This is a genomic window from Streptomyces sp. NPDC055254 (assembly GCF_053606025.1).
In genome coordinates this window covers 1-55,253 of sequence record NZ_JBSGQV010000044.1, presented here as the reverse complement: position 1 = coordinate 55,253, position 55,253 = coordinate 1, and the positions used below count along the sequence as shown (strand labels likewise).

General features: G+C 73.0%; 44 protein-coding genes and 1 pseudogene. 17 read left to right on the top strand and 28 right to left on the bottom strand.

Annotation, left to right across the window (positions count from 1 at the left end; genetic code table 11):
* Nucleotides 1-164 precede the first annotated feature (164 nt).
* The 4 genes from ACWFQ8_RS29120 to ACWFQ8_RS29105 are packed head-to-tail and all read left to right on the top strand — an operon-like array spanning nt 165 to nt 4,627.
* On the top strand, nt 165-1,538 hold the full coding sequence (locus ACWFQ8_RS29120) for a condensation domain-containing protein (RefSeq protein ID WP_453789256.1): 1,374 nt from the start codon (nt 165-167) through the stop codon (nt 1,536-1,538).
* Nucleotides 1,538-2,581, top strand: coding sequence for a polysaccharide deacetylase family protein (locus ACWFQ8_RS29115; RefSeq protein WP_453789255.1), 1,044 nt, complete (start codon nt 1,538-1,540; stop codon nt 2,579-2,581). The genes ACWFQ8_RS29120 and ACWFQ8_RS29115 overlap by 1 nt, the downstream gene beginning before the upstream one ends.
* A 32-nt stretch (nt 2,582-2,613) precedes the next feature.
* Nucleotides 2,614-3,897: an MFS transporter gene (locus tag ACWFQ8_RS29110; RefSeq protein WP_453789254.1), complete on the top strand. Its 1,284-nt coding sequence runs from the start codon at nt 2,614-2,616 to the stop codon at nt 3,895-3,897.
* A 58-nt stretch (nt 3,898-3,955) separates the two neighbouring features.
* Nucleotides 3,956-4,627, top strand: a complete 672-nt coding sequence (locus tag ACWFQ8_RS29105) for a 4'-phosphopantetheinyl transferase family protein (RefSeq protein ID WP_453789253.1) — start codon at nt 3,956-3,958, stop codon at nt 4,625-4,627.
* A 21-nt stretch (nt 4,628-4,648) separates the two neighbouring features.
* On the opposite strand, the gene ACWFQ8_RS29100 is transcribed toward ACWFQ8_RS29105, so the two are convergent.
* The 10 genes from ACWFQ8_RS29100 to bldG all read right to left on the bottom strand — a co-directional run bounded on the left by ACWFQ8_RS29100 (nt 4,649) and on the right by bldG (nt 20,664).
* Entirely contained in the window at nt 4,649-6,217 is a 1,569-nt protein-coding gene (locus tag ACWFQ8_RS29100; RefSeq protein WP_453789252.1) for an alpha/beta hydrolase, read from the bottom strand.
* A 211-nt stretch (nt 6,218-6,428) separates the two neighbouring features.
* Nucleotides 6,429-7,640: a DNA polymerase III subunit delta' gene (locus tag ACWFQ8_RS29095; RefSeq protein ID WP_453789251.1), complete on the bottom strand. Its 1,212-nt coding sequence runs from the start codon at nt 7,638-7,640 to the stop codon at nt 6,429-6,431.
* A 101-nt stretch (nt 7,641-7,741) separates the two neighbouring features.
* Nucleotides 7,742-10,942, bottom strand: a complete 3,201-nt coding sequence (tmk, locus tag ACWFQ8_RS29090) for a dTMP kinase (protein WP_453789250.1) — start codon at nt 10,940-10,942, stop codon at nt 7,742-7,744.
* A 182-nt stretch (nt 10,943-11,124) separates the two neighbouring features.
* Nucleotides 11,125-13,953: a type I DNA topoisomerase gene (topA, locus tag ACWFQ8_RS29085; protein WP_453789249.1), complete on the bottom strand. Its 2,829-nt coding sequence runs from the start codon at nt 13,951-13,953 to the stop codon at nt 11,125-11,127.
* A 310-nt stretch (nt 13,954-14,263) separates the two neighbouring features.
* Nucleotides 14,264-14,461, bottom strand: a complete 198-nt coding sequence (locus ACWFQ8_RS29080; protein WP_453789260.1) for a hypothetical protein — start codon at nt 14,459-14,461, stop codon at nt 14,264-14,266.
* Between the two features lie 191 nt (nt 14,462-14,652).
* The gene (locus tag ACWFQ8_RS29075) at nt 14,653-16,167 is read right to left on the bottom strand and encodes a DUF7059 domain-containing protein (RefSeq protein ID WP_453789248.1); all 1,515 of its coding nucleotides are present in this window, start codon (nt 16,165-16,167) and stop codon (nt 14,653-14,655) included.
* A gap of 209 nt (nt 16,168-16,376) precedes the next feature.
* Nucleotides 16,377-16,949: a small secreted protein gene (locus ACWFQ8_RS29070; protein WP_453789247.1), complete on the bottom strand. Its 573-nt coding sequence runs from the start codon at nt 16,947-16,949 to the stop codon at nt 16,377-16,379.
* Between the two features lie 161 nt (nt 16,950-17,110).
* Nucleotides 17,111-19,510 (bottom strand): sodium-translocating pyrophosphatase, encoded by a 2,400-nt coding sequence (locus ACWFQ8_RS29065; RefSeq protein WP_453789246.1) that lies wholly within the window; start codon nt 19,508-19,510, stop codon nt 17,111-17,113.
* Nucleotides 19,511-19,779: 269 nt separating this feature from the next.
* Nucleotides 19,780-20,220, bottom strand: coding sequence for an ATP-binding protein (locus ACWFQ8_RS29060; protein WP_453789245.1), 441 nt, complete (start codon nt 20,218-20,220; stop codon nt 19,780-19,782).
* Between the two features lie 102 nt (nt 20,221-20,322).
* The gene (gene bldG, locus ACWFQ8_RS29055) at nt 20,323-20,664 is read right to left on the bottom strand and encodes an anti-sigma factor antagonist BldG (protein ID WP_030028781.1); all 342 of its coding nucleotides are present in this window, start codon (nt 20,662-20,664) and stop codon (nt 20,323-20,325) included.
* 82 nt (nt 20,665-20,746) lie between these two features.
* Here bldG and ACWFQ8_RS29050 point away from each other — a divergent pair.
* Nucleotides 20,747-23,219 (top strand): annotated as a pseudogene (locus tag ACWFQ8_RS29050) (DEAD/DEAH box helicase).
* 355 nt (nt 23,220-23,574) lie between these two features.
* Here the strand turns inward: ACWFQ8_RS29050 and ACWFQ8_RS29045 are convergent.
* Genes ACWFQ8_RS29045 through ssd form a run of 7 tightly spaced genes read right to left on the bottom strand, consistent with a single transcriptional unit; the run spans nt 23,575 to nt 28,608 of the window.
* The gene (locus ACWFQ8_RS29045; RefSeq protein ID WP_453789244.1) at nt 23,575-23,973 is read right to left on the bottom strand and encodes an Rv3654c family TadE-like protein; all 399 of its coding nucleotides are present in this window, start codon (nt 23,971-23,973) and stop codon (nt 23,575-23,577) included.
* Complete coding sequence (locus tag ACWFQ8_RS29040) at nt 23,970-24,317, bottom strand: TadE family type IV pilus minor pilin (RefSeq protein WP_453789243.1); 348 nt, start codon at nt 24,315-24,317, stop codon at nt 23,970-23,972. Before ACWFQ8_RS29040 ends, ACWFQ8_RS29045 begins: the two co-directional genes overlap by 4 nt.
* Nucleotides 24,318-24,333: 16 nt before the next feature.
* A complete protein-coding gene (locus ACWFQ8_RS29035) occupies nt 24,334-24,531 on the bottom strand; it encodes a DUF4244 domain-containing protein (RefSeq protein ID WP_453789242.1) in 198 nt (65 codons plus the stop codon).
* Nucleotides 24,532-24,567: 36 nt separating this feature from the next.
* The gene (locus tag ACWFQ8_RS29030; protein WP_453789241.1) at nt 24,568-25,344 is read right to left on the bottom strand and encodes a type II secretion system F family protein; all 777 of its coding nucleotides are present in this window, start codon (nt 25,342-25,344) and stop codon (nt 24,568-24,570) included.
* Nucleotides 25,344-26,228, bottom strand: a complete 885-nt coding sequence (locus tag ACWFQ8_RS29025) for a type II secretion system F family protein (protein WP_453789240.1) — start codon at nt 26,226-26,228, stop codon at nt 25,344-25,346. Before ACWFQ8_RS29025 ends, ACWFQ8_RS29030 begins: the two co-directional genes overlap by 1 nt.
* The gene (locus ACWFQ8_RS29020; RefSeq protein ID WP_453789239.1) at nt 26,225-27,373 is read right to left on the bottom strand and encodes a TadA family conjugal transfer-associated ATPase; all 1,149 of its coding nucleotides are present in this window, start codon (nt 27,371-27,373) and stop codon (nt 26,225-26,227) included. The genes ACWFQ8_RS29025 and ACWFQ8_RS29020 overlap by 4 nt, the downstream gene beginning before the upstream one ends.
* A complete protein-coding gene (gene ssd / locus ACWFQ8_RS29015) occupies nt 27,370-28,608 on the bottom strand; it encodes a septum site-determining protein Ssd (protein WP_453789259.1) in 1,239 nt (412 codons plus the stop codon). The genes ACWFQ8_RS29020 and ssd overlap by 4 nt, the downstream gene beginning before the upstream one ends.
* Nucleotides 28,609-29,119: 511 nt before the next feature.
* On the opposite strand from ssd, the gene ACWFQ8_RS29010 reads away from it, so the two are divergent.
* Nucleotides 29,120-29,956: an HAD family hydrolase gene (locus tag ACWFQ8_RS29010; RefSeq protein WP_453789258.1), complete on the top strand. Its 837-nt coding sequence runs from the start codon at nt 29,120-29,122 to the stop codon at nt 29,954-29,956.
* 480 nt (nt 29,957-30,436) lie between these two features.
* On the opposite strand, the gene ACWFQ8_RS29005 is transcribed toward ACWFQ8_RS29010, so the two are convergent.
* Nucleotides 30,437-31,258, bottom strand: coding sequence for an oxidoreductase (locus ACWFQ8_RS29005; RefSeq protein WP_453789238.1), 822 nt, complete (start codon nt 31,256-31,258; stop codon nt 30,437-30,439).
* A 109-nt stretch (nt 31,259-31,367) separates the two neighbouring features.
* Here ACWFQ8_RS29005 and ACWFQ8_RS29000 point away from each other — a divergent pair, with 109 nt between their 5' ends.
* Complete coding sequence (locus ACWFQ8_RS29000) at nt 31,368-32,378, top strand: ATP-binding protein (protein WP_453789237.1); 1,011 nt, start codon at nt 31,368-31,370, stop codon at nt 32,376-32,378.
* On the opposite strand, the gene ACWFQ8_RS28995 is transcribed toward ACWFQ8_RS29000, so the two are convergent.
* Complete coding sequence (locus ACWFQ8_RS28995) at nt 32,347-33,633, bottom strand: hypothetical protein (protein ID WP_453789236.1); 1,287 nt, start codon at nt 33,631-33,633, stop codon at nt 32,347-32,349. The genes ACWFQ8_RS29000 and ACWFQ8_RS28995 overlap by 32 nt on opposite strands.
* Before the next feature lie 235 nt (nt 33,634-33,868).
* Between ACWFQ8_RS28995 and ACWFQ8_RS28990 the strand changes: the two genes are divergently transcribed.
* The 5 genes from ACWFQ8_RS28990 to ACWFQ8_RS28970 all read left to right on the top strand — a co-directional run bounded on the left by ACWFQ8_RS28990 (nt 33,869) and on the right by ACWFQ8_RS28970 (nt 41,695).
* Nucleotides 33,869-36,337 carry a SulP family inorganic anion transporter gene (locus ACWFQ8_RS28990; RefSeq protein ID WP_453789235.1) on the top strand — a complete coding sequence of 823 codons (2,469 nt, stop codon included), beginning with the start codon at nt 33,869-33,871 and terminating at the stop codon, nt 36,335-36,337.
* 202 nt (nt 36,338-36,539) lie between these two features.
* Nucleotides 36,540-38,537 (top strand): acetate--CoA ligase, encoded by a 1,998-nt coding sequence (gene acs, locus ACWFQ8_RS28985; RefSeq protein WP_453789234.1) that lies wholly within the window; start codon nt 36,540-36,542, stop codon nt 38,535-38,537.
* Between the two features lie 256 nt (nt 38,538-38,793).
* Nucleotides 38,794-40,218 (top strand): Na+/H+ antiporter NhaA, encoded by a 1,425-nt coding sequence (gene nhaA / locus ACWFQ8_RS28980; protein WP_453789233.1) that lies wholly within the window; start codon nt 38,794-38,796, stop codon nt 40,216-40,218.
* Nucleotides 40,219-40,271: 53 nt separating this feature from the next.
* Entirely contained in the window at nt 40,272-40,730 is a 459-nt protein-coding gene (locus tag ACWFQ8_RS28975) for a phage holin family protein (protein ID WP_453789232.1), read from the top strand.
* Nucleotides 40,727-41,695: an alpha/beta fold hydrolase gene (locus tag ACWFQ8_RS28970; RefSeq protein WP_453789231.1), complete on the top strand. Its 969-nt coding sequence runs from the start codon at nt 40,727-40,729 to the stop codon at nt 41,693-41,695. The genes ACWFQ8_RS28975 and ACWFQ8_RS28970 overlap by 4 nt, the downstream gene beginning before the upstream one ends.
* A 450-nt stretch (nt 41,696-42,145) precedes the next feature.
* Here the strand turns inward: ACWFQ8_RS28970 and ACWFQ8_RS28965 are convergent, their stop codons facing one another.
* From ACWFQ8_RS28965 to nth, 3 genes are all read right to left on the bottom strand, one after another.
* Nucleotides 42,146-43,348 carry a MarP family serine protease gene (locus ACWFQ8_RS28965; RefSeq protein ID WP_453789230.1) on the bottom strand — a complete coding sequence of 401 codons (1,203 nt, stop codon included), beginning with the start codon at nt 43,346-43,348 and terminating at the stop codon, nt 42,146-42,148.
* 13 nt (nt 43,349-43,361) lie between these two features.
* A complete protein-coding gene (locus ACWFQ8_RS28960; protein WP_453789229.1) occupies nt 43,362-44,126 on the bottom strand; it encodes an NUDIX hydrolase in 765 nt (254 codons plus the stop codon).
* A 66-nt stretch (nt 44,127-44,192) separates the two neighbouring features.
* Nucleotides 44,193-45,056 (bottom strand): endonuclease III, encoded by an 864-nt coding sequence (gene nth / locus ACWFQ8_RS28955; RefSeq protein ID WP_453789228.1) that lies wholly within the window; start codon nt 45,054-45,056, stop codon nt 44,193-44,195.
* Nucleotides 45,057-45,307: 251 nt separating this feature from the next.
* On the opposite strand from nth, the gene ACWFQ8_RS28950 reads away from it, so the two are divergent.
* On the top strand, nt 45,308-45,982 hold the full coding sequence (locus ACWFQ8_RS28950) for a Crp/Fnr family transcriptional regulator (RefSeq protein WP_003981529.1): 675 nt from the start codon (nt 45,308-45,310) through the stop codon (nt 45,980-45,982).
* Between the two features lie 124 nt (nt 45,983-46,106).
* Nucleotides 46,107-46,910: a nucleotidyltransferase gene (locus tag ACWFQ8_RS28945; RefSeq protein WP_453789227.1), complete on the top strand. Its 804-nt coding sequence runs from the start codon at nt 46,107-46,109 to the stop codon at nt 46,908-46,910.
* A gap of 78 nt (nt 46,911-46,988) precedes the next feature.
* Here the strand turns inward: ACWFQ8_RS28945 and ACWFQ8_RS28940 are convergent, their stop codons facing one another.
* The 5 genes from ACWFQ8_RS28940 to ACWFQ8_RS28920 form a co-directional block, all read right to left on the bottom strand.
* Nucleotides 46,989-47,282 carry a hypothetical protein gene (locus ACWFQ8_RS28940; protein ID WP_453789226.1) on the bottom strand — a complete coding sequence of 98 codons (294 nt, stop codon included), beginning with the start codon at nt 47,280-47,282 and terminating at the stop codon, nt 46,989-46,991.
* A complete protein-coding gene (locus tag ACWFQ8_RS28935; RefSeq protein WP_453789225.1) occupies nt 47,279-48,124 on the bottom strand; it encodes an MBL fold metallo-hydrolase in 846 nt (281 codons plus the stop codon). Before ACWFQ8_RS28935 ends, ACWFQ8_RS28940 begins: the two co-directional genes overlap by 4 nt.
* Nucleotides 48,121-49,038, bottom strand: coding sequence for an NUDIX hydrolase (locus ACWFQ8_RS28930; RefSeq protein WP_453789224.1), 918 nt, complete (start codon nt 49,036-49,038; stop codon nt 48,121-48,123). The genes ACWFQ8_RS28935 and ACWFQ8_RS28930 overlap by 4 nt, the downstream gene beginning before the upstream one ends.
* Before the next feature lie 137 nt (nt 49,039-49,175).
* Nucleotides 49,176-49,649, bottom strand: a complete 474-nt coding sequence (locus ACWFQ8_RS28925; protein WP_453789223.1) for a RidA family protein — start codon at nt 49,647-49,649, stop codon at nt 49,176-49,178.
* Nucleotides 49,646-49,807, bottom strand: a complete 162-nt coding sequence (locus ACWFQ8_RS28920; protein ID WP_007264966.1) for a DUF4177 domain-containing protein — start codon at nt 49,805-49,807, stop codon at nt 49,646-49,648. The genes ACWFQ8_RS28925 and ACWFQ8_RS28920 overlap by 4 nt, the downstream gene beginning before the upstream one ends.
* Before the next feature lie 72 nt (nt 49,808-49,879).
* Here ACWFQ8_RS28920 and ACWFQ8_RS28915 point away from each other — a divergent pair, with 72 nt between their 5' ends.
* Nucleotides 49,880-50,860: an ArsA family ATPase gene (locus tag ACWFQ8_RS28915; protein WP_453789222.1), complete on the top strand. Its 981-nt coding sequence runs from the start codon at nt 49,880-49,882 to the stop codon at nt 50,858-50,860.
* Nucleotides 50,857-52,137, top strand: coding sequence for an ArsA family ATPase (locus ACWFQ8_RS28910; protein WP_453789221.1), 1,281 nt, complete (start codon nt 50,857-50,859; stop codon nt 52,135-52,137). Before ACWFQ8_RS28915 ends, ACWFQ8_RS28910 begins: the two co-directional genes overlap by 4 nt.
* 29 nt (nt 52,138-52,166) lie before the next feature.
* On the opposite strand, the gene ACWFQ8_RS28905 is transcribed toward ACWFQ8_RS28910, so the two are convergent.
* Nucleotides 52,167-52,517, bottom strand: a complete 351-nt coding sequence (locus ACWFQ8_RS28905) for a WhiB family transcriptional regulator (RefSeq protein WP_453789257.1) — start codon at nt 52,515-52,517, stop codon at nt 52,167-52,169.
* A gap of 386 nt (nt 52,518-52,903) precedes the next feature.
* Between ACWFQ8_RS28905 and ACWFQ8_RS28900 the strand changes: the two genes are divergently transcribed.
* The gene (locus ACWFQ8_RS28900; RefSeq protein WP_453789220.1) at nt 52,904-55,198 is read left to right on the top strand and encodes a transglycosylase domain-containing protein; all 2,295 of its coding nucleotides are present in this window, start codon (nt 52,904-52,906) and stop codon (nt 55,196-55,198) included.
* Nucleotides 55,199-55,253: the final 55 nt, after the last annotated feature.

Here is a 55,253-nt window from a genome sequence, read left to right as displayed (position 1 = left end):
CGGCGCCGGGCCCTCCCCACGGGGCCCCTTCCCCCCCGGGGGGGGGGGGCCCCCCCCGGGGGGGGGGGGGGGGGGGGCCCGCGGGGGGGGGGGGCCCCCCCCCCCCCGGCGGCCGCGCTTCGACAGACATCGGACAAGGCAACTGAAGGGAAGGTCGGAACACGATGACCACGGCGCAGGAGCGGACCATCAGACTGGAGTCCGCGAGGGCCGGGACCGGCCCGGCGACCTGGGGGCAGCGGGCCATCTGGGGGGTCGTGACCCGGCTCGGTGACGACGCCCCCCGCTACAACCTGCCGGTCGACCTCCCCGTCGATCCACCCCGCCCCGCCGCCCGGGTCCTCGCGGACCTGACGGAGCTGCTCCTGCTCCACGACAGCCTGCACACCCGGTTCCTGCCCGTCGGCGAGGACGGTCTGGAGCAGGTCGTCGACGGATCCGGCGAGCTCGCGGTGGAGATCCGGACCTGCCCGGCGGCGCAGGCCCCCGAGGTCAGTGCCGGCCTGCTCGCTGAGCTGGCCGGGCGCTCCTTCGACCACACGCGGGAGTGGCCCCTGAGGGTCGGCCTCGTGGCGAGCGACGGCCTGGTGCACCGGCTGGTTCTGGCCGGAGCGCACACCGGGATGGACTACTGGGGGCTGGGCCGGCTGCTGCGCGACCTGGAGCTGATCGAGTCGGGCGAGAGCGCCGAGTCGCTGCGCCGGGCCCGCCCCGCCGTCCAGCAGCCCCTGGAGGCCGCGGAGCTCCAGGCGTCGCCGCTCGGCCGTCGCCGGGACGAGGCGGCCCGCCGCTACTGGTGCGAGCAACTGACCGCCGGCCCGCGGCAGATCTTCCGTGAGCCCGCCGCGCCGGAGCTCGCGGCGGACCCGGACCGGCTGTTCCCCAACGCTCTGCTGCGCTCGCCCGCGCTGGCCGTCGCCGTCGGGCGGGTGGCGGCCGAGCTGGAGGTGAGCGACGCCGCGGTGCTGCTGGGGGCTGCCTCCCACCAGCTCGCCAGGATGTCCGGGAGCAGCGACGTGCTGTTCCAGGTGGTGGTCGGCAACCGCTTCCAGCCCGCCGCCGCCGCGTCGGTCAGCACGGTGGCGCAGGAGGCCCTGTTCCGCCTCACCGACGCCGACCGGGACTTCGAGGACGCCGTACGGCGCACGCGGTCCGTCGCGTTCAGCGCCTTCCGCCACGCCGCGTTCGACAAATGGGCGCTGGACCGCGAGGTGGCGCAGCTCGTCGAGAAGGGGGAGGCGGCCGACCACTCGTACTGGTGGAACGACACGCGTGACCCCGGCGTCGGGCCGTTCGACGGCGTCGAGAAGCCGCGGGCCGCGCTGAGCGAGCTGATCGGACGGACCGAGCTGAGCTGGCCAACGCAGTTCCCGCCCCGCAAGAACGTCTCGATGGCGGTGGACGTGCTGACCGCGCCGGGAGCCCTGGACCTCGCCATGACCGCCGACCCGGCGGTCCTCGACCGCGAGGGGATGGAGCGGTTCCTCCGCGGGGTCGAGCGGCTGATCGTCGCCGAGGCGATCGCGCTGGGGGACTGATGACGACACGGTACGCGGGCATCGCCTGGACGGACACGGGCTACCGGGTCGAGGTCGTCGACGGGGCGGGGAAGCGGGTGGTGGAGCCCCGGAACTGGGGCGCCGCCCAGGTCAGGGAGCTCATCGCGTGGCTGCGCGAGCTGGCGCCGCTGGCAGCGGTCTTGGACAGCACCAACGGCCTGCTGGACGGCCCGATGACGGCTGCCGGCCTGGAGGTCTACCGCGCCGATCCCTGGCTGCTGCCGTCCCGGCCGGCCTTCGGCTCCGTCCCGGCGGAACGTTTGGCGGAGCAGGCGCGCAGCGCACCGGGCGCGCTGGCCCGGGTGACCGCCGAGGGCGGCAGCCTGACCGGCCGCGCCGAGGAGTACTTCGACGGCGTACGGCGCGGGGAGCCGGTCCTCGCGGAACTGACCGCGACCGGACGCTGCTTCGAGCACGGCGACCGCGACACCCCGAAGGTCGCCCTCACCTTCGACGACGGCCCCGACCCCCTCTACACCCGCCAGGTCCTGGACATCCTGGACCGCTACGGCGCCCGGGCCACCTTCTTCTGCGTCGGCCACCATGTCACCGCGCTGCCCGACGAGGTCCGCCGCATCGCCGCCGCAGGCCACGAACTGGGCAACCACTCCTGGTCCCACCCCTACCTCCCCGACCTCACCCCGGAACAGCTGCGCGAGCAACTCGACCGCACCAGCGAGGCCGTGGCCCGGGTGACCGGGTACGCCCCGACACGGTTCAGGCCTCCGTACGGCGCCCTCACCCCCGAGGTCCTCGCCGCCCTGGACGGCTACCCGACCACCCTCACGATGTGGGACGTCGACGCCCGCGACTGGTCCAGGCCCGGACCGGACCGGATCACCTCCACCGTCCTGGAAGCCACCGGCCCCGGCTCGGTCGTGCTCATGCACGAAGGCGCCGGCGACCGCGCCCAGACCGTGCAGGCCCTCCCGTCGATCATCGAGGGCCTCCTCGGACGCGACCTGGAGCTGGTCACCGTCGCCGAACTCCCTCCACCGCCGCTCGCCACTCGACCGACGTAGAGCACGATCAACGACCGAAGGGTTCAACAGTCATGGAAGAACGCTTGGCGGACCACACCGCGGCGGTGGCGTCCCCGCAGAAACAGGACGGGTCCGACGGGGCGCCGCCGTCGGGGGAGCCGGCGATCTGGTCCCGCAACTTCCGGTACTACTTCGTCGCGCGCAGTGCCGGTCTGCTCAGTTGGGCGATGCTGCCGGTCGCGGTCGCGGCCGGCCTCCTCAAAGGCGGGTACGGCCTCGGCACCGCCGGCTACTCGATGGCCTTCCTCGTCGCCCCGTTCGCGGGCCTCGTCCTGTTCGGCGGCGTACTCGCCGACCGGTTCACGGCCCGCCGCATGATGATCATCGCCGACCTCGCCAACCTCACCGCCCACATCCTCCTCGCCGTCCTCTTCATCAACGGCATCGACCATCTGTGGCAGCTCTACGCCCTCCTCGTCGTCGCCGGCACCGCCAACGCCCTCTTCCAACCGGGCGCCTCCTCCACCGTCCCCCTGGTCTCCCGCGACGTCCAAGGCGCCAACGGCGTCCTGCGCACCTCCGAAGCCATCACCGGCCTCGGCGGCCCGGCACTCGCCGGCGCCCTCGTCGGCTTCGGCTCCACCGGCTGGGTCATGGTCATCTCCGCCATCGCCTACGGCACCAGCGCCATCTGCCTCTTCGTACTCCGCCTCGGCCACATCCCCGCCCCGCCCCCCGGCCAGGGCCTGTGGCGCAACCTCGCCGTCGGCTGGCACGAATTCAGCTCCCGCACCTGGCTCTGGGGCGTCATCCTCATCTGGATGTTCTACGCCGTCCTGTCCTGGGGCCCCCAACTCTCCGTCGCGGCCGGCGTCATCGTCCCGCAGCACGGCGCCAGCGCCTTCGGCCTCGTCAACGCCGCACTCGGCGCCGGCACCATCGCCGGAGGCCTCCTCGCCATCCGCTACAAGCCCCAACGCCCCCTCGCCGCGGGCGCCGCAGCCATGCTCGCCTACCCCCTCTACCCCCTCGGCATCGTCCTCGACTGGCCCGTCGTCGCCCTCGCCGCTGCCCAGATCGCCGTCGGCACCGGCATCGGCATCTGGGGCGTCATGTGGGCCACCAGCGTCCAGACCCAAGTCCCCGGCGAAGTCCTCAACCGCGTCCACGCCTACGAGGTCGCCGGCTCCGTCGGCATGTACCCCATCGGCAGCGCCCTCGCCGGCCCCGCCGTCAGCGCCTTCGGCACCGACCGCGTCCTCCTCGTCGGCGTCGTCGTCAGCTTCCTCACCGCCGCCGCCCTCCTCGCCACCCGCCCCATCCGCACCCTCCAACGCATCCCCGACCGCACCTGAACCCCACCGGAAATCCACACATGAGGCGCGCACACGGCCCGGACCGGCGGGTGTCCGGGTGAGCGCGTCGACGGCGCGGCAGGGCCTGCGGCCGCACACGGCCGCCGAGGGTGTCCACTACCTGGTCGGCCGGAGCGAGGGGGTCCTGGACGCGCTGCCCGTCGCCGTGCGGGACCGGGCGGCCGCGACGGGACTGCCGCCGTGGCGGGCCGTGGAGCACGCCGCTTCCCGAACCCTGCTGCGGGCCCTGCTGCGCGAGATCGACGAGGACCTCCGGGGCGGGCCGGTCGCCGCCCGCCCGAGCGGCCGGCCGTACCTGCCCGATCGGCCCGACCTCGGCGTGAGCCTCTCGCACTCCTGCGGGTGGGTCGCCGCGGCCGTCGGCCGGGACCGCGACGTCGGCGTCGACGTGCAGATCCCTTCGGCCGTCAGCGACCGACTGCTGCGGCTCTGCTGTCCGCCCGAGGACACCGAGGTGCTGACCGGCCTGCCGGAGGCCGGACGCAGACGCGAGTTCGCCTGGATCTTCGCGGCCCAGGAAGCATGCGTGAAGGCCGTCGGCGGCGGCCTCTCCGCCCGCCCCTGGACCGTCCCGGTCCCCCTCGGCCGGCAGTCCGGTCACTGGGGCCGGGTCACCTGGCACGCCCCCCGCGACCGCCACCCCCTACCCACCACCTGCGCCTGGACCACCCCCCGCCCCGCTCCGGATGCGTCCGTCGACCATCCGTGACTCAGGGGGGTCCGCTGGTGGTCAGCACTTCTTGGCGGGGGTGGGGGGCTTGCCCTTGAGGAGGTACTCGTTGATCGCGGAGTCGATGCAGGTGCTGCCGCGGCCGTAGGCCGTGTGGCCGTCGCCGTCGTACGTGAGGAGCGTGCCCGATTCCAGCTGGCCGGCCAGGGCTTCGGCCCACTTGTACGGGGTCGCCGGGTCGCGGGTGGTGCCCACGACCACGATCGGCGGGGCACCCGCGGCGGTCAGCGGCTTCGCCGTGCCCTTCGCCTTCACCGGCCAGTACGTGCAGTTCAGCGAGGCCCAGGCCAGGCCCGCGCCGAAGACCGGGGAGGCCTTCTCGAAGGAGGGCAGGGCCGCGTCGACCGCCTCGGGGCCGCTGAACGCCGGCGGCTGGTCCAGGCAGTTGACGGCGGCGTTGGCGAACATCAGGTTGGCGTACTCGCCGTCCGGCTCGCGCTCGTAGTAGCTGTCGGCCAGCGACAGCAGGCCGGCCCCGTCGCCGTCCATGGCCGAGGTCAGCGCTTCGCGCAGCTGCGGCCAGGCGCTCTCGTCGTACAGCGCCGCGATCACCCCGGTCGTCGCCAGGGACTCCCCCAGCGGGCGTCCGGCGTCGCCCGTGGGCACCGGCTGGGCGTCGACCTTGCGGAAGAACTCCTTCAGCCTGGCCCCCACCGCGGCCGGACCACCCTTGCCGAGGGGGCAGTCGGGCTGCTTCGCGCAGTCCACGGCGAAGGCGGTGAAGGCGGTCTCGAAGCCCGCCGTCTGGTCGCGGTTCAGGTCGAGCGCCGGGCGGGACGGGTCCATGGCGCCGTCCAGGACCAGGCGGCCGACGCGGTCCGGGAAGAGGTCCGCGTACGTGGCGCCCAGGAACGTGCCGTAGGAGGCGCCGACGTACGTGAGCCTCTTGTCGCCGAGCACGCCGCGGAGCAGGTCCATGTCCCGGGCGGCGTCGACGGTGGAGACGAAGGGCAGGATCCGCTGCGAGCGCGTCTGGCAGGCGGCCGCGAACTCCTTGAACGCCGCCACCAGCCGGACCCGCTCCGCCGCGTCGTCCGGCGTCTGGTCCACCTGCGTGTACTTGTCCATGGCGGGGCCGGTCAGGCATTCGATCGGGCTGCTCCCCTGCACTCCGCGCGGGTCGAAGGAGACCATGTCGTACTGGGCGCGGACGGGCGCGGGGTAGCCGATGCCCGCGTACGCCTGGAGGTAGCCGAGACCGGAGCCGCCGGGGCCGCCCGGGTTGACCACGAGCGAGCCGAGCCGCTCGCCGGGGCCCGTGGCCTGGCGGCGGGCCACCGCGATGTCGACCTCCTGCCCGGAACCGGGCGCGGCGTAGTCCAGCGGGGCCTTCATCGTGGAGCACTGGAATCCGGGGACGCCGCAGTCGCGCCAGCTCAGCTTCTGCTCGTAGTACGGGCGCAGCGCCGCGGCGTCGGGGGTCTGCCGCGCGGTCGGCTCGGCGGGCGTCCCGGTGGAGGAGGCGGCGGCCCGGGGGCCGCCCGCGCCGCCCGAGCTGCACCCCGAGAGCAGCATCCCGGCGGCTGCGATCACGGTCCCGGTGGTACGCAGCACGCGACTGGTGTCCATCCCTGGAGCCTAATCGCTGTCGGCTCGGACCCGGCGGGGGCCGTGCTCCCGGACGGCCGCCCGCACGCCGGCCGGCGGGGCCGCAGGGCGCACGGAACGGGCTCGTGCCGGGTGCGTCCCCGGCGCGGGGGACCGCCCGCCCGTACGGGTGAGCCGGTCAACCGGGTGCCCCCGGTCGGACCCGCCGCACCCCCTCGGTGTCGCGGCCCGCTCAGCCGGCCCGCAGCGACATGGTCATCGCCTCGACCGCGAGGAGCGGGGCCACGTTGCGGTCGAGGGCGTCCCGGCAGGCGATGATCGCCTCGATCCTGCGCAGGGTCCGCTCCGGGCCCGACGCTCGGGCGATGCGGTCGAGGTCGGGCCGTATCTCCTCGTTGGAGATGGCCACGGAGGAGCCGAGCTGGAGGGCCAGTACGTCCCGGTAGAAGCCGGTGAGGTCGGTCAGGGCCAGATCCAGGCTGTCGCGCTGGGTGCGCGTACGGCGGCGCTTCTGCCGGTCCTCCAGCTCCTTCATGATGCCCGCCGTGCCGCGCGGCATCCTGCTGCCCGCGCCCGGCCCGGCGCCGAGGGCGGCCCTCAGCTCCTCGGTCTCCTTGGTGTCGACCTCCTCCGCGACCTGCTTGGCGTCCTCGGCGGCGGCGTCGACCAGCTCCTGCGCGGCCTTGAGGCAGCCGCCCACGTCGTCGACGCGGAGCGGGAGTCTCAGGACCGCGGCCCGGCGCGCGCGGGCGTCCGGGTCGGTGGCGAGCCGGCGGGCGCGGCCGATGTGCCCCTGGGTCGCGCGCGCGACGACCGCGGCGACCTCGGGCGCGATGCCGTCCCGCCGGACCAGGACATCGGCGACGGCCTCGACGGGCGGGGTGCGCAGGGTCAGGTGCCGGCAGCGGGAGCGGATCGTGGGCAGCACGTCCTCCAGCGAGGGGGCGCACAGCAGCCACACCGTGCGGGGCGCGGGCTCCTCGACGGCCTTGAGGAGCACATTGCCCGCGCCCTCGGTGAGCCGGTCGGCGTCCTCCAGGACGATGACCTGCCAGCGGCCGACGGCCGGGGAGAGCTGCGCCCTGCGCACCAGGTCGCGGGTCTCCTTCACACCGATGGACAGCAGGTCCGTACGGACGATCTCCACATCGGCGTGCGTGCCGATCAGGGTGGTGTGGCAGCCGTCGCAGAACCCGCAGCCGGGCTCGCCGCCGAGGGCGCGGTCGGGGCTGGTGCACTGGAGGGCGGCGGCGAAGGCCCGGGCGGCGGTGGACCGCCCGGAGCCCGGCGGTCCCGTGAACAGCCAGGCGTGGGTCATCTTGTTCGCGGCGGGCGGAGCGGTGCCGTCGGTCACGGCCGTGACCAGCGCGTCGGCGTCGCGGGCGGCGGCGGCCAGCTGCGTCTGGACCCGCTCCTGTCCCACCAGGTCGTCCCACACGGGCATCCCGCCCCACCGCCTTCCGCTCTCCGCCGTCGTCCGCTTGCCGTCCGTGCGCGCCTGTTCACAGTGTGGCGCGCGCCACTGACATTCCGGTCCGGCCGCCGTCAGCGCCGGGGGCGCGGACGGTCCTCGTCCTCGTCGCCCTCGTCCCCGCGGCGGCCCAGCAGCTCGTCGGCCAGGGTCGGGAGGTCGTCCAGCGGGGTCTCCTCGGCCCAGTCCGGGCGGGCCCGGCGCGACCGGCCGTCCTCGTCGAGCACCGGGAGCTCCCGCGTCCGGTCGTTGCCGGTGTCCCGGAAGATGCCGGGCGGCACCCGGTCGGCGGGGTTCTCCTGGGGGCGCCGGGCCGTCGGCCGCGAGGCCGACCGCGCGGTCGCCGCCGGCGGCGCGGTGTCCGGGCGCACCGGCGGCAGCACGGCGGTCTCGTCCGTGCCGCGCACCGGCGGCAGCACGGCGGTCTCGTCGGCGGCGGCCGGCCGCCGGGCGGGGTCGACCTTGGGGACCGGAACCGTCTCGGTGACGTCGTCCGGCTGCAGCACGCGCCGGTCGGGCGGTGCCTGCCGTGCCACGGGCGTCTCGACCGTCACCTCGTCGTCATACCGGTCCTGCCGCGCCTGCCGCTGCTCCTGCCGCGCCGCCGGAGCGGGTGCGGCCGGTGCCGGGGCGGCCGGTGCCGGGGCCGAAGCCGCCGCCGCCGCTGCCGCCGCGGCAGCGCTCTTCGCCGCCACCTCCGCCGCCGCGGCCTCCGCCAGCCGCCGCGCCTGTTCGGCCTTCAGCAGGGCCTCCTCGGCCCGCCGCTGCTTCTCCAGCCGGCGCTCCTCGGCCTCGGCCCGCAGCCGGGCCTCCTCCTCGGCCTGCCGGCGCAGCCGCTCACGCTCCTGCGCCCGCGCCCTCTCCTCGGCCTCCGCGCGCAACCGCTCGGCCTCGGCCCGGGCCCGGGCCTCCTCCTCGGCCCGCAGCCGCTCCTCCTCCGCCTTGCGGGCGGCCTCGGCCTCGGCCCTGATGCGCGCCTCCTCGGCCTCGCGGGCCCTGCGGGCCTCCTCCTCGGCCCGCAGCCGCTCCTCCTCGGCCTTGCGCGCCGCCTCCTCCTCGGCCCTGCGCCGGGCCTCCTCCTCCGCGAGGCGCCGGGCCTCCGCCTGCGCGGCCACCTCGGCCTCGGAGAGCGGAAGCATCCGGTCCAGGCGGTGCCGTACGACGGTGGTCACCGCATCGGGGTCCTGGCCCGCGTCGACCACCAGGTAGCGCCCGGGGTCGGAGGCGGCCAGCGTCAGGAACCCGGACCGCACCCGCTGGTGGAACTCCGCCGGTTCCGACTCCAGCCGGTCCGGGGCCTCCGTGAACCGCTCCCGCGCCGCCTCCGGCGACACGTCGAGCAGTACGGTCAGGTTCGGTACGAGGCCGTCCGTGGCCCAGCGCGAGATCCGGGCGATCTCGGTCGGGGAGAGGTCGCGGCCGGCGCCCTGGTAGGCCACCGAGGAGTCGATGTAGCGGTCAGAGATCACGACCGCGCCGCGCTCCAGCGCCGGGCGGACGACCGAGTCCACGTGCTCCGCCCGGTCCGCCGCGTACAGCAGCGCCTCGGCGCGGTCGGACAGTCCGGCCGACGAGACGTCGAGCAGGATCGAGCGCAGCCGCTTGCCGACCGGGGTGGCCCCGGGCTCGCGCGTCACGACCACCTCGTGGCCCTTGCCCCGTATCCAGTCGGCGAGCGCCTGTACCTGGGTGGACTTGCCGGCGCCGTCTCCGCCCTCCAGGGCGATGAAGAAGCCGGTGGCGGACGGCGCCTGGTCGGGCTCGCCGCCGCGCAGCGCCTCGCGCAGGTCGCGCCGCAGCGGCACGCCGCTGCGGTCGTCCGCCTTGGTCAGCACGAACACGGCGACCGGCAGCAGCAGCGCGCCGACCAGCATCAGCGTGAAGGCGGCGCCGCCGTGCGCGAAGACCACGTCTCCGCCGGTGAGCCGGTGCGGGCCGATCGCCGAGGCCAGGAGCGGGGCGACGACCGCCCCGACGGCCAGGGCGACCCGTACGACCGCCTGGAGGTGCTCGGTGATCCGGGCCCGGCGAAACTCCTCGGTCTCCTGCTCCAGCAGCGTGTGGCCGGTGTGGGCCGCGACGCCCGCCGCGGTGCCGGTGAGCAGCGACAGGAACAGCACCGTCGCGGTGTCCGGGACCAGCCCGGCCAGCAGCAGGGCGAGCCCGGTGACCGCTATGGCGAGGGCCAGCAGCCGGCGCCGGGACAGGGCGGGCAGCACCTTGCCGGCCTGGGCGGCGCGGATGCCGGCGGCGGTGCCGCCGACCAGTGCCAGGACGAGCAGCGCGAAGGAGGCCGGCCCGCCGCCGAGGTCGAAGGCGTGCAGCACGGCCACCGCGACGGCGCAGGACACCGCTCCGGCGACGGCGGCGCAGGCCAGCACGAGGACCGGAACGGCGCCCGTACGGCCCTTGTCGGGGCGGTCGCCCGCCTTGGGGGCGCGCAGGCCCTCCAGCGGGGACCGGGGGCGCGGGGTCTTGTCGCCGGGCAGTACCAGCGGCAGCAGCAGCGAGATCGACGCCGCGAAGAGGCCGGCGGCCAGGTACGAGCCGAGGGCAGCCTGGTTCACGGCGAACCAGTCCACGCCGAGGCCGAGGGCCTTGCCGAGCAGGGTCGCGGCGAGCAGGGCGGCCGCCGCGACGGGCAGGGCCGCGAAAGCCGTACGCAGCGTCAGCCGCCGCAGCGCGTCCATGTGGTCCGGGAGGGGCCGTACGGTCGCCCCCTCGGGCGGCGGCGCGGGCAGCAGGGCGGGAGCGGCGCTCTCCTTGGCCAGCGTCCACAGCCGTTCGGCGGCGCCGGAGACGAAGACGGTGGCCAGCAACGCGGTGAGCGCGTGGGCCGGGATCCAGTCGAGCCAGAGCGGCGCGACGACGAAGAGCCCGAGGCGGACGCCGTCGGCGCCGATCATCGTCCAGCGGCGGTCCAGCTTGCCACTGGGGGCCATCAGCCCGGCCAGCGGGCCGAGGAGGACGGCTCCGAAGACCACGGTGGCGAGGATCCGGACGCCGAAGACCACGGCGACGGTGAGGGCCGCGCCCCGGTAGCCGCCGCCGAAGGCTCCTTCGGAGAGGGCGGCCTGGAGCGCCAGCAGCACCAGGACCAGCAGGGCGAGCGCGTCGCCGACGCCGCTCACCAGTTGGGCGCTCCACAGCCGGCGCAGCCGGGGGGTGCGCAGCAGCGCGCGCACCGCCCGTTCGCGGGAATCTGCGGCTAGGGCTTCGTCGTAGGTCGGGTTGGCCTCGGCGGTCACGACCGTCGGCTGCTCGGCTCGCGTCATCCGCCCAGCCTATCCGCTGTGCTCGGCGGGTGCGGAGGGCTGTGGACAAGGTCCGCCCCGCCCCCCTTCGCACCCCGGTCCGGGGCCGCCGGGACGACGGACGGGGCCCCGCGCACCGCGCGGGGCCCCGTACCGGTCGGACGAAGGCCAGTGCCGGACCGGCAAGGTCGCCGGTCCCCGCCCTAGTCCTCCGAGGAAGCGGTCGCCGCGGCCTTCTTGGCGACCGTCTTCTTGGCGGCGGTCTTCGCGGCCGTCGCCTTCTTCGCCGTCGTCGTCTTCGCGGCAGCGGTCTTCGTCGCCGTCGCCTTCTTGGCGGGCGCCTTCTTGGCAGGGGCCTTCTTGGCCGGTGCCTTCTTCGCCGCCTTCTTGGCCGGGGCCTTGGCCCGCTTCTCCGCGAGCAGCTCGTAGCCGCGCTCCGGCGTGATGGTCTCGACGTCGTCTTCGCGCCGCAGCGTCGCGTTCGTCTCGCCGTCCGTCACGTACGGACCGAAGCGGCCGTCCTTGACCACGACCGGCTTCTCGCTCACCGGGTCCGTGCCCAGTTCCTTCAACGGCGGCTTGGCCGCGGCGCGGCCGCGCTGCTTCGGCTGGGCGTACACGGCCAGGGCCTCGTCCAGCGTGATCGAGAACAGCTGGTCCTCGGTCTCCAGCGACCGCGAGTCCGTGCCCTTCTTCAGGTACGGGCCGTAGCGGCCGTTCTGGGCGGTGATCTCCACGCCTTCGGCGTCCGCTCCGACCACGCGCGGCAGCGACATCAGCTTGAGCGCGTCGTCGAGGGTGACCGTGTCCAGGCTCATCGACTTGAAGAGCGAGGCGGTCCGCGGCTTGACCGCGTTCTTGCCGGTCTTCGGCGTGCCCTCGGGCAGGATCTCCGTCACATAGGGGCCGTAGCGGCCGTCCTTGGCGACGATCTCGTTGCCGCTGACCGGGTCCTTGCCGAGCTCGAACTCGCCGCTCGGCTTCGCGAACAGCTCCTCCGCGTACTCCACCGTCAGCTCGTCCGGCGCCATCTCCTCCGGTACGTCGGCCCGCTGGTGGCCCTCGGCGTCCTTCTCGCCCCGCTCCACGTACGGCCCGTAGCGGCCGACGCGCAGCACGATGCCCTCGCCGACGGGGAAGGAGGAGATCTCCCGGGCGTCGATCGCGCCCAGGTCGGTGACCAGTTCCTTCAGACCGCCGAGGTGGTCGCCCTCGGCGGGCACGACCTCCGTGGCGTCCTCCGAGCCGAAGTAGAAGCGCTTGAGCCACGGCACGGACTGGGCCTCGCCGCGCGCGATGCGGTCGAGGTCGTCCTCCATCTTCGCGGTGAAGTCGTAGTCGACGAGCCGTCCGAAGTGCGTCTCCAGGAGGTTGACCACGGCGAACGACAGGAAGGACGGCACGAGCGCCGTGCCCTTCTTGAAGACGTAGCCGCGGTCGAGGATGGTGCCGATGATCGAGGCGTACGTGGACGGGCGGCCGATCTCGCGCTCTTCGAGCTCCTTGACCAGCGAGGCCTCGGTGTAGCGGGCCGGCGGCTTGGTCGAGTGACCGTCCGCGGTGATCTCCTCGGCGGCGAGGGCGTCGCCCTCCGCGACCTGCGGGAGCCGCTTCTCGCGGTCGTCGAGCTCGGCGTTCGGGTCGTCCGCGCCCTCGACGTACGCCTTCATGAAGCCGTGGAAGGTGATCGTCTTGCCGGAGGCGGTGAACTCGGCGTCCCGCCCGTCGCCCGCCCGGCCGCCGATCTTCACGGTGACCGAGTTGCCGACCGCGTCCTTCATCTGGGAGGCGACGGTCCGCTTCCAGATCAGCTCGTACAGGCGGAACTGGTCACCGGTCAGACCCGTCTCGGCCGGCGTGCGGAAACGATCACCCGAAGGACGGATCGCCTCGTGCGCCTCCTGGGCGTTCTTGACCTTGCCCGCGTAGACGCGCGGCTTCTCCGGCAGGTAGTCGGCCCCGTAGAGCTGCGTGACCTGCGCCCGCGCCGCCGTCACGGCGGTCCCGGAGAGCGTCGTGGAGTCCGTACGCATGTAGGTGATGAAGCCGTTCTCGTACAGCTTCTGCGCCACCTGCATGGTCGCCTTCGCACCGAAGCCGAGCTTGCGCGAGGCCTCCTGCTGGAGCGTGGTCGTGCGGAACGGGGCGTACGGCGAGCGGCGGTACGGCTTGGACTCGACCGAGCGGACGGCGAACGAGGCGCCCTCCAGCGCGGCGGCGAGCGCCCTGGCGTTCGCCTCGTCGAGGTGCAGCACCTCGCTCTTGAGCTGCCCGTTCGAGCCGAAGTCGCGGCCCTGCGCGACGCGCTTGCCGTCCACCGTGTTCAGGCGGGCGACCAGCGTCGAGGGGTCGGAGGCGTCACCGGCGCGGCCGGTGGAGAAGGTTCCGGTCAGGTCCCAGTACTCGGCGGACCGGAAGGCGATGCGCTCGCGCTCCCGCTCGACGACGAGGCGGGTGGCCACCGACTGGACGCGGCCGGCCGACAGGCGCGGCATGACCTTCTTCCACAGGACCGGCGAGACCTCGTAGCCGTAGAGGCGGTCGAGGATGCGGCGGGTCTCCTGGGCGTCGACCATGCGCTGGTTGAGCTCGCGCGGGTTGGCGACGGCGTCGCGGATCGCGTCCTTGGTGATCTCGTGGAAGACCATCCGGTGGACGGGGACCTTGGGCTTGAGGACTTCCTGCAGGTGCCACGCGATGGCTTCGCCCTCGCGGTCCTCATCGGTGGCGAGGAAGAGCTCGTCGGACTCGGCCAGGAGCTCTTTGAGCTTCCTGACCTGGGCCTTCTTGTCCGCGTTGACGACGTAGATCGGCTGGAAGTCGTGCTCGACGTCCACGCCGAGGCGGCGGACCTCGCCGGTGTACTTGTCGGGAACCTCTGCCGCGCCGTTCGGGAGGTCGCGGATGTGCCCGACGCTCGCCTCGACGACGTATCCGGGGCCGAGATAGCCCTTGATCGTCTTCGCCTTGGCAGGGGACTCGACGATGACGAGTCGGCGGCCGCCCTTTGCGGTCTCGCTAGTCGGGGACAACTTGGCTCTTCTCTCCGGTCGGCACTCGGTCGCATTACGGCGACGCTGCGGAGTGTGACGGTACAACCCGCACCCGTGTCAAACGGCACAAGCCCGCAACGGCCACTCGAACGGTAACCCGACAAGTGCCACTTCTGCCGCCCGGATACCGCGCCGGACCGCTCCCGGTCACCGGGCCGAGTGGCCCGGGGGCCACCTGGCCCCACCCGCGCGCGTCGCGCCGTACCCGTCCCGGAAGCCGCCCCGCACCGGTCCCCACCAGGGCCCGCGGGTGTTCACGACCCGCCGTACGCGGCCCCGCGCCCCGGCGTCAGATCCGCGTGAGGCACCACACGCCGAGCGCCAGCGACACGCCGCCGGCCAGCAGGGCGAGCGCTGCGGCCGCGACGGGGCGCGCGCCCTCTGCCACCGGCGCGCCGTGCAGCGAGCGCGCCCCCGTCCAGGCCAGCAGAGCGGCCCCGAACAGCAGGAACACGGTCGCCGCGAAGATCGCCGGGCCGTTGTCCATGCCGTTCCCCATACCCCTGAGCCGCTCCCGGGATCCCCCCGGATCCCGCTCTGCAGGAGCATGACAGCCGTGGGAGTACGGACGGCGAACCCCCGGTTACATCCGGGTGCCGCAGCCGGCCCGGACGGTTCCCCGGACGGCATCGGGACGGCATCGGGACGGCATTCGGGACGGCCCCCGGACCACTCCGGCTACCGCGCCGGATCCGCCACCGGCTCCAGGAATCCCTGCTCGACCAGCAGCCGGATGGCCTCCGGAGTGCGGTCCCGCAGAACGACCGGATCCTCCTGCACCAGCTGCGCGATCGCGTCCAGGATGCGGCCCGCGCTGAGTGAGCCGTCACACACTCCGGCGAACCCGGCCCCGACCGTGTCGACCTTGGTGGCGCGCCGCATCCCGCGGTGCTGCCGGAGCACCACGTGCTCGGGGTCCTCCGCGCCGGGTGCGCCGACCTGCTCCTGGACCACTTCCGGGGCGAGCGCGAAGTACGCCTCCAGCAGCGAGGCGTCGTCGTGGTCGCGCAGGTAGTCCTGCCGGGCGAAGTGCGCCAGCACCGTCTCGCCGAGCGGCTGCTCCACCGAGTGCGGCCACTCCTCGACGACGATCGAGGGCTCGGCCGCGTCGGACCGGCGCAGGGTGATCCAGCCGAAGCCGACGGACCTGGTCTTGCGGGCCTCGAACTCGTCCAGCCAGTCCTCGTACCGCTGGACGTACTCGGCCGGGTCGGTGCGGTGGTCGCCCCCGTCGCGCAGCCACAGTTCCGCGTACTGCGTCACGTCCTGCACGTCGCGCTGCACGATCCACGCGTCGCAGCCGCGCGGCACCCAGGAGCGCAGCCGGTCCCGCCAGTCCTCGCCCTCGACGTGCTGCCAGTTGCCCAGGAACTGCGCGAACCCGCCCGGGCGGAGGTGGGCACCGGCCTGCTGCACCAGCGTCCGGCACAGGTCGTCGCCGCCCATGCCGCCGTCGCGGTACGTCAGCCGGGCGCCCGGGGAGATCACGAAGGGCGGGTTCGACACGATCAGGTCGTACGTCGCGTCGCCGACCGGCTCGAAGAGCGAGCCGGTGAGCAGCTCGGCCTCCGGCGCCCCCGACAGGGCCAACGTCAAACGGGTGAACTCCAGGGCGCGCGGGTTGACATCGGTGGCCGTGACCCGGGTCGCGTGCCGGGTGGCGTGCAGCGCCTGGATGCCCGATCCCGTCCCGAGGTCGAGGGCGGAGCCGACCGGGGTGCGCACGGTGATCCCGGCCAGGGTGGTGGACGCGCCGCCGACGCCGAGGACCACGGCCTCCTCACGGCTGCCGATCCCGCCGGCCCCGCCGACGGCGCAGCCGAGGTCGGAGGCGATGAACCAGTCCTCGCCGTCCGGACCGCCGTACGGCCGCACGTCGACGGCGGCGTACACCTCGTCGCCCGCGCGCCGCAACCAGCCGTCGGCCAGGGCCGTCTCGACGGGCAGTGCGGCGGCGGCGTGCGGGTACGGCACGGGCTGCTGGAGCAGGAACAGCCGGACGAGGGTCGCGAGCGGGGCGTCGGCCGCGGCGCGGGTCGCCCGCAGGGCGGGCACCGTCTCACTGCGGGCCAGGGCCGCGTAGGCGGGGGCGCCGAGCAGGTCGAGGAGTCCGTCGGCGGTGAAACCGGCGGCGAGGAGGGCGGTGCGGAGCTCGGCGGCGTGGGCGGACGAGGGAAGGCTGGTGGTACTCACCCGCCCATTGTGTCCGCTGGCACCGGGAATCCGTGCGCCACGCGACCGTCGGCGTGGGATGCGGCGCCCCGCGCGTGCGCCCCGGAGCGCAGGACGGGGCGGCCCCGGGGAGCAACGACGGGCGCCGGGCGGGCGGGCGGCGGCGAACAGCGCGGGCCCGCCCGCCGGTCCGCCGGTCCGTCCGACCGCCGATGCGTCGGTGCGCCGGGCTACTTGGGCGACGGCGACGTGGACGGCGCTGTGACCTGGCAGCCCTTCTGGCTGTTCATGGCCTTGTCCAGGCCGCCCGCGTTCAGCTGTGCGAGGGCGTCCTTGCCGCCCTTCGTCGCCTCCTCCAGGCCGCCCGCGAGCTCCTTGAGCCCCTCGGCGAACTTCGTCTGGTCCTTGGGGTCGAGGGCGTCCATCTTCGCCTTCAGGTCGGCGTAGCCCTTGGACGTGGACTCGAAGCCCTTGACGGCCTCGGCCGAGGTCGCCGTACCCTCCTTGACCGGCGGAATCCCCGCCTCCTGCAGGGCCGTCCCCATCGACTGGTACGACGCGGACATGGTCCCGAAGGCCGCCGAGTCCGTCGACTGGACCTCCTCGGGCTTGCTGCTCTCCGTCGCCACGCGCTTGATGTCCGCGTTGGCGGCCTCGATCTTCTTGAGTTCGGGCTGCCACGCGTCGCAGACCTTCTTGGCCCACGCGTCGGCCTTCTTGTCGCCGTCGTCCCCGCCGCAGCCGGACAGGACGAGCATCAGCACCGCACCGCCCGACAACGCGGTCGCAAGCTTCTTGTTCACCGGATTGGTCCCTTCGAAGGCTCTCGGCCCGGAAGATACACGCCTGCCATCGGGGGACGCACAAAGGCGGACGGACGGCGCGTCACTCCGCACCGCCCGTCCGCCGTTCGGGCGTACGGCCGACCCTGCCCGTCCCGCCCGTCCCTCTGCCGGTGTACCGGTCAGGTGACCGTCGCCGGATCGGCCGTCTTCACCCGCTCGGCGGCTCCGTCCTCGGCCTCGTCGCCGACGGTGATGCCGCGGCGCTTGGAGACGTACACCGCACCGACGATGATGCCGATCGCGAGGACCGCCACCACGGCCCGTACGGTCGCGCTGGTGTCCGGGCCGAAGCTGAACTGCACGACGGCCGGGGCGATCAGCAGCGCCACCAGGTTCATCACCTTGAGCAGCGGGTTGATCGCGGGACCCGCGGTGTCCTTGAACGGGTCGCCGACCGTGTCGCCGATGACGACCGCGGCGTGGGCCTCGCTGCCCTTGCCGCCGTGGTGGCCGTCCTCGACGAGCTTCTTCGCGTTGTCCCACGCGCCGCCGGAGTTGGCGAGGAAGACCGCCATCAGGGTGCCCGTACCGATGGCTCCTGCGAGGAAGGAGCCCAGCGCCCCCACGCCGAGGGAGAAGCCCACGGCGATCGGGGTGAGGACGGCGAGCAGGCCGGGGGTGGCGAGCTCGCGCAGCGCGTCCTTGGTGCAGATGTCGACCACCCGCCCGTACTCGGGCTTCTCGCTGTAGTCCATGATCCCGGGGTGCTCGCGGAACTGGCGGCGCACCTCGTAGACCACGGCGCCCGCGGAGCGGGAGACCGCGTTGATGGCGAGGCCGGAGAACAGGAACACGACGGCCGCACCCAGGATCAGCCCGACCAGGTTGTTGGGCTGCGCGATGTCCAGGCTGAGGTTCATCTCCCCGGACTTGGCGCCGACTTCCTTGACCGCGGTCGCGATGGCGTCGTTGTACGAGCCGAAGAGCGCGGCCGCGGCGAGCACCGCCGTGGCGATGGCGATGCCCTTGGTGATGGCCTTGGTGGTGTTGCCCACGGCGTCCAGGTCGGTCAGGACCTGCGCGCCCGCGCCCTCGACGTCACCGGACATCTCCGCGATGCCCTGGGCGTTGTCGGAGACGGGTCCGAAGGTGTCCATGGCGACGATGACGCCGACCGTGGTGAGCAGGCCGGTACCGGCCAGGGCCACTGCGAACAGCGCGAGCATGATCGACGTGCCGCCGAGCAGGAAGGCCCCGTAGACGCCGAGGCCGATCAGCAGCGCCGTGTAGACCGCCGACTCCAGGCCGACCGAGATGCCGGCGAGGACGACGGTGGCCGCGCCGGTCAGGGAGGACTTTCCGATGTCCCGGACGGGACGGCGGTTGGTCTCGGTGAAGTAGCCGGTCAGCTGCTGGATCAGGGCGGCCAGCACGATGCCGATCGCGACGGCGACGACGGCCAGGACGCGCGGGTCGCCGGCGTGGTTGGCGATCGCGGCGTCCTCGACGCCGACGAGGTCCTTGTAGCTGGCCGGCAGGTAGGCGTAGACCGCGATCGCGACCAGCACCAGGGAGATCACGGCGGAGATGAAGAAGCCGCGGTTGATGGCGGTCATGCCGCTGCGGTCGGACCGGCGCGGGGAGACCGCGAAGATGCCGATCATCGCGGTGATCACGCCGATGGCGGGCACGATCAGCGGGAAGGCGAGGCCCATGTCGCCGAAGGCGACCTTGCCGAGGATCAGCGCGGCCACCAGGGTGACGGCGTACGACTCGAAGAGGTCGGCGGCCATTCCGGCGCAGTCTCCGACGTTGTCGCCCACGTTGTCGGCGATGGTCGCGGCATTGCGCGGGTCGTCTTCCGGAATGCCCTGCTCGACCTTGCCGACCAGGTCGGCGCCGACGTCGGCGGCCTTGGTGAAGATGCCTCCGCCCACACGCATGAACATCGCGATCAGGGCGGCGCCGAGACCGAAGCCCTCCAGCACCTTCGGGGCGTCGGCGGCGTAGACCAGGACGACGCACGAAGCGCCGAACAGGCCCAGGCCGACGGTGAACATGCCGACCACGCCGCCCGTGCGGAAGGCGATCTTCATCGCCTTGTGGGAGACCTCGGTCAGGTCCTTGGCGGGCTCGCCCTCGGCGGGGGTGGCCTCGCGCGCGGCGGCGGCGACGCGCACGTTGGCGCGGACCGCGAGACGCATGCCGATGTAGCCGGTGGCCGCCGAGAAGAGGGCGCCCACGAGGAAGAAGGCGGATCGCCCGGCCCGCTGCGACCAGGTGTCGGCGGGGAGCAGGAAGAGCAGGAAGAAGACCACGACGGCGAAGACGCCGAGCGTGCGCAGCTGACGGCCGAGGTAGGCGTTGGCGCCTTCCTCGATGGCGGCGGCGATCTTCTTCATGCTGTCGGTTCCCTCGTCGGCCGCGAGGACCTGGCGGACCAGGATCTGCGCGACGACGAGCGCGGCGAGTGCCACGACCGCGATGACGATCACGATAAGCCGATTGTCATCGGTGAGTACTGCGGCTGCCAGGTCAGTGGTGCGACCCGGCGCGATAGGGGTGAAGAGCCCCGTCATTCGTCCTCCTTGACGTGATGAGCTCAAGATGTGGACGGATTGTAGGGAGCGCGCCGTGATCAAAACAGTACGCGGGAAACGGAATTGGCGTGCTCTCGCTCCTCAGCAATGGATCGCGTCACTCCATTACCCTCGAAAGCAGTAATGGGGCAAAGGCATTGACGCCTGATCATTGATCGGGAGAGCATGAAAAAGGCCCTGCTCAGCAGGGCCTTGATGAAGATCGGAAAATACGAGGGAATGCGCACCCCGCGCAGCGGGCGGACGCGCTACCGGGCCTCGGCGACCCCGGCGGTGGGCCAGCTCATCCGAATGGTCCCGCCCGATTCGCCACTGGTCACCTCGACGTCGTCGACGAGCCCGCTGATCACGGCGAGACCCATCTCGTCCTGGCCGTCCGTGTCGGGGTCCAGGGCGGCCTCGATGCCGGACACGGCCTCGGCCGAACCGCCGGCCGGTCCGGGAACCTCGTCGCCGACCTCGATGGAGAACACCTTCTCCTCCTCGATCAGCACGACCCGGACGGGCGCGGTCAGTCCGTTGGTGCGGTGCAGCCCGACGGCACGCGAGCAGGCCTCGCCCACGGCGAGGCGAACCTCGTCGAGGACGGCTTCCTCCACGCCGGCCCGCCGCGCCACGGCGGCCGCGACGAGGCGGGCCGTCCGAACGTGTTCGGGCTGGGCGCTGAAGCGCAGTTCAACGGTGGCCATGCGCGTCCCCCTCGGACTACGGGCGTGACTTGACAGGGGCCCGGGCCGATCGACGGCCCGGCACCCCCGTACTCCTCGCCGGCAGCACGCCGGCCGGAGCCGTCAGTCGGTGGCGTTGACGGCGTCGTCCACAGTGGTGTGGATCGGGAACACCTTGGTCAGACCGGTGATGCGGAAGATCTTCAGGATGCGCTCCTGGTTGCACACCAGACGCAGCGAACCCTCGTGCGCGCGGACGCGCTTGAGGCCTCCCACGAGCACACCAAGCCCGGTGGAGTCGAGGAAGTCCACTCGCTCCATGTCGACAACCAGGTGGTAGCTGCCGTCGTTCACCAACTCGACCAACTGCTCGCGCAGCTTGGGCGCGGTATACACATCAATCTCGCCACCGACCTCGACGACCGTGCGGTCGCCGACAGTGCGAGTCGACAGGGACAGGTCCACGGATCCTCCAGCACCTTGCTATCGAGCGGCGCCCCCCAGGGGCCTACCCCACCCGAAGGTAGGGGAGGGATTGGCTGCCGCGATGGCATTCAATCACTTACCGACAGGGCGCGCACGACGCCTTGGGACCATTGTCCCGCACGCCAGTGACACACTCGCTTTCAATGGCCAACACTCACCGCCCCGGTCGGCCCACGGCACCCGCGGACGCGCGACCCACTCCCGACACGGTCCTGGACCGGCTGTCACGGGGGTCTTCCCGGGCTGCTCGCATCACCCATACGGAGCACTTGCCCCCTCGGGCGGGTCGTCATGCAGTCTGGCCCGACCGCATCCGAACGGATGTCGTGGCCGCCATCACGGCCGCCGGGATCGAACATCCGTGGGAGCACCAGGCGGCGGCGGCCGAGCTCGCCCTGGACGGCGAGTCCGTGGTCGTCGCCACCGGGACCGCCTCCGGGAAGTCCCTGGCCTACCTCGCACCCGTCCTCTCCGCCCTCGCAGACGGCGCGCAGGCCCCGAACGGCAGGGGCGCCACCGCCCTGTACCTGGCGCCCACCAAGGCGCTGGCGGCCGACCAGCGGCGGGCCGTGCGGGAACTCGCCGCCCCGCTCGGCAACGCGGTCCGCCCCGCGGTCTACGACGGCGACACGCCCGTCGAGGAGCGCGAATGGGTGCGCCAGTACGCCAACTACGTGCTCACCAATCCCGACATGCTGCACCGCGGGATCCTGCCCGCCCACCCCCGCTGGTCCTCCTTCCTGCGGGCCCTGCGCTACGTCGTGATCGACGAGTGCCACAGCTACCGCGGCGTGTTCGGCTCCCATGTGGCCCAGGTACTGCGCCGGCTGCGGCGGCTGTGCGCCCGCTACGGCTCCGAACCGGTCTTCCTGCTGGCCTCCGCCACCGCCAGCGACCCGGCGGCGGCCGCCTCCCGGCTGACCGGCGTCCGGGTGACGGAGATCACCGACGACGCCTCGCCGCGCGGCGAGGTGGTCTTCGCCCTCTGGGAGCCACCGCTGATCGGCGAGCTGCGCGGCGAGAAGGGCGCGCCCGTGCGCCGGACGGCCACCGCCGAGACCGCCGACCTGCTGACGGACCTGGTCGCGCAGGGTGTCCGCACGGTCGCCTTCGTCCGCTCACGGCGCGGCGCCGAACTGATCTCGGTGATCACCCAGGAACGCCTCGCGGCGGTCGACCGCTCGCTGGTCCGGCGGGTCGCGGCCTACCGGGGCGGTTACCTGCCCGAGGAGCGCCGGGCCCTGGAGCGCGCCCTGCACTCGGGCGAGCTGCTCGGACTTGCCGCCACGACGGCCCTGGAGCTGGGTGTGGACGTCTCCGGGCTCGACGCCGTACTCATCACGGGCTATCCCGGTACGAGGGCCTCCCTGTGGCAGCAGGCCGGTCGGGCCGGTCGGGCGGGCCAGGGGGCCCTGGCCGTGCTGATCGCCCGGGACGACCCGCTGGACACCTACCTCGTCCACCACCCCGAGGCGCTGTTCCGGCAGCCCGTGGAGGCGACCGTCCTGGATCCCGACAATCCGTACGTCCTCGCCCCGCACCTGTGCGCGGCGGCGGCGGAGCTCCCGCTGACGGAGCCCGACCTGGAGCTCTTCGGCCCGACGACGCACGACCTCCTGCCCCAGCTCGAAGCGGCGAAGCTGCTGCGGCGGCGCGCGACGGCCTGGCACTGGACCCGCCGGGAGCGGGCCTCGGACCTGACCGACATCCGGGGCGGCGGCGGGCGCCCGGTGCAGATCGTCGAGGCCGCGACCGGCCGGCTGCTGGGCACGGTCGACGAGTCGGCGGCCCACACCGCCGTCCACGACGGGGCCGTCCACCTCCACCAGGGCCGTACCTACCTCGTGAAGCACCTGGACCTGGAGGACTCGGCGGCCCTCGTCGAAGAGGCGAACCCGCCGTTCTCCACGACCGCCCGCGACACCACCTCCATCTCGATCCTGGAGACCGAGACCGAGATCCCCTGGGGCTCGGCCCGGCTCTGCTACGGCTCCGTCGAGGTCACCAACCAGGTCGTCTCCTACCTGCGCCGCAAGCTGATCACCGGCGAGGTGCTGGGCGAGACCAAGCTGGACCTGCCGCCCCGCACCCTGCGCACCCGGGCCGTGTGGTGGACGGTCACCGAGGACCAGCTCGACGAGGCCCGGATCAATCCGGAGATCCTCGGCGGCGCCCTCCACGCCGCCGAGCACGCCTCCATCGGCCTGCTCCCGCTCTTCGCCACCTGCGACCGCTGGGACATCGGCGGCGTCTCCGTGCCGCTGCATCCCGACACCCTCCTCCCCACGGTCTTCGTCTACGACGGCCACCCCGGCGGCGCCGGGTTCGCCGAGCGGGCCTTCCACACGGCCCGCGCCTGGCTGACGGCGACCCGCGACGCGATCGCGGCCTGCGAGTGCGAGGCCGGCTGCCCCTCGTGCATCCAGTCCCCCAAGTGCGGCAACGGCAACGAGCCCCTGCACAAGCGCGGCGCCGTCCGCCTCCTGACCCGCCTCCTCTCCGCCGCCCCGCCGGCTCCCACCCCCCAGCCCTGATCCGCCGCGACCCCGCCGGCTCCCGACCCTCGCCGCCCCCGGCCCGACGGCTCCCGACCTGCACGGTCCCGTCCCGCCGGCTCCCGACCCTCGCCGCCCCCGGCCCGACGGCTCCCGACCCGCCCGTCCCGTCCCGGCGGCTCCCGACCCGCCCGTCCCGTCCCGCCCGTCCCGTCCCGGCGGCTGCCGGGCGGCTCCCGCTCCCGACCCGCGCCGCCCCCGGCCGACGGCTCCCCCTCAGGCCCGCCCGAGCCGACGGCTCCCCGCCCGGACCGCTCCGTCCCACGGCCGGCCGGGAACGGGAGCCGTCCGGGGCGGGACGGGAGGCTTCGGGCAGCGCCCCGGACCCCGAGCTTCACGCTTCCCCGGCCGCCGCCGGGAGGCGCGCGGCGGGAGGGGCGGGTCCTCCGCCCGTGCCGCGGGGCTCCAGGGGCGGGCCCGCACGGGCCCGGATCTCGGGGTTGAAAGGGCCCGCCCGTGACCGCGCCGTCACCTCGGCGACCTCACCGAGGAGCCGGCACTCCCCCAGGACGGCGTCCTGGGCGCGGGCCACCCGGACGGCCGCGGCGCAGGCCGTCTCCGGACCGCGGGCCCAGGTCGCCGCCGCCGCGAGCGCCGCAAGGTCGGCTGCCGCCGCCGCCCGGTGCCGGGCCACGACCGCCTGGCCCAGCAGCAGGACACCTGCGAACACCGCGCCCAGCACCGTGGCAACGAGCGTCGCCCACACCGTCGCCGACCCCCGGTCCCGGCTCACGGCGGCGGCCCCACGCTGTCCTCGGCCAGGGCCACCGCCCGGGCCCCGAGCCGCAGCGGCAGTCCGGCAGGGCCCGGCGCCGGGGCCGTCACCCGGACCCGCCACAGGTCGTCCATCCGCTCCAGCTCCACCTCCGCCCCCGCCGGCGCGGCCTGCCGGGCCGCCGCGAGGGCCACCTCCACCGGCTCCGACCGGGACGCCGCCCGGGCACCGGCCCGGGCCGCGTCCACACACCGGATCTGCGCGGCCGCCGCCATCAGCGCCCATACGAGCAGCGCCGCGAACAGCACCAGCGCCGGGATCACCAGGGCTGCCTCCGCCGTCACATATCCCCGGTCGCCCATTCGACGGGGATTCTTCTCAGAAGGGCACATCGAGCGCCTTCCCGATGGTCGATTGCAGGGCCGTGGAGACCACTTCGCTCGTGACCACCTTGTACAGAACGGCGGCGAACGCACACGCCGCGATCGTGCCCATGGCGTATTCCGAAGTGGACATCCCCGCGTCGTTCCCACGACCGCTCAGTGCCGTCCGCAGCCGAATCATGATGATCCTCATGACAACCTCCTGTTATTTTCCGTTATTGATGTGACCTCAGGTGCCGGAGAGAAGACCGGATGCCATACCGATCACCACCGGCGCGACCCCGATCGCGAGAAAAGCGGGGAGGAAACACAGGCCCACCGGCGCGGTGACGAGGACCGCGGCCCGCTGCGCCCCGGCGCTCGCCCGCCGGGCGCGGTCGGCCCGCAGGGCCGACGCGAGGCGGGAGACCGGCTCCGCCGCGGGGGCTCCCGTCCTGGCGGCCCGCTCCAGGCACTCCGCGAGCGCCCGGGCGCCCGGTATCTGCGCGAGCCTCCCCCACGCGGCTCCCGGTTCACCGCCGAGCCGCAGCTCCGCCCCGGCCCGCGCCAACCCGTCGCCCACCGGGCCTCCGAGCGACTCCCCCACCACCTCCGCGGCCTCGACCGGGGCCGCGCCGGCCGCCAGGCAGGCGGCCAACAGGTCTGCGGCGAAAGGAAGCTGGCGCTCCACCTCCCGAACGTCGACACCGGCGGGCGCTCGCTCCCTGGCCATCCACCGCCGGACGCCCACCGCCGCCAGTGCGCCCACGGCCGTCCCCGCCGCCCCGCCCACCAGCACCCAGCCCGCCAGCAGCGCTCCGGCCGGCCAGCACCACGCGGCGGCCGCGCCCCGTATCCGGGAACCGGACACCGCCCCGTGACGGCGCCGTTCGGCGCCGAGCAGGGCCACGGCCCTGCGCCGGGCCACCCGCTCCCGGAGCCCGGACGTCACCGCCGCCACGAGGACCACCGCCGCCGCCGAGAGGCACAGCACCGTCCCCAGCCCGTGGACCGCCGCAGCGCCCATCACCGCTCCCCCGTCCGCACGATCCGCCGGCACCACAGCAACCCCAGGGCCTCCAGCACCCCGCCCGCCAGCAGGCAGCCCCACCCCATCGGGGTGTGCAGCAGGACCCGCAGCGGATTCGCCCCGAGACCGGTGCCGATCAGCAGGCCCACCAGGGGCAGCAGGGCGAGTACGACCGCTGTGGACCGGGCGCCCGCCAGTTGGGCGCGCATCGACTCCTCCCGGTCCCGCTCAGCCCGCAGGGCGCCCTCCAGCCGGTCCAGGCCGGCGGCCAGCCCCGCGCCGCCGTCCACCGACACCCGCCAGCAGGCGGCCATCCCGGCCAGTCCCTCGGCTCCCGGCTCCCGAGCGGCCTGGCGCAGCGCACCGGGCACGTCCCCGCCGAAGGCCGCGGCGGCGAGCACTCCCGTCTCCACCACCCCCGGTCCACCGGGGCCCGCGACCGTGCGCCGCATCGCCGCCGTGAGCGCCTGCCCGGGCTGGGCACCCGCCCGCAGTTCGCCCACCGCCGCCCCGCACAGGGCCGCCACCTCGGCGGCCCGCGCCGTCCGCGCGCGCTCCCGCGCCCGCGCCGCCTGCCAACGCCGCACCAGGGGAACGGCACCCGCACCGAGCAGCAGCGGGACCACCGACCCGCCCAGCGCAGCGAGCACCACCCCGGCGCCGAGGCAGGCCCACTCCTGCCACCGCGCGGCCCGGACCCGTACGGCGACCACGAGCCGCTCCCGGCGCGTCGGCCCCCGCGGGACCGCGGCGTGGGCACCGGCCAGCACCGCCCGGACCCGCCGGGACGCCCGGTCGCCCCCGGCCAGGGCCCACGCCGCCGCTCCGGCGCAGAGCACTCCGGCGAACACCGGCACCGGCAGCGCCGCAGCCGCGTTCACCGCGCACCCCGCAGCAGGGGGGCCAGCCGCTCCCAGCCCCGCTCCCGTACGAAGCCGTGCGCGGACCAGCGCAGCGCCGGCACGGTGACCACCAGCCCGGCGGCGTCCCGCTCCAGCACGTGCACCTCGGCCACCCGGCGCCGGCCCGCCCGGTCCCGGACCAGGTGCACCACCAGGGTCAGGGCGGCCGCCAACTGGCTGTGCAGGGCGGCCCGGTCGAGCCCGGCGGTCGTACCGAGCGCCTCCAGCCGGGCCGGGACGTGCGCGGCGGCATTGGCGTGGACCGTGCCGCAGCCCCCTTCGTGACCGGTGTTCAGGGCCGCGAGGAGGTCGGCGACCTCGGCTCCGCGCACCTCGCCCACCACCAGCCGGTCGGGCCGCATCCGCAGGGCCTGGCGCACCAGGTCGGCCAGGGTGACCAGGCCGGCCCCCTCCTGGTTGGCCGGGCGCGTCTCCAGCCGGACCACATGGGGATGGTCGGGCCGCAGCTCGGCCGAGTCCTCGGCGAGCACGATCCGCTCGCCGGGTCCGACCAGCCCCAGCAGGGCACTGAGGAGCGTGGTCTTGCCCGTGCCCGTCCCCCCGGAGACGAGGAACGAGAGGCGGGCTTCGATCATGTCCCGGAGCAGGCGCTGCCCGCCGGGCGGCAGCGTCCCCGCCGCGACCAGTTCCTCCAGCGTGAACGCCTTCGGCCGCACCACCCGCAGCGAGAGGCAGGCCGAGCCGACCGCCACCGGAGGCAGCACGGCGTGCAGCCGGGTGCCGTCGGGCATCCGGGCGTCCACCCAGGGCCGGGCGTCGTCCAGCCGCCGCCCCGCCACGGCGGCCAGCCGCTGGGCGAGCCGGCGCACGGCGCCGGCGTCGGCGAAGGTCACCCCGGTCAGCTCCAGCCCGCCGCCCCGGTCCACCCACACCCGGTCGGGGGCGGCGACCAGTACGTCGGTGACCTCCGGGTCGCCGAGCAGCGCCTCCAGCGGACCCGCCCCGACCAGTTCGGACCGCAACTCGGCGGCCACACCCAGCACTTCCGCGTCCCCCAGCAGCCGCCCCTGCGCGCGCAGGGCCGCCGCGACCCTGGCCGGTGTCGGTTCCGCCCCGCTCTCGGCCAGCTGCCGGCGCACCGCGTCCAGGAGTACGGCGCTCATGCCGCCACCCCCTGGGCAGGGGCGAGCGCCCGCCGCCAGAAGCCGTCGCAGAACCGGGCCAGCGCCCCGCGCCCCTGGGCGCCCGGCGGTTCCCCGTCCGCCACCCTCCCCGGAAGTCCCACCTCCACCGGCACCTCGCCGGCCAAGGGCGCTCCCAGCAGCCCCGCCACGGCCTCCGCGTCGAGCCCGCCCGTGCAGCGGCCCCGTACGACGACGCGCACGTCGCGGGCCACCATCCGCACGCCGGCCGCCACCCGGCCGGCGGCCGCCACGGCCCGCAACTCGCCCGGGACGACCAGCAGCACCAGGTCCAGCTGGGCCAGGACCTCGGCCACGGCCTCGTCCACCCGCCGAGGGAGGTCCACGACCACGACTCCGCCTCGGCGGCGCGCCGCGGCCACCACCGAGCGCATCGCGGCGGGCGGCACCACCACCCGGTCGCCCCGGTCCCAGCTGAGGACCCGTAGCGCGTGGAGCTCGGGCAGCGACTCCTCCAGGGCTCCGGCGCCGACCCGGCCCCGCGAGCCCGCGAAGTCCGGCCAGCGCAGGCCTTCGGCGCCCTCGCCCCCGAGCAGCACGTCCATGCCTCCGCCGAGCGGGTCGCCGTCGATGAGGATGGTGCGCTCGCCGCCCCGTGCGGCCCGGACCGCGAGCGCGCAGGCCAGCGTCGAGGCTCCCGCACCGCCACTGCCGCCGATCACTCCGACGGTGAGGGCGGGCCGCCCGGCTCCTTCCACGACGTCGGCGATGCGGTCGACGAGCCGGTTCTCGGCGTCGGGCAGCCGCAGCACCTCCTCGGCGCCGATCTCCACCGCCCGCTGCCACACGAGGGGGTCGTCCGGGTCGCGGCCGACGAGGAACACCCCGCTCCTGCGCGGCGCCCCGCGCACCCGCCGGGCGGCGTCGTCGCCGACCAGCACGAGCGGCGCGGACTCCCATCCGACCGTGCCCGCGGACCCGCCGTCCCCGACGCCGTCCCCGTGGCCGCCGGCGGCGCCCCGCCCCGCGTAGCTGTCGCTCCCGGGGCTCCCCGCGTCCTCACCGCCCGCGCCCCGCTCCGGCAGCCCGTGGTGCACATGCGGCTCGGCGCCCGCCGCGGCGCACAGCCGCAGCAGATCGTCGAGCAGCAGCGGATCCTCGGTGATGATCAGCGGCCGTCCGCCGCCCGCCGCGGACCCCGCTCCGGCACCGGCGCCGGCACCGCTTCCGGCCGCCTCGGCGGCCCTCGACACCATGAACGACTTCGATCGAGCCACGATCTCCGCCTCCTTCTCCCGCACATCCGAGCGCCGCGGACTTCGCGGCAGGAATCACCGTGCCGCGATCGGGAAAAACAAGTGGATCTTGCTCGAAAACTGTGGACAACGGTCCGATTGTGAATAACCCGCTCACCCTCCCAGGTGAGTTCCGGAGCGCTGCGGAACCATCACGCAGTGTCACGAGTTTGGAGAGGTGAGGATCTTCGCCACGCAGGGCCCGCGCACAGAAGGGGGCTGAGGAATGGTCACTCGGGGCCGAAGGCAGGGACGCGAACCGCGTCCGGACATGCGACGACCCCCGCCGGGGGGGAGAGCGGGGGTCGTCCCCACGGTCCGACTCGGGGGGGGAGGAGCCAGACCGGGTTAGCACGGTCGCGAACGATCCGTGACTTCCATGGTGTACCCGAGAGCCTTCTCAGGCAAACCCACGCGCCACACCTTACGCCGAATGGTGGGCGCATATGCTCGGGGCGTGGAAAATCAGCCCATGCCGCACTCCGCGCCTCGCACCGCAGCCTTCTTCGACCTGGACAAGACGGTCATTGCGAAGTCGAGCACCCTGACGTTCAGCAAGTCCTTCTACCAAGGCGGCCTGATCAACCGGCGGGCCGTGCTGCGCACCGCGTACACGCAGTTCATCTTCCTGGCCGGCGGCGCCGACCACGACCAGATGGAGCGGATGCGGGAGTACCTGTCCGCCCTCTGCAAGGGGTGGAACGTGCAGCAGGTGCGGGAGATCGTCGCGGAAACGCTGCACGACCTGATCGATCCGATCATCTACGACGAGGCCGCGTCCCTGATCGAGGCCCACCACACGGCCGGCCGCGACGTGGTGATCGTGTCGACCTCCGGCGCCGAAGTCGTCGAGCCGATCGGGGAGATGCTCGGCGCGGACCGGGTCGTCGCCACCCGCATGGTCGTGGGCGAGGACGGCTGCTTCACCGGCGAGATCGAGTACTACGCCTACGGGCCGACGAAGGCCGAGGCCGTGCGCGAACTCGCCGCGTCCGAGGGGTACGACCTCACGCGCTGCTACGCGTACAGCGACTCGGCCACCGACGTCCCGATGCTGGAGGCGGTCGGGCATCCGCACGCGGTCAATCCCGACCGGGCGCTGCGCCGCGAGGCCGTGGCCCGCGAGTGGCCGGTGCTGGTGTTCAACCGGCCGGTACGGCTCAAGCAGCGGCTGCCCGGGTTCTCCATGCCGGCACGCCCGGCGCTGGTCGCCGCGGCCGCCGTGGGCGCGGCCGCCGCGACCGCCGGACTGGTCTGGTACGCGAACCGGCGCCGTGCCACCGCGCTGGCCGCCGCCGCCGGCGCCTGACCCCCGAGCCGGCCGCCGCCGGCGCCTGCCCCCCCAGCACCGGACTCCGGCCCCCGCCGTAGCCGCTCCGCAGCACCGAAGCCCCTGCCGCGCATCCGGCGGGGGCTTCGGTCTCATCTCCTGACCCGTGCCGATAAAGGCCGTCCGATTCGCCCCTGCTCGCCCTGGAAAGTAAAGAAGTGGAACGAGGGGTTTCGCTTCTCTCCGAAGCGGAGTAGAAAGGAGTCAACGGCCCGCGAGACCAAAGAACATCCGAGAGGATCATCTTTAAAACGCAGTAAGGCCCACGGACCGAAGCATGAACGCCGAGCACCCACGCGACGTCGACCCGTCGAATACGGGCCAGCCGCACCAGGTGACGGGCAAAGTTCCCGACCTGATGGGCAACCTTCGAGGACGCTTGGTAACTGGGCGCGAATGCCAGCGGCGACACCAGAGCAAGACGGTGTCGCCGCAACCCTTGTCCGGGGTCGTCGAGCCTCAGGCCGCGCCGCGCTGCAGCGCCTCACAGACCGCCGTCGACTCGCGGACCCCCAACTCGATCGCCCGGCCGCAGTGCGCGATCCAGGCGGCCATCCCCTCCGGCGTACCGGAGACGTAGCCCTCGAAGGCGGCCAGATAGGCGGCGCGGCCCTGTTCCGCGTGACCGACCTCCGCCGGGCAGATCGCCTTGGGGTCCAGGCCGCTGTTGATCAAGACGATGCGCTCGGCCGCGCGCGCGACCAGCCCGTTGTACGAGGCGAACGGACGCAGCGCCAACAGCTCCCCGTGCACGACCGCCGACGTGATCAGCGCCGGGGCGGAGCCGCCCGCGATGATCAGGCGCGACAGGCCGTCGAGCCGGCCCGCGACCTCCTCGGCGCTCGGCAGCGGAAGCTCGACCAGCGGTTCGCTCACCGACTCCCCCGCGAGGCGGGGGCGGCCCACGACGTCCCCCTCCGCCGTCGACCCCGACGCCACCAGGTGCAGCCGCGCCAGCACCCGGAGCGGCGACTGACGCCAGATGCTGAGCAGTTGGCCGGCCTCCGCGGCGAGCCGCAGGGCGGCGCCCACCGTCAGCGCCTCGGGCTCGGAGCCGAAGTCGGTCCGGCGGCGCACCTCCTCCAGCGCCCAGTCCGCCCCGGACAGCGCCGCGCTGCCCCGGGCGCCGCGCAGCGCGGCCTCCGAGGCGATCTCCCCGCCGCGGCGGCGCATCACCCGGTGCCCGTAGACCCGGTCCACGGCCTTGCGTACGGAATCCACGGACTCGGCGACACCCGGAAGCCCGGCCAGTGCGGCCAACGGGTCAGAAGCGCTACTCATAGGTAGGGAGCCTACGCACTGCCCACCCGTAGCACCGACCCCTCCTTGGAGTGGTCTTCTTCACTCACCTCGACCACACCATGCGATCGACCCACTACGCTAGGTGAACATGAAGATCGCTTTCGTGGGAAAGGGCGGCAGCGGCAAGACCACGCTGTCCTCCCTCTTCATCCGCCACCTCGCAGCCAATGAGGCCCCCGTCGTCGCGGTGGACGCCGACATCAACCAGCACCTGGGCGCCGCGCTCGGACTCGGCGAGGACGAGGCCGCCGGGCTGCCCGCCCTCGGCGCGCACCTGCCCCTGATCAAGGAGTACCTGCGGGGCTCCAACCCGCGCATCCCGTCCGCCGACGAGATGATCAAAACCACCCCGCCCGGAGCGGGCTCGCGCCTGCTGCGCGTCACCGAGGACAACCCGGTGTACGAGGCCTGCGCGCGGACCGTACTGCTCGACGGAGGGCCCGTACGGCTCATGGCCACCGGCCCGTTCACGGAGTCCGACCTGGGCGTGGCCTGCTACCACTCGAAGGTCGGCGCGGTCGAACTCTGCCTGAACCACCTGGTCGACGGCCCGGACGAGTACGTCGTCGTCGACATGACGGCGGGCTCCGACTCCTTCGCCTCGGGCATGTTCACCCGTTTCGACATGACGTTCCTGGTCGCCGAGCCGACCCGCAAGGGCGTCTCCGTGTACCGCCAGTACAAGGAGTACGCGCGGGACTTCGGGATCGCCCTCAAGGTCATCGGCAACAAGGTGCAGGGCCCGGAGGACATCGAGTTCCTGCAGGACGAGGTGGGCGGGGACCTGCTGGTCACCGTCGGGCACTCCAACTGGGTGCGCGCGATGGAGAAGGGCCGGCCGGCCGCCTTCGAGCTGCTGGAGGCGACCAACCGGCTGGCGCTCCAGGCCCTCCAGGACGCCGCCGACGACTCGTACGCGCACCGCGATTGGGACCGGTACACCGAGCAGATGGTGCGGTTCCACCTCAAGAACGCGGAGAGCTGGGGCAATGCCAAGACCGGGGTCGACCTGGCGGAGCAGGTCGACCCCGGCTTCGTCCTGCGCGAGGGCGCGGCAGCCGGCGGGGTCAGCCTTCGTCCGGCTCCTCAGCCGGCGTGACCGCTTCGGGGGTCGCCGGCGCGGCCGGCGGCCCCGCGGTCAGGAACCGCTGCCAGCCCTCCTTCGGCGTCTCACCGACGTCGAGGGTGCGCATCCACTCCAGGGCCTTGGGGTCCTGGGCGTCCAGCCAGTCCACCAGCTCGCGGAACGGCACGCAGCGGACCTCCTTCTGCGTGCACATGTGCTTGATGGACTCCTCGACGGCGCGCATGTAGGTGCCGCCGTTCCAGGACTCGAAGTGGTTGCCGATGATCAGCGGCGCGCGGTTGCCCTGGTAGACCCGGTCGAAGGCCTGGCGCAGGCCGTCGCGCATCTGGTCGCCCCAGTAGCGGTGCTGCGAGGGGTCGCCCTGGGAGGTGGTCCCGGACTGGTTGACCATGTAGTTGTAGTCCATGCTCAGCGTGTCGAAGGCGCGCCCCGGCATGGGCACCAGCTGGAGCGGGATGTCCCAGAGGCCGTCCGTCTTCTTCGGCCAGATCTGCTTGCTGATGCCGCTGGAGTCGTAGCGGAAGCCCAGGTCCTTCGCCGCCAGCATGAAGTTCTTCTGCCCCTCCAGGCAGGGGGTGCGGGCGCCGATGAGCTCCTTGTCGTAGTCGAAGGGCAGGCCGGGCAGGCCCTTGAGGGCCGGCGAGTTCGTCTTCCAGTTCTTGACGAAGGACTTGGCCTGGGCGATCTCGCTCTTCCACTCGTCCACGGACCAGGTGCCGACGCCGCCCTCGGGGCCGCAGAAGTGCCCGTTGAAGTGGGTGCCGATCTCATTGCCCTCCAGCCAGGCGCCGCGCACCTGGGTGGCGGTGTCCTTGATGCCCTGGGGGTCGCCGAAGCCGATGTCCGAGCGGCCCGCCGCGTGCTGCGGGGCCGTATAGAGGAAACGTTTCTCCTCGGGAAGCATGTACACGCCGCTGAGGAAGTAGGTCATCCGGGCGTTGTACTTCTTGCCGACCTCGCGGAAGTGCGAGAAGAGCTTCTGGCTGTCCTCTCCCGCCCCGTCCCACGAGAACACCACGAACTGCGGGGGCTTCTCGCCGTGCCCCAGCCTCTCCGGCTTGCGCACGTTCGGCTGCGGGCCGGTGTAGACGGTCGACCCGTCGCCGATGGGCCGGTTGACGCCGCCCGGAGCCTCGGGGGCGGGGGCACCCTTCGTGGCGCCGGGACCTCCGGGGGCCGGGGACTCCGAGGCGCTGCATCCGGCCGCGCCCAGAACCAGCGCCACGGCGACCAGGCCGCCGGCGATCTTCCTCGTGGCGGCGATCATCCGCCCCACCTCTCCCTCGCAGTTCCGTCGCAGGACTTCCGCGCCGCAACGTCCCATGCGGTCCGCCGAGGGATACGTATGACAAGCCGGACAAAATGCTTATTCACTCGTGCGTGGGATTTCGTACGCCATTTGCGCTGATTGTCCACCGCTCATCTTTACTCTCCATTACCATCCATTTACCGAGTGTTGAGAATCCCGCCGCTTCATCCCTCCCCAGAGGAGACGGGACCTTATGACAGCCACCTCCACCCAGCCCACGACCACCGACCTCTCGGCGGACCTCTCCGCCTCCATCGCGGTCTTCCTGATCGCACTGCCGCTCTCCCTCGGCATCGCCCTGGCCACCGGCGCCCCGCTCCAGGCGGGCCTCGTGGCCGCGGCGGTCGGCGGGATCGTGGCCGCACGGCTCGGCGGCGCGCCGCTCCAGGTGAGCGGCCCCGCGGCCGGACTGACCGTGGTCACCGCCGAGTTGATCCAGCACTACGGATGGCGCACCACCTGCGCCATCACCGTCCTCGCCGGCTTCTGCCAGCTCGGCCTCGCCGCGCTGCGCACCGCCCGGTCGGCGCTCATGGTGAGCCCCGCCATCGTGCACGGCATGCTCGCGGGCATCGGCGTGACCATCGCCGTGGCCCAACTGCACATCGTGCTCGGCGGCACCCCGCAGAGCTCCGTCGTCGCCAATGTCCTCGGCCTCCCCGGCCAGCTCGCCGACCTGCACCCGGCCGCGCTCGGCGTCAGCGCGCTGACGCTGCTCGTGCTGCTGAGCTGGCCCCGCCTGCCCGGACGGGCGGGCCGCGCCCTGCGCAAGGTGCCGGCCGCGCTCGCCGCCGTGGCCACGGCCACCGCTCTCGCCGCCCTGACCGGGCTCTCGCTGCCCCGCGTCGACCTGCCGTCCTGGCGCAGCCACGCGCTGCCCGAGCTGCCGGAAGGGCCCGTCCTCGGCCTCATCGCCGCGGTACTGACGATCACCCTGGTCGGCAGCGTCGAGTCGCTGCTGTCCGCCGTGGCGACCGACAAGCTGATCGCGTCCGAGCGGGGTACGGCCAAGCGCCCGCCGCGCGCCGACCTGAACCGGGAACTCCGGGGCCAGGGCGCGGCGAACATCGTCTCCGGAGCACTGGGCGGACTGCCCATCACCGGCGTGGCCGTCCGCAGCGTGGCCAACGTCAAGTCCGGTGCGGCCACCCGGCGATCGTCGATGCTGCACGGGTTGTGGGTGCTGCTCGCGGCCGGTCTGCTCGTACCGGTCCTCGACATGATCCCGCTGGCCGCCCTGGCCGCGCTGGTGATGGCGGTCGGTGTGCAGATGGTCAGCATCACCCACCTGCGCACCGTCACCCGGCACCGGGAGGCCCTCGTCTACGGCACGACCATCGCGGCCGTGGTGCTCGGCGGGGTCCTGGAGGGCGTCGCCATCGGCATCGCGGTGGCCGTCGCGCTGGCCCTGCACCGGCTGGCGCGCACCCGGATCACACTGGAGAGGACCGAGGACGGCGCGCACCGCGTCCTGGCACGCGGGCAGTTGACCTTCCTCGCGGTGCCCCGGCTGAGCCGGGTGCTGAACCAGATCCCGCACGACGGGCACGTGGTGGTCGAGCTGGACGGTTCCTTCATGGACCACGCGGCCTACGAGACCCTGCAGGACTGGCAGGAATCCCATCGGTCGCACGGCGGTTCGGCCGAGGTGACCGGCCGCACCGGGTCCGCCCGGTCCGGCGAAACCGACCGCTCCCGGCGCGAGGGCCACCAGTGCTGTCGCCCGTGGACGCCGTGGCAGAACCACTGCGACCACCGTGCGATCAACTCCCTCACGGCCGGTGCCGGTACGCCGGCGACGGGCGCGGGCCACGGCTCCGCCGCCGGCCACGGAACCGGCAGCGGCGCCGGCACCGGCACCGGCACCGGCACGGACGCAGCCGTCACGCACTCCCGGCCCACGACCGGAACCGCGGCCGACGCCGCGGCGCGGGCCGCGTCCGCCCGGGAGACGGCGGCCTCCGGTGCGCCGACACCGGCGCCCCGCAGGCGCGGCGCCGGCCAACTGGCGAACGGCATCGGCGCCTTCCAGCGCGACACCGCACCGCACGTGCGGGACGAGCTGGCCCGGCTGGCCCGCGAGGGGCAGCGCCCCTCGCAGCTCTTCCTCACCTGCGCGGACTCCCGCCTGGTGACCAGCATGATCACCGCCAGCGGCCCCGGGGACCTGTTCACCGTCCGCAACGTCGGCAATCTGGTCCCGCTGCCGGGCGCCGAGTCCACCGACGACTCCGTCGCGGCGGCCATCGAGTACGCCGTGGACGTGCTGGAGGTGGACAGCATCACGGTGTGCGGGCACTCGGGCTGCGGCGCCATGCAGGCACTGCTCAGCTCCTCGCCCGGCGCGCCGACGACCCCGCTGCGCCGCTGGCTGCGGCACGGTCTGCCCAGCCTGGAGCGGATGGGCAGCAGGCACCACGCCTGGGCCCGGATCTCGGGCCGGCTCCCGGCGGACGCGGTGGAGCAGCTGTGCCTGACCAATGTGGTGCAGCAGCTGGAGCACCTGCGGGCGCACGAGTCGGTGGCCCGTCGGCTCGCCGAGGGAACCCTGGAGCTCCACGGGATGTACTTCCACGTGGGTGAGGCGCAGGCCTACCTGCTCTCGGAGGGCGAGGACTTCTTCGACTGCCGGGTCTTCGACAGCGTCGGTCAGAACGCCTGAACCGATACCCTCCCGTATCCGTGCAATCGGTTGGCCCCTTCCCGCACCTTGCGGCGGGAAGGGGCCATTCCTGCGCCGTCGTACGCCGTCGTACGCCGTCGTACGCCGCCGGGGGCCCGGTCGCCCGGGATTTCCCGACGTGCTATAGGTCTAAACCAATTCTCGGCTACCCCTTGTCACCTGGGCCGCTGACTGATGAGCTATGCCCGGGGACACAACGGACACCCTGGGAAAGGGAGATGTCGTGAGCAATGAAAGCCTGGCCAATCTGCTCAAGGAGGAGCGGCGGTTCGCACCGCCCGCCGATCTGGCCACCGCCGCCAATGTGACTGAGGCTGCGTACGCACAGGCCGACGCGGACCGGCTGGGCTTCTGGGCCGAGCAGGCCCGGCGGCTGACCTGGGCCGCGGAGCCGACCGAGACGCTCGACTGGACGAACCCGCCCTTCGCGAAGTGGTTCGCGGACGGCACGCTCAACGTCGCGTACAACTGCGTGGACCGCCACGTCGAGGCCGGCAACGGCGACCGCGTCGCCATCCACTTCGAGGGCGAGCCCGGCGACAGCCGCTCGATCACCTACGCCGAGCTCAAGGACGAGGTCTCCAAGGCCGCCAACGCCCTGACCGAGCTGGGTGTCCGGGCGGGTGACCGCGTCGCCGTGTACCTGCCGATGGTCCCCGAGGCGGTCGTCGCGATGCTCGCGTGCGCCCGCGTCGGCGCCGCGCACTCCGTGGTCTTCGGCGGCTTCTCCGCCGACGCCGTCGCCTCCCGCATCCAGGACGCCGACGCCAAGCTGGTCATCACCGCCGACGGCGGCTACCGCCGCGGCAAGCCCTCCGCCCTCAAGCCCGCCATCGACGAGGCCGTCGCCAAGTGTCCGCAGGTCGAGCACGTCCTCGTCGTGCGCCGCACGGGCCAGGACACCGCCTTCACCGAGGGTCGGGACGTGTGGTGGCACGACCTGGTCGGGCGCCAGTCCGCCGAGCACACTCCGCAGGCCTTCGACGCCGAGCACCCGCTCTTCATCCTCTACACCTCGGGGACCACGGGTAAGCCGAAGGGCATCCTGCACACCTCGGGCGGCTACCTCACGCAGGCCGCCTACACCCACCACGCGGTGTTCGACCTCAAGCCGGAGACCGACGTCTACTGGTGCACCGCCGACATCGGCTGGGTGACCGGGCACTCGTACATCGTCTACGGGCCGCTCGCCAACGGTGCGACCCAGGTGATGTACGAGGGCACGCCGGACACCCCGCACCAGGGCCGGTTCTGGGAGGTCGTGCAGAAGTACGGCGTCACCATCCTCTACACGGCGCCCACGGCCATCCGGACGTTCATGAAGTGGGGCGACGACATCCCCGCCAAGTTCGACCTGTCGAGCCTGCGCGTGCTGGGTTCGGTGGGCGAGCCGATCAACCCCGAGGCCTGGATCTGGTACCGCAAGCACATCGGCGGCGACAGCTGCCCGATCGTGGACACGTGGTGGCAGACCGAGACCGGCGCGATGATGATCTCCCCGCTGCCGGGCGTCACCCACACCAAGCCCGGTTCCGCGCAGCGCGCCCTGCCCGGGATCTGCGCCACCGTCGTGGACGACGAGGCGCACGAGGTCCCGAACGGCGGAGGCGGTTACCTGGTCCTCACCGAGCCGTGGCCGGCGATGCTGCGCACCATCTGGGGCGACGACCAGCGGTTCATCGACACCTACTGGTCGCGCTTCGAGGGCAAGTACTTCGCGGGCGACGGCGCCAAGAAGGACGACGACGGCGACATCTGGCTGCTGGGCCGGGTGGACGACGTGATGCTGGTGTCCGGCCACAACATCTCGACCACCGAGGTCGAGTCGGCGCTCGTCTCGCACCCCTCGGTCGCCGAGGCGGCGGTCGTCGGCGCGAAGGACGACACCACCGGCCAGGCCATCGTGGCCTTCGTCATCCTGCGCGGCAGCGCCTCGGAGACCGACACGCTGGTCGGGGAGCTGCGCAACCACGTGGGGGCGACCCTCGGCCCGATCGCCAAGCCGAAGCGGATCGTGCCGGTCCAGGAGCTGCCGAAGACGCGCTCGGGCAAGATCATGCGGCGTCTGCTGCGGGACGTGGCGGAGGACCGCGCGGTCGGTGACGTCACCACGCTGGCGGATTCCTCGGTGATGGACCTGATCCAGAGCAAGCTCCCGGCGGCCGGCAGCGACGACTGACGACTCGGAATCCACGGCGGCCACAGGAGCCCCACGGGCATCGGAGGGCGTCCGGCGCACAGCGCGCCGGACGCCCTTCACCCGTTTAAGGTGAAGATCACCTGATACGACTGGTCGACCCTGTAAAATAGAAGGCGCGTCACCAGTTGACGCCGCAACAGCCATCGCGGCACCGGCCGCGACGACACAGGGTGCGCCGGGAAGTCTGGTCGGCAACAGCATTTGTCATGCCGTCGTCCCACCGGAGGTACCCACCGTGGCGCCCACGCCCACCCCCCGCCGCACGTTCCTCGGCCGGCTCTCGCTCCCCGAGCGCCGCTTCGTCGCCGACGCGCTGCGCGCCGAGACGGTGGGCGGTGTGCTGCTCCTCGCGGCCGCGGTCGCCGCCCTGGTCTGGGCGAACGTTCCGGCCATCGCCGACAGCTACGACAGCGTCCGGTCCTTCCACTTCGGGCCCTCCTCCCTCGGCCTGGACCTCTCGCTCCAGCACTGGGCGGCGGACGGCCTGCTCGCCGTCTTCTTCTTCGTCGCCGGCGTGGAGCTCAAGCGCGAGCTCGTCGCGGGCGACCTGCGCGACGCGAAGGCCGCGGCCCTCCCGGTGATCGCCGCCCTCTGCGGCATGGCCGTGCCCGCACTGGTCTACGTACTGGTCAACACCCTCGGCAGCGGCTCGATGGACGGCTGGGCGGTCCCCACCGCCACCGACATCGCCTTCGCGCTCGCCGTCCTCGCGGTCATCGGCACCTCGCTGCCGTCGGCCCTGCGCGCCTTCCTGCTCACCCTCGCGGTGGTCGACGACCTCTTCGCCATCCTCATCATCGCGGTCTTCTTCACCAGCGAGTTGAACTTCCCGGCGCTCGGCGGCGCGGTCGCCGGCCTGGTCCTCTTCTGGTTCCTGCTGCGCCGCGGGGTCCGCGGCTGGTACGTCTACCTCCCGCTCGCCCTGGTCATCTGGGGCCTGATGTACAACAGCGGGGTGCACGCCACGATCGCCGGCGTCGCCATGGGCCTGATGCTCCGATGCCACCGCGAGGACGGCGAGGCGCACTCCCCCGGGGAGCGCATCGAGCACCTGGTGCGACCCTTCTCGGCCGGTCTGGCCGTGCCGCTCTTCGCGCTGCTGTCCGCCGGCGTGTCCCTCTCCGACGAGTCCCTCGCGCAGGTCTTCACCCGCCCCGAGACCCTCGGTGTGGTGCTCGGCCTGGTCGTCGGCAAGACGGTGGGCATCTTCGGCGGCACCTGGCTGGCCGCCCGCTTCACCAGGGCCGAGCTGAACGAGGACCTCGCCTGGCCGGACGTCCTGGCCGTGGCCTCGCTCGCGGGCATCGGCTTCACCGTCTCCCTCCTGATCGGCGAACTCGCCTTCGCCGGCGACGCCGTCCTCACCGACGAGGTCAAGGCCGCCGTGCTGATCGGCTCCCTGATCGCCGCCGTGATCGCCTGCGTCATGCTCAAGCTCCGCAACCGGAAGTACCGGGCGCTCACCGAGGCCGAGGAGCGCGACGAGGACCGCGACGGCATCCCGGACATCTATGAGGAGGGCAACCCCGCCTACCACCTGCGCATGGCCAGGATCTACGAGGAACGGGCCGCGGAACACCGCCGCAAGGCGGAGCGGGCGGCGGCCGACGCGGTCGAAGCGGCGGCCGGGTCCAGCGCCGGGGCCGACCGTCCGGCATGATCTGACTGACGACGCAGCACAACCGCCGGCAGCAGACGACAGAGGAGAGAGCGATGAGCGCAGTGGACCAAGGGGTGCAAGGAGCCGAGCGCACACTCGGCCAGCTGGTCGCCTCGGCCACCGCCGAGATGTCCGCCCTGGTGCACGACGAGATCGCCCTGGCGAAGGTGGAGATCAAGCAGGACGTCAAGCGCGCGGGCATCGGCAGCGGCGCGGCGATCGTGGCGGGCGTGCTCCTGCTCTTCTCCCTCCCCGTACTGAGTTTCGCCGCGGCGTACGGGATCCATAACCTCGGGCTCGGCCTCGCGTGGTCCTTCCTCATCGTCGGCGTCGCGTTCTGGCTGCTGGCGGGCCTGGTCGGGCTGCTGGCGATCGCGAAGTTCAAGAAGGTCAAGCCGCCGGTGAAGACCATCGAGTCCGTCAAGCAGACCGCGGCGCTCGTCGGAACCGTCAAGCCGCACCCGCGGCCGGTCAGTGACCAGGCTGTGGGTGTGGCACGCTCGTCCTCATGACAGCGCCCACGCCGGATTCCGGCACTCCCCCGACCGCCGCCACGGCGGTACGGCTCGACATCCCCGGCGGGAAGCCCGTCACGCACCGGGACGTCGCCGCCAACGGGGCCCGCTTCCACGTCGCCGAGGTCGGTGACGGGCCGCTGGTGCTGCTGCTGCACGGGTTCCCGCAGTTCTGGTGGACCTGGCGGCACCAGATGACCGCGCTCGCCGACGCCGGGTACCGGGCGGTCGCGATGGACCTGCGCGGAGTGGGCGGCAGCGACCGCACCCCGCGCGGTTACGACCCCGCCAACCTGGCGCTCGACGTCACCGGGGTCATCCGGTCCCTCGGCGAGCCGGACGCCGCGCTCGTCGGCCACGACCTGGGCGGGTACCTCGCCTGGACCGCCGCCGTGATGCGGCCGAAGCTGGTGCGCCGGCTCGTGGTCTCCTCCATGCCGCACCCGCGCCGCTGGCGCTCGGCGATGCTGTCGGACTTCGGGCAGACCAGGGCGAGTTCGCACATCTGGGGCTTCCAGCGGCCGTTCGTCCCCGAGCGCCGTCTCGTCGCGGACGACGGGGCGCTCGTGGGCGAGTTGATCACGCAGTGGTCCGGGCCCCGGGTCCCGGACGGCGCGGACGAGGAGGCGCTCGCCGTCTACCGGCGGGCGATGTGCATCCCGTCCACCGCGCACTGCTCGATCGAGCCGTACCGCTGGATGATGCGGTCGATGGCCCGGCCCGACGGGCTGCAGTTCAACCGGCGGATGAAGCGGCCGGTCCGGGTGCCGACGCTGCACCTGCACGGATCGCTCGACCCGGTGATGCGGACCCGGAGCGCGGCCGGCTCCGGCGAGTACGTCGAAGCGCCTTACCGCTGGCGGCTGTTCGACGGTCTCGGGCACTTCCCGCACGAGGAGGACCCGGTGGCCTTCTCGACCGAGCTGGTCAACTGGCTGAAGGATCCCGAGCCGGACCGCTGACCGACCGTCACGCCCGGTCCGCTCTGCGTCCGTACGCTTGTATTACGAACATTCAATTGCCCGGCGCATAGGCCAATTGGCCGCCCCGGACGGGGTTACCGACCTTGGGGCCCGGGCACAGCTCGGAGTATGAGCTGGACGCACGACTACGGTGACACCGCACACGAACGCCGCTCGGCAGTGACGCCGGGCACCTACGAGAGGCCCGGCCGCCCCGGCCACGACCTCCGCCTCGGGATTCCGCGCATCCTGCGCCGCCGGGCCCGCTGGGTCTCGGCACGCCTGCGTCATCCCCGGACATAGAGAACCCGGCGGCGGAGCCGGAGCGACGGCTTCATCCGTCCCCGGCCGTACGGGCCCCGGGCCCGTACGGCACCCCGCGCAGCCCCTCCCAGGACGTCTCCCCGCAGGGCTCCCCGAACGTCTCCCCGCGCGGCTCGCCGCCAGGGCTCAGAGGGCGCAGCCCTGGCTCTGCACCCGGCGGTCGGCCGTCTTGCCGATGCGGATGTCGTCGCGGATCTCGTCCGTCGTCAGCGCGTACCCGGTGTTCGGGTCGTCGAGGGACTTGGCGAAGACGACCCCGTACACCTTCCCGTCGGGCGTGAGCAGCGGGCCGCCGGAGTTGCCCTGGCGGACCGTCGCGAACAGCGAGTAGACGTCCCGTCGGACGGTGCCCCGGTGGTAGATGTCCGGGCCGTTGGCGTTGATGCGGCCCCGGACACGGGCCGAGCGGACGTCGTACGCGCCGTTCTCGGGGAAGCCGGCGACGATCGCGTCGCTGCCGCTCGCCGCGTCCTTGTCGGTGAACTCCAGCGCCGGCGCCGGCAGCTTGGGCACGTCCAGGACGGCGATGTCGCGCTCCCAGTCGTAGAGCACGACCTTGCCGTCGTACAGCTTGCCCTCGCCGCCGACCTGCACGGTCGGCTCGCCGACCCCTCCGACGACGTGCGCGTTGGTCATCACCTTGCCCGGCGCGAAGACGAACCCGGTGCCCTCCAGCACCTTGCTGCAACTGGGCGCGGTGCCGACGACCTTCACGATCGAGCGCTTGGCGATCTCCGCGACGGGGCTGCGGGCGAGCTCCGGGTCGGGCGCCTTCACCTCGGTGATCGGCTCGTTGGAGAACGGGCTGAACACCTGCGGGAAGCCGTTGCGGGCGAGGGTGGCGCTGAAATCCGAGAACCAGGTGTTCGCCTGCTCGGGCATCACGCGCGACACCCCGAGGAGCACCTTGGAGTTGCGCACCTCCTTGCCCAGGGTGGGCAAGGAGGTCCCGGCGAGCGCGGAACCGATCAGCCAGGCCACCAGCAGCATCGCGACCACGTTCACCAGCGCCCCGCCGGTCGCGTCGAGGGCGCGCGCCGGCGACCACGTGATCTGGCGGCGGAGCTTGCCGCCGAGATGGGTGGTCAGGGCCTGGCCGATCGAGGCGCAGATAATGATCGTGACGACGGCGATCACGACCACCGTGGTGCTGACCTGGGTGCCGTTGTCCGTCACCCGGTCCCAGACCAGCGGGAGCAGGGACACGGCGACGAGACCACCGCCGAGGAAGCCGATCACCGACAGGACGCCGACGACGAACCCCTGGCGGTAGCCGACGATCGCGAACCACACGGCGGCGAGCAGCAACAGGATGTCCAGCACGTTCACGTGGGCCACCGTCTCATGCGCGCCAGTCGAGCGGGACGTGCCGTGAGCGGTCCCACTCCCTTTCCCAGCCCGCGAAGTGCAGGATCCGGTCGATCACCCCGGCCGTGAAACCCCAGACCAGAGCCGATTCGACGGTGAAACCGGGCCCCAGATGGCCGCTCGGGTGCACGGTCATGACCCGGTGCCCGGGGTCCGCGAGATCGGCCACCGGGACCGTGAAGACGCGCGCGGTCTCGGCCGGGTCCACGACGCCGACGGGGCTGGGGGCGCGCCACCAGCCCAGCACCGGGGTCACCACGAACTCGCTCACCGGGATGTAGAGCCGGGGCAGGACCCCGAAGAGCTGGACGCCGGCGGGATCGAGCCCGGTCTCCTCCTCGGCCTCCCGCAGCGCGGCGCGCAGCGGGCCCGTGGTCTGCGGGTCGCCGTCCTGCGGATCGAGCGCGCCGCCCGGGAACGACGGCTGCCCGGGGTGCGAGCGCAGGGTTCCGGCGCGCTCCATCAGCAGCAGCTCCGGGCCCCGCGGGCCCTCGCCGAAGAGGACGAGCACGGCGGACTGCCGTCCCCGGCCGTCCTCTGGCGGCAGGAAGCGGCTCAGCTGGGCCGGAGTGACCGTCTGCGCGGCCTCCACGACCGGGGAGAGCCACCCGGGCAGTCCGACGGTGCTGAGGGCCGTACTGCCGCGCGGGACGCCGTACGCGGCCTCCTGCGCGGCAGCGGCGTCGTCCGCCTCCTCGTGGGCCGCCGTCTTGGTCTCGTCCCGTGTACCGCGCGTCATAGGCACCCCTGTCCGTGTTCTCCCACACCGTCGAACGCGGTCCGGGTTCCGATTCGTTCCGCCGGGTCAGGACCCCGCCGCGCCGCCCAGCGGCGGGGCGGGCAGGCCCGGGTAGTCCGGGGGCGGGCTCAGCCGCTGGCCCGGTCGGCCGCCCTTCTCGTACTTGAGCAGCTTCCGCGCCTTCTCCGGGTCCGTCTCACCCTCCCCGTACGCCGGGCAGAGCGGGGCGATCGGGCAGGCCCCGCAGGCGGGCCTGCGGGAGTGGCAGATCCGGCGGCCGTGGAAGACGACGCGGTGCGAGAGCATCGTCCACTCGCTCTTCGGGAAGATCGCGCAGATGTCCGCCTCGACCTTCTCCGGGTCCTCCTGCGCGGTCCACTTCCAACGGCGCACCAGCCGCCCGAAGTGGGTGTCCACGGTGATGCCGGGGACGCCGAACGCGTTGCCGAGGACCACGTTCGCGGTCTTGCGGCCGACTCCGGGCAGGGTCACCAGGTCCTCCAGCCGGCCCGGCACCTCGCCTCCGAAGCCGTCCCGCAGGGCCTGCGAGAGGCCGAGGAGGGACTTGGCCTTCATCCGGAAGAACCCGGTCGGCCGGATCAGCTCCTCCAGATCCTCGGGAACGGCCGCGGCCATGTCCTCGGGGGTCGGGTAGGCGGCGAACAGGGCCGGGGTCGTCTGGTTCACGCGCAGGTCCGTGGTCTGCGCGGAGAGCACCGTCGCGACGAGCAGCTCGAAGGGATTGCGGAAGTCGAGCTCCGGATGGGCGTACGGATAGATCTCGGCCAGTTCACGGTTGATGCGACGGGCCCTGCGCACCGTGGCCAGGCGGGATTCGGACCCGACCACCCTCGGTTTCTTGGCCGAAGTTTTGCCCTCGGCGGCAGCTGGGGCCTTCGCGGACACCTCCAAGGGGGCTTGTTCGCCCACGGCTGAATTACGGGATGCCGTCACTCCTGCGGACCCCTTGGCCTGTGCTCTCACCGGCTTGTTGGACACCCGGCCAGCCTAAGGCCGGCCGCCGACACCCGTCCGGACCTCTGGTAACACCACCCCGATCGGCCTCCTGCCGCACAGCACACCCGTACGTCCGGCATCCTTGTGATTGATCGCACTGTTTGAGCCGTCCGGCAAAATGGGGAGCACGGTCCCCTGAGCAGGTCGACATAGGAGAGAGACTCGTGGACGACGTTCTGCGGCGCGCCCCGCTCTTCGCGGCGCTCGATGACGAGCAGGCCGCGGAGCTCCGCGCCTCCATGGGCGAGGTGACCCTCGCACGCGGTGACGCCCTGTTCCACGAGGGCGACCCCGGTGACCGGCTGTACGTGGTGACCGAGGGCAAGGTGAAGCTGCACCGCACCTCCCCCGACGGCCGCGAGAACATGCTGGCGGTCCTCGGCCCCGGTGAGCTGATCGGCGAGCTGTCGCTGTTCGACCCGGGCCCGCGCACCGCCACCGCGACCGCGCTGACCGAGGTCAAGCTGCTCGGTCTCGGGCACGGCGACCTCCAGCCCTGGCTGAACGCCCGGCCCGAGGTCGCGACCGCCCTGCTGCGCGCCGTCGCCCGGCGCCTGCGCAAGACCAACGACCAGATGTCCGACCTGGTCTTCTCCGACGTTCCCGGCCGGGTGGCGCGGGCGCTCCTCGACCTGTCGCGCCGCTTCGGCGTGCAGTCGGAGGAGGGCATCCACGTCGTGCACGACCTGACGCAGGAGGAGCTCGCGCAGCTCGTCGGCGCCTCCCGCGAGACCGTGAACAAGGCCCTGGCCGACTTCGCGGGCCGCGGCTGGCTCCGTCTGGAGGCCCGCGCGGTGATCCTGCTGGACGTGGAGCGGCTGGCCAAGCGCTCCCGCTGACGCCGCGCACCGCGCGCACCGTACGCGGTGGAGGGCCCCGTCCGCACCCCGGACGGGGCCCTTCCGCGCGTCCGGACCAAGGGCTGCCCGAACCCGGCCGGGCCGGGCGAGGCACAGTGGAAGCATGGACCACAGAGGCCTCGACGAGGACGGCTACCTCGAACGGGAGGGGTCCCTGGGGCGGGTGGCGCCGGCGTTCCGCCCGGTCGTCACGGCGGCCCGGGAGCGGATCGCGCAGGCGTACGGGGGCCGGCTGCACAGCGCGTACCTCTACGGGTCCCTGCCGCGCGGGACGGGCCGCCCCGGCCGCTCCGACCTCGACCTGCTGCTCGCCCTGCACCACGGCCCGGCCGCGGAGGACCGGGACATCGCCGAGGTGCTGGGCCGCGGGCTCGACGAGGACTTCCCGCAGATCGACGGGGTCGGCATCCTGCTCCACGGCAAGGACCGGCTGCTGAGCGAGCCGGAACGGTACGACCTGGGCTGGTTCCTGGCCTGCCTGTGCACCCCGCTGCTCGGCGCGGACCTGGCCGAGCACCTGCCCCGCTACCGCCCGGACACCGTGCTCGCCCGCGAGACCAACGGCGACCTGGCCGAGCTGCTGCCCGGCTGGCGGGCCCGGGTCCGGGAGGCCTCGACGCCGCGGGAGTACCGCGCGCTGAGCCGGACCCTCGCGCGCAAGCTCGTACGTACCGGGTTCACGCTCGTCATGCCCTGGTGGGGCGGCTGGACCAGCGACCTCGCCGATTCCGCGGAGGTCTTCGGCCGGTACTACCCGCAGCGCGCGGCGCAGATGCGGGAGGCGGCCTCGGTGGCGCTCGAACCGGTCGCGGACCCGGCCGTGGTGCGCTCGTACGTCGAGGACCTGGGGCCGTGGCTCGCGGCGGAGTACACCGCGCGGCACGGCCGGCGGGCCCCGCGACCCTGACGGGCGCCGGCGGCCCGAGGAGCCGGCAGCGGGCGGGTCGGGCAGGTCGGGCAGGTCGGGCGGGAGCCGAACGAGACGCTAGTGCGGGGCGGACAGCGCGTCGACGGCTTCCTTGGCCTCCAGCAGGCTCGCGCCGGTGACGCGGCGGTAGGCCTTGATCGCGGGGACCGTGCGGCCCTCGCGGACCAGCGCCCGCACCTCGTCGAGGCCGGCGGGCTCCGGCTCCTCGATGCCGAGGTGGTCCAGGAGCAGGCCCAGGCGCCGCTCCAGCCGCTCCGTCGCGCGCTCCAGCCGCCGGGTCCGCGAGGTCAGCGTCGAGGTGACCCAGCCGCCCGTGGCGAGGAGCGCGAGGAGCGCGAAGACGGTGTTCACTCAGGTCCTCCAGGGATCAGTCCGTGATCTTGAAGGTACTCCAGCTGCGCCCGGACGGACCACTGCGCGGCGGGCCACAGCGAGCGGTCCACGTCGGCGTAGACCTGGGCGACGACCGCCTCGGGGGTGGTGAAGCCGTTCTCGACCGCCGTCTCGACCTGGGCGAGGCGGTGGGCCCGGTGGGCGAGGTAGTACTCCACGACGCCCTGCGCGTCCTCCAGGACCGGCCCGTGCCCCGGCAGGACGGTGTGCACCCCGTCGTCGACCGTCAACGAGCGCAGCCGGCGCAGCGAGTCCAGGTAGTCGCCGAGGCGGCCGTCGGGGTGGGCCACGACGGTGGTGCCACGGCCGAGGATCGTGTCGCCCGTCAGCACCGCCCCGTCGGCCGGCAGGTGGAAGCAGAGGGAGTCGCCGGTGTGGCCGGGCGTGGGGACCACGCGCAGCTCCAGCCCGCCGGTGCGGATCACGTCCCCGGCGGCCAGCCCCTCGTCTCCCAGGCGCAGCGCCGGGTCCAGGGCCCGGACCTTGGTGCGGGTGAGCTCGGCGAAGCGGGCGGCGCCCTCGGCGTGGTCGGGGTGGCCGTGGGTGAGCAGCGTGAGCGCGACCCGCTGGCCGGCCCGTTCGGCGGCCTCGACGACCGCGCGCAGGTGCCCCTCGTCCAGCGGGCCCGGGTCGATGACGACGGCCAGGTCCGAGTCGGGCTCGCAGACGAGCCAGGTGTTGGTGCCGTCCAGGGTCATCGCGGACGCGTTGGGGGCGAGGACGTTCACGGCGCGTGCGGTCGCCCGCCCGGAGGCGACCACCCCGCGGGGATGGCCGGGGAGGGCTGCTGCGTCGGTCATGCGGGGCCTCCCGGTCGGACTCGCTTGGTGAACTCGTCGTGGCCCGGCCAGCTGAGCACCAGCTCGCCGTCCTCCAGCGCGGCCCTGGCGAGTACGGGCGCCAGGTCCTGCGCGGCGGCGCCCGCGAGGGCCTGCGCGGCGCTCGGGTACGGCTCCAGGGAGCGCAGGGTGGAGATGGTGGGCGGCATCATCAGCAGCTCGCCCTTGTCGTAGCCGGCGGCCGCGTCGGCGGGGCGGATCCAGACGGTCCGGTCGGCCTCGGTGGAGGCGTTGCGGGTGCGCTGCCCCTCGGGGAGGGCGGCGACGAAGAACCAGGTGTCGTAGCGGCGCGGCTCGAACTCCGGGGTGATCCACCGTGCCCAGGCCCCGAGCAGGTCGGAGCGCAGGCGCAGGCCGCGGCGGTCGAGGAACTCGGCGAAGGACAGCTCCCGCCCGACGAGGGCCAGCCGGTCGGCCTCCCAGTCGTCCCCGGTGGTGTCGCCGACGACGGTGTCCGGGGTCTCCCCGGCGAGCAGTACGCCCGCCTCCTCGAAGGTCTCCCGCACCGCGCCGCAGATGATGGCCTGGGCGGTGCCGGGATCGGTGCCGAGGCGGGCGGCCCAGGCGGCCCGGGAGGGGCCCGCCCAGCCGATCCGGTGCTCCTCGTCGCGGGGGTCGACACCGCCGCCCGGGTAGGCGTACGCGCCTCCCGCGAAGGCCATCGAGGCCCGTCTGCGGAGCATGTGCACGGCGGGACCGGCGGGGGTGTCGCGCAGCAGCATCACGGTGGCGGCGCGGCGGGGCGCCACCGGGGTGAGCGAGCCGTCCGCCAGCGCGCGGATGCGGTCGGGCCACTCCGGCGGGTACCACTGGCCTCCCGCGGGGGGCTGCGGCTGCGCCTGCTGTTGCTGCTGACCGTGCTGACCATTCGGCATGCCGGGATGCTACGACCATCCGGCCCGATGTTCGAGGGCCGCCCGCCGCCGGCGGGCTCCCCGGCCGGAACGCGAACGGCCCCGGCGGCCTGCGGACGGGGTCCGGCGGGGCCGACGGGGCCGGGTCGTGCGGGGCGTCAGGCGCCGGCGACCAGCTCGACCTGGATCTCGATCTCGACCGGGGCGTCCAGCGGGAGCACCGCCACGCCGACCGCGCTGCGGGCGTGCACGCCCTTGTCGCCGAGGACGGCGCCGAGCAGCTCGCTCGCACCGTTCAGCACGCCGGGCTGGGCCGTGAAGTCGGGGGCCGAGGCGATGAAGCCGACGACCTTCACGACACGCGCGATCTTGTCCAGGTCGCCGACCACGGACTTGACCGCGGCCAGGGCGTTCAGCGCGCAGGTGGCGGCCAGTTCCTTGGCCTGCTGGGCCGAGACCTCGGCGCCGACCTTGCCGGTGACCGGCAGGCTGCCCTTGACCATCGGGAGCTGGCCGGCGGTGTACACGTACACGCCCGACCGCACGGCCGGCTGGTACGTGGCCAGCGGCGGCACGACCTCCGGCAGGGTCAGGCCGAGGGCGGCCAGCTTCGCCTCGACGGCGCCGCTCATGCCTTCTCCCGCTTGAGGTAGGCCACGAGCTGCTCGGGGTTGTTCGGCCCGGGCACGACCTGGACGAGCTCCCAGCCGTCCTCGCCCCAGGTGTCCAGGATCTGCTTGGTGGCGTGGACCAGCAGCGGGACCGTCGCGTATTCGAACTTCTTGGTCATGGGAGCGAGCGTAGTGCCTGTGATGCGGGGCTCCTGCGCGCGCCGGAACCCGAGTGGTTAGGCTCGGACGCTGTGAGCAGGCTCCAGGTGGTCAGCGGCAAGGGCGGCACCGGCAAGACCACGGTCGCCGCGGCACTCGCGCTCGCCCTCGCACGCGAGGGCAGGCGGACTCTTCTCGTGGAGGTCGAGGGCAGGCAGGGACTCGCGCAACTCTTCGGCGCCGAGGCGCTCCCGTACGAGGAGCGCAAGATCGCCGTCGCGCCGGGGGGCGGTGAGGTCTTCGCGCTCGCCATCGACGCCGAGCGGGCGCTGCTCGACTACCTCCAGATGTTCTACAAGCTCGGCTCGGCCGGCCGCGCGCTCAAGAAGCTGGGCGCCATCGACTTCGCGACGACGATCGCGCCGGGGCTGCGGGACGTGCTGCTGACCGGCAAGGCGTGCGAGGCGGTGCGGCGCAAGGACCGGGCCGGTCGGTTCGTCTACGACCACGTGATCATGGACGCGCCCCCGACCGGGCGGATCACCCGCTTCCTGAACGTGAACGACGAGGTGGCGGGGCTCGCCCGGTTCGGGCCGATCCACAACCAGGCGCAGGCCGTCATGAAGGTCCTCAAGTCCCCCGAGACGGCCGTGCACCTCGTCACCCTGCTGGAGGAGATGCCGGTCCAGGAGACCGCCGACGGCATCGCGGAACTCGTGGGGGCGGGACTCCCGGTGGGCCGCGTGGTGGTCAACATGGTCCGGCCGCACCACTTGGACGAGGAGAACCTGCGCGCCGCGGCCGGCGACCACCGCGCCGAGGTGGCCAAGGCCCTGTCCCGGGCCGGCCTGGGCGGCGCGCGCCGCGGCGGGCTGGCCGAGCGGCTGGTGGAACCGCTGCTCACGCAGGCCGCCGAGCACGCGAGCCGGGTGGAGCTGGAGCGGGCGCAGCGCGCGGTGCTGCGGGAGCTCGACGTGCCGACGTACGAACTCCCCCTGCTCGGCGCGGGGATGGACCTGGCGGGGCTCTACAAGCTGGCCAAGGACCTGCGCAAGCAGGCGGTGGCCGAATGAGCGAGGGGGTGGACACCGTGGGTCTGGACTCTCCGCCGCGGCTGGCGGTCGACGGTCTGCTGGACGATCCGCAGACCAGGATCATCGTGTGCTGCGGGTCCGGCGGGGTCGGCAAGACCACCACGGCCGCGGCGCTGGGCGTACGGGCCGCCGGGCGCGGCCGCAAGGTGGTCGTGCTCACCATCGACCCGGCGCGCCGGCTCGCGCAGTCGATGGGGATCGACTCGCTGGACAACACCCCGCGCGAGGTCGGGGGCGCGGGGGCCGCCGGCGGCGGCCGGCTGCACGCCATGATGCTCGACATGAAGCGGACCTTCGACGAGATCGTCGAGGCGCACGCGGACGGCGAGCGGGCCCGGGCCATCCTCGCCAACCCGTTCTACCAGTCCCTGTCGGCCGGCTTCGCCGGTACGCAGGAGTACATGGCGATGGAGAAGCTCGGGCAGCTGCGGGCCCGTGACGACTGGGACCTGATCATCGTCGACACCCCGCCGAGCCGGTCCGCGCTGGACTTCCTGGACGCGCCGAAGCGCCTGGGGTCCTTCCTGGACGGGAAGTTCATCCGGGTGCTGATGGCTCCGGCGAAGGTCGGCGGCCGGGCGGGGATGAAGTTCCTCAATGTCGGCATGTCGATGATGACCGGCACCCTGAGCAAGCTCATGGGGGCCTCGCTGCTGGGGGACGTGCAGACGTTCGTGGCCGCGATGGACACGATGTTCGGCGGGTTCCGCACGCGTGCGGACGCCACCTTCCGACTGCTCCAGGCTCCCGGTACGGCCTTCCTGGTGGTCGCGTCCCCCGAGCCGGACGCCCTGCGCGAGGCGGCGTACTTCGTCGAGCGGCTGGCAGGGGAGAAGATGCCGCTGGCCGGCCTGGTGCTCAACCGGGTGCACGCGAGCGACGCCGACCAGCTGTCCGCCGAACGGGCGTTGGCCGCCGCGGAGAATCTTGAGGAAGGCGGCATTGTCGATCAGGAGTCCGGGAAAGCTGGAGAACGCGGGGCGGTCGAGGAGACCGACCCCCCTCCCGGGCCCGGCTCCCCCAGCGCCGAAGGCGGCACCGCGGAGGTCGACCGGATCACTGCGGGACTGCTGCGCCTGCACGCGGAACGGATGCAGGTGATCGCGCGTGAGCAGCGCACACGCGATCGCTTCACCTCACTGCACCCCGAGGTGGCGGTGGCCGAAGTGGCCGCCCTGCCCGGCGATGTGCACGACCTCGCCGGGCTGCGGGCCATCGGAGAGCGACTCGCGGCCGGGGTACCGGCCGGAGCGTAGGCGTTCCAACGATGTGGCGGCCGGATGGTCTACCCGACTGCCGCGAACCGCTCGTACGGAACGTCGATCTCCGTGTCGTCATCCATGGTGAGGATGCCCGTACTGCGCTCGTACTCCGTGCGAGCGGTTTCGAGCAGCCGTCGCCACGAGGTGACGGTGGGACGGCGGCGCAGCAGCGCACGTCGTTCCCGCTCGGTCATTCCGCCCCACACGCCGAACTCGACACGATTGTCGAGCGCGTCGGCCAGGCATTCGGTCCGCACCGGACATCCGGTGCACACCGCCTTGGCCCTGTTCTGTGCCGCTCCTTGAACGAACAGTTCATCCGGATCGGTAGTGCGGCAGGCTGCCTGCGCACTCCAGTCGATAACCCAGCCCATCCCGGCGCCGTCCTCTCCCGAATCGAGGCTCCCCCACGGCGGTAGCGGCATATTCACCGCTGCCAGTTGAGGACGTTACGGAAGGCGGGCACAGTGCAACACCCCCGACGGGCCCAATCTTGAATGGTCCGAACGGACTATGGGTAAGCGGCAGATCACCCGACGGAGTGATCCGGCGACATGCCCGACCATTGCGGCGATTCGGGTGGAATCGGCAGAGATCGCGCACCACAGAGGGCGGGATTCGGACATGCGTCCACCCCATTCGGGAAGGGTGAAAATCAAGCCGAGGGGTTGATGTCGCACCGCACTGCTGTGACAGTTGGGGACAGCTTAGGCCAAGGCATTCGCGCGTGTCCGGCGAATCAGAACGTAGGCTGCCCTCTATGCGAAAGAAGCGCTCGGGCGGCGGGCTCACGGGGAGCCAGCAGGCCGCCAAGTTCCTCGGTGTGTCCGTTCTCTCCGGAGTTGTGCTGGCCGGGTTGGCCATTCCGGCGGCGGGCGCCCTGGGGCTCGCGGCCAAGGGCACGGTCGAGGGATTCGATGAGATCCCGGCCAATCTCAAGACGCCGCCGCTGAGTCAGCGGACCACGATTCTGGACGCGGAGGGTGGCTTGATCGCCACCGTCTATTCGCGCGACCGCCAGGTGGTCCCCCTCACGGCGGTCTCCCCCTACATGCAGAAGGCCATCGTCGCCATCGAGGACTCGCGCTTCTACGAGCACGGCGCGGTCGACCTCAAGGGCATCCTGCGCGCGGTCAACCGCAACGCGCAGGAAGGCGGTGCCGCGCAGGGTGCCTCCACGCTGACGCAGCAGTACGTGAAGAACGTGTTCGTCGAAGAGGCCGGCGACGACGAGACCAAGGTGCGCGAGGCCCAGGAGAAAAGCCTCGGGCGCAAGATCCGCGAGCTGAAGTACGCGATCCAGGTCGAGGAGGAGCTCGGGAAGAAGACGATCCTGGAGAACTACCTCAACATCACGTACTTCGGGCAGCAGGCGTACGGGATCGAGTCCGCCGCCCAGCGCTACTTCAGCAAGCCGGCCAAGGACCTGGCGCTGGAGGAGGCCGCGCTGCTGGCGGGCGTCGTCCAGTCGCCGAGCCGGTACGACCCGGTGAACGACGCGCAGGAGGCGATGAAGCGGCGCAACATCGTCCTGCAGCGGATGGTCGACATCAAGGACGTCTCGCAAGCGGAGGCGGACGCCGCGAAGGCGAAGCCGGTCACGCTGAAGGTGACCCGGCCGAAGAACGGCTGCATCACCGCGGTCAAGGGGGCCGGCTTCTTCTGCGACTACGTGCGCAACTCCTTCCTGACCGACACGGTCTTCGGCAAGACGCGCGAGGAGCGGGCGAAGGTCTGGAACCAGGGCGGTCTGACCGTACGGACCACCCTGGACCCGCAGTCGCAGGACGCGGCCAACGAGTCGATCAAGGACCACGTCTACCAGGAGGACTCGATCGCGACGGCCGTGACCATGGTCCAGCCGGGCACCGGCCGGGTGCTGGCGATGGGGCAGTCCAAGCCGTACGGCTTCGGGAAGAACGAGACGCAGATCAACTACTCCGTGGACAAGCGGATGGGCGGCTCGAACTTCGGGTTCCAGGTGGGTTCGACCTTCAAGCCGTTCATCGCGGCCGCCGCGCTGGAGCGGGGCATGCCCCCGACGAAGGTCTACGGCGCGCCGAACCGGATGGAGTACCCGAGCCCGATCCCCAAGTGCGACGGCAGCCAGTGGCTGAACCTGCGGGACGGCAGCGGCAAGACGGCGACGGCCGAGAACGAGACCGAGGACGAGATCGGGCCCTACGCGCTGCGGACGGCCATGGAGAAGTCGATCAACACCTACTTCGTCGAGATGATCGGCGAGATCGGCCTCTGCCCGGTGGCGGAGATGACGCAGAAGCTGGGCGTGAGCCCGGCCGACGGCTCGAAGCTGCCCGAGGCGCCGTCCATCGCGCTCGGCTCCGCCGAGCTCTCCCCGCTGACGATGGCAAACGCGTACGCGGCCTTCGCCAACCGGGGCGTGTACTGCACCCCGGTCGTCATCGAGTCGATCACCGACACGCACGGCAAGGCGCTCGCGGTGCCGAAGACCAAGTGCGACAGGGCCATGTCCGAGTCGACGGCCGACACCATCAACACCCTGCTGCGCGGAGTGGTCGACTCCGGTACGGGTGAGCGGGCCGGCCTGACCGACCGCGACAACGCGGGCAAGACCGGTACGACCGACTCCCGCTACAACGCCTGGTTCGTCGGCTACACGCCGAACATCTCCGGCGCGGTGTGGGTCGGTTCGGGCGGTGCGAAGAAGATCTCGATGGAGAACATCGAGATCGGCGGGCGCTCGTACGCCAAGGTCTTCGGTGGCGGTCTGCCCGGTCCGATCTGGAAGGACGCGGTCAGCGGGGCGCTGGCCGGCCGCGAGGCCCCCCGCTTCGCAACGGTCAGCATCCCGGAGCCGCAGGTTCCGCCGTCCGGTGCCCCGGGGCGCGTGAACCCGACCTCGAACCCGAACCCGCCGCAGAGGCCCAGCAGGCCGGGCGGCGACGGCAGGCCCGGCGGGCGCCCCGGCGGCGGCACGGGGGGCAACCAGGGCGGCACGGGCGGCGACCCGAGCTACCCGTTCCCGGACATCACGCTGGACCCGGGGCTGTTCGGCGGTCGCGGGCAGCGGTAGCGCCGCGGCACGCGGACGGAAGAGAACGAGGGGAGGGCCCCTCGGCCCGTGCCGC

Bases quoted from the DNA above. Each gene is read 5' to 3' on its own strand.
- ACWFQ8_RS29120 (WP_453789256.1), top strand. From the start codon at position 165: ATGACCACGGCGCAGGAGCGGACCATCAGACTGGAGTCCGCGAGGGCC.
- ACWFQ8_RS29115 (WP_453789255.1), top strand. From the start codon at position 1,538: ATGACGACACGGTACGCGGGCATCGCCTGGACGGACACGGGCTACCGG.
- ACWFQ8_RS29110 (WP_453789254.1), top strand. From the start codon at position 2,614: ATGGAAGAACGCTTGGCGGACCACACCGCGGCGGTGGCGTCCCCGCAG.
- ACWFQ8_RS29100 (WP_453789252.1), bottom strand. From the start codon at position 6,217: ATGGACACCAGTCGCGTGCTGCGTACCACCGGGACCGTGATCGCAGCC.
- ACWFQ8_RS29095 (WP_453789251.1), bottom strand. From the start codon at position 7,640: ATGCCCGTGTGGGACGACCTGGTGGGACAGGAGCGGGTCCAGACGCAG.
- tmk (WP_453789250.1), bottom strand. From the start codon at position 10,942: ATGACGCGAGCCGAGCAGCCGACGGTCGTGACCGCCGAGGCCAACCCG.
- ACWFQ8_RS29080 (WP_453789260.1), bottom strand. From the start codon at position 14,461: ATGGACAACGGCCCGGCGATCTTCGCGGCGACCGTGTTCCTGCTGTTC.
- ACWFQ8_RS29065 (WP_453789246.1), bottom strand. From the start codon at position 19,510: ATGACGGGGCTCTTCACCCCTATCGCGCCGGGTCGCACCACTGACCTG.
- ACWFQ8_RS29060 (WP_453789245.1), bottom strand. From the start codon at position 20,220: ATGGCCACCGTTGAACTGCGCTTCAGCGCCCAGCCCGAACACGTTCGG.
- ACWFQ8_RS29040 (WP_453789243.1), bottom strand. From the start codon at position 24,317: ATGGGCGACCGGGGATATGTGACGGCGGAGGCAGCCCTGGTGATCCCG.
- ACWFQ8_RS29035 (WP_453789242.1), bottom strand. From the start codon at position 24,531: ATGAGGATCATCATGATTCGGCTGCGGACGGCACTGAGCGGTCGTGGG.
- ACWFQ8_RS29030 (WP_453789241.1), bottom strand. From the start codon at position 25,344: ATGGGCGCTGCGGCGGTCCACGGGCTGGGGACGGTGCTGTGCCTCTCG.
- ACWFQ8_RS29020 (WP_453789239.1), bottom strand. From the start codon at position 27,373: ATGAGCGCCGTACTCCTGGACGCGGTGCGCCGGCAGCTGGCCGAGAGC.
- ssd (WP_453789259.1), bottom strand. From the start codon at position 28,608: ATGGTGTCGAGGGCCGCCGAGGCGGCCGGAAGCGGTGCCGGCGCCGGT.
- ACWFQ8_RS29010 (WP_453789258.1), top strand. From the start codon at position 29,120: ATGCCGCACTCCGCGCCTCGCACCGCAGCCTTCTTCGACCTGGACAAG.
- ACWFQ8_RS29005 (WP_453789238.1), bottom strand. From the start codon at position 31,258: ATGAGTAGCGCTTCTGACCCGTTGGCCGCACTGGCCGGGCTTCCGGGT.
- ACWFQ8_RS29000 (WP_453789237.1), top strand. From the start codon at position 31,368: ATGAAGATCGCTTTCGTGGGAAAGGGCGGCAGCGGCAAGACCACGCTG.
- ACWFQ8_RS28995 (WP_453789236.1), bottom strand. From the start codon at position 33,633: ATGATCGCCGCCACGAGGAAGATCGCCGGCGGCCTGGTCGCCGTGGCG.
- ACWFQ8_RS28990 (WP_453789235.1), top strand. From the start codon at position 33,869: ATGACAGCCACCTCCACCCAGCCCACGACCACCGACCTCTCGGCGGAC.
- acs (WP_453789234.1), top strand. From the start codon at position 36,540: ATGCCCGGGGACACAACGGACACCCTGGGAAAGGGAGATGTCGTGAGC.
- ACWFQ8_RS28975 (WP_453789232.1), top strand. From the start codon at position 40,272: ATGAGCGCAGTGGACCAAGGGGTGCAAGGAGCCGAGCGCACACTCGGC.
- ACWFQ8_RS28970 (WP_453789231.1), top strand. From the start codon at position 40,727: ATGACAGCGCCCACGCCGGATTCCGGCACTCCCCCGACCGCCGCCACG.
- ACWFQ8_RS28960 (WP_453789229.1), bottom strand. From the start codon at position 44,126: ATGACGCGCGGTACACGGGACGAGACCAAGACGGCGGCCCACGAGGAG.
- ACWFQ8_RS28945 (WP_453789227.1), top strand. From the start codon at position 46,107: ATGGACCACAGAGGCCTCGACGAGGACGGCTACCTCGAACGGGAGGGG.
- ACWFQ8_RS28935 (WP_453789225.1), bottom strand. From the start codon at position 48,124: ATGACCGACGCAGCAGCCCTCCCCGGCCATCCCCGCGGGGTGGTCGCC.
- ACWFQ8_RS28930 (WP_453789224.1), bottom strand. From the start codon at position 49,038: ATGCCGAATGGTCAGCACGGTCAGCAGCAACAGCAGGCGCAGCCGCAG.
- ACWFQ8_RS28925 (WP_453789223.1), bottom strand. From the start codon at position 49,649: ATGAGCGGCGCCGTCGAGGCGAAGCTGGCCGCCCTCGGCCTGACCCTG.
- ACWFQ8_RS28920 (WP_007264966.1), bottom strand. From the start codon at position 49,807: ATGACCAAGAAGTTCGAATACGCGACGGTCCCGCTGCTGGTCCACGCC.
- ACWFQ8_RS28910 (WP_453789221.1), top strand. From the start codon at position 50,857: ATGAGCGAGGGGGTGGACACCGTGGGTCTGGACTCTCCGCCGCGGCTG.
- ACWFQ8_RS28905 (WP_453789257.1), bottom strand. From the start codon at position 52,517: ATGGGCTGGGTTATCGACTGGAGTGCGCAGGCAGCCTGCCGCACTACC.
- ACWFQ8_RS28900 (WP_453789220.1), top strand. From the start codon at position 52,904: ATGCGAAAGAAGCGCTCGGGCGGCGGGCTCACGGGGAGCCAGCAGGCC.